56 protein-coding genes and 1 tRNA gene (2 of these 57 cut by a window edge) are annotated in these 55862 nt (G+C 62.2%); 33 read left to right on the top strand and 24 right to left on the bottom strand.

Annotated elements, in window-relative coordinates; genetic code table 11:
• The 5 genes from C5J26_RS23485 to C5J26_RS23465 form a co-directional block, all read right to left on the bottom strand.
• A protein-coding gene (locus C5J26_RS23485; RefSeq protein WP_245441253.1) for a 3-keto-5-aminohexanoate cleavage protein crosses the window boundary here: on the bottom strand, positions 1–241 show its beginning. It extends 560 nt beyond the left edge of the window; 241 of the gene's 801 nt are visible here — the first part of the coding sequence; it begins with the start codon at positions 239–241; its stop codon lies off the left edge, out of view.
• Complete coding sequence (locus C5J26_RS23480; protein WP_105403984.1) at positions 238–1221, bottom strand: 3-hydroxyacyl-CoA dehydrogenase NAD-binding domain-containing protein; 984 nt, start codon at positions 1219–1221, stop codon at positions 238–240. Before C5J26_RS23480 ends, C5J26_RS23485 begins: the two co-directional genes overlap by 4 nt.
• Complete coding sequence (locus C5J26_RS23475; protein WP_172724088.1) at positions 1218–2600, bottom strand: aspartate aminotransferase family protein; 1383 nt, start codon at positions 2598–2600, stop codon at positions 1218–1220. Before C5J26_RS23475 ends, C5J26_RS23480 begins: the two co-directional genes overlap by 4 nt.
• A 266-nt stretch (positions 2601–2866) precedes the next feature.
• Entirely contained in the window at positions 2867–4798 is a 1932-nt protein-coding gene (locus tag C5J26_RS23470) for an MOSC domain-containing protein (protein ID WP_105403982.1), read from the bottom strand.
• 7 nt (positions 4799–4805) lie between these two features.
• Positions 4806–6251, bottom strand: a complete 1446-nt coding sequence (locus C5J26_RS23465) for an aldehyde dehydrogenase family protein (RefSeq protein WP_105403981.1) — start codon at positions 6249–6251, stop codon at positions 4806–4808.
• Positions 6252–6458: 207 nt separating this feature from the next.
• Here C5J26_RS23465 and C5J26_RS23460 point away from each other — a divergent pair, with 207 nt between their 5' ends.
• From C5J26_RS23460 to C5J26_RS23430, 7 genes are all read left to right on the top strand, one after another.
• On the top strand, positions 6459–7946 hold the full coding sequence (locus C5J26_RS23460) for an aldehyde dehydrogenase (RefSeq protein ID WP_105403980.1): 1488 nt from the start codon (positions 6459–6461) through the stop codon (positions 7944–7946).
• Positions 7947–7989: 43 nt separating this feature from the next.
• Positions 7990–9339: a glutamine synthetase family protein gene (locus C5J26_RS23455; protein WP_245437480.1), complete on the top strand. Its 1350-nt coding sequence runs from the start codon at positions 7990–7992 to the stop codon at positions 9337–9339.
• Positions 9340–9510: 171 nt separating this feature from the next.
• Entirely contained in the window at positions 9511–10203 is a 693-nt protein-coding gene (locus tag C5J26_RS23450; protein WP_105403979.1) for a GntR family transcriptional regulator, read from the top strand.
• A 295-nt stretch (positions 10204–10498) separates the two neighbouring features.
• Positions 10499–11440 carry an ABC transporter permease gene (locus tag C5J26_RS23445; RefSeq protein WP_105403978.1) on the top strand — a complete coding sequence of 314 codons (942 nt, stop codon included), beginning with the start codon at positions 10499–10501 and terminating at the stop codon, positions 11438–11440.
• Positions 11437–12273 (top strand): ABC transporter permease, encoded by an 837-nt coding sequence (locus C5J26_RS23440; RefSeq protein ID WP_105403977.1) that lies wholly within the window; start codon positions 11437–11439, stop codon positions 12271–12273. The genes C5J26_RS23445 and C5J26_RS23440 overlap by 4 nt, the downstream gene beginning before the upstream one ends.
• A 5-nt stretch (positions 12274–12278) precedes the next feature.
• The gene (locus tag C5J26_RS23435; protein WP_105403976.1) at positions 12279–13919 is read left to right on the top strand and encodes an ABC transporter ATP-binding protein; all 1641 of its coding nucleotides are present in this window, start codon (positions 12279–12281) and stop codon (positions 13917–13919) included.
• Positions 13920–14011: 92 nt separating this feature from the next.
• Positions 14012–15157 (top strand): serine hydrolase, encoded by a 1146-nt coding sequence (locus C5J26_RS23430; protein ID WP_105403975.1) that lies wholly within the window; start codon positions 14012–14014, stop codon positions 15155–15157.
• 428 nt (positions 15158–15585) lie between these two features.
• On the opposite strand, the gene C5J26_RS23425 is transcribed toward C5J26_RS23430, so the two are convergent.
• Positions 15586–15822, bottom strand: a complete 237-nt coding sequence (locus C5J26_RS23425) for a hypothetical protein (protein ID WP_105403974.1) — start codon at positions 15820–15822, stop codon at positions 15586–15588.
• 225 nt (positions 15823–16047) lie between these two features.
• Here C5J26_RS23425 and C5J26_RS32855 point away from each other — a divergent pair, with 225 nt between their 5' ends.
• Genes C5J26_RS32855 through C5J26_RS23405 form a run of 5 tightly spaced genes read left to right on the top strand, consistent with a single transcriptional unit; the run spans position 16048 to position 18706 of the window.
• On the top strand, positions 16048–16611 hold the full coding sequence (locus C5J26_RS32855; RefSeq protein WP_172746028.1) for a hypothetical protein: 564 nt from the start codon (positions 16048–16050) through the stop codon (positions 16609–16611).
• Positions 16601–17263, top strand: coding sequence for a hypothetical protein (locus C5J26_RS32850; RefSeq protein WP_172746027.1), 663 nt, complete (start codon positions 16601–16603; stop codon positions 17261–17263). The genes C5J26_RS32855 and C5J26_RS32850 overlap by 11 nt, the downstream gene beginning before the upstream one ends.
• Entirely contained in the window at positions 17260–17526 is a 267-nt protein-coding gene (locus C5J26_RS23415) for an AlpA family transcriptional regulator (RefSeq protein ID WP_105403972.1), read from the top strand. Before C5J26_RS32850 ends, C5J26_RS23415 begins: the two co-directional genes overlap by 4 nt.
• Positions 17526–18341 (top strand): hypothetical protein, encoded by an 816-nt coding sequence (locus tag C5J26_RS23410; protein WP_105403971.1) that lies wholly within the window; start codon positions 17526–17528, stop codon positions 18339–18341. Before C5J26_RS23415 ends, C5J26_RS23410 begins: the two co-directional genes overlap by 1 nt.
• Complete coding sequence (locus tag C5J26_RS23405; RefSeq protein WP_245441252.1) at positions 18338–18706, top strand: tyrosine-type recombinase/integrase; 369 nt, start codon at positions 18338–18340, stop codon at positions 18704–18706. The genes C5J26_RS23410 and C5J26_RS23405 overlap by 4 nt, the downstream gene beginning before the upstream one ends.
• A 3-nt stretch (positions 18707–18709) precedes the next feature.
• Here C5J26_RS23405 and C5J26_RS23400 read toward each other — a convergent pair.
• Positions 18710–18796: transfer RNA gene (locus C5J26_RS23400), tRNA-Leu, on the bottom strand.
• 102 nt (positions 18797–18898) lie between these two features.
• Complete coding sequence (locus C5J26_RS23395; protein WP_105403969.1) at positions 18899–19201, bottom strand: SelT/SelW/SelH family protein; 303 nt, start codon at positions 19199–19201, stop codon at positions 18899–18901.
• A 152-nt stretch (positions 19202–19353) separates the two neighbouring features.
• Here C5J26_RS23395 and C5J26_RS23390 point away from each other — a divergent pair, with 152 nt between their 5' ends.
• A complete protein-coding gene (locus C5J26_RS23390; protein ID WP_105403968.1) occupies positions 19354–19803 on the top strand; it encodes a DoxX family protein in 450 nt (149 codons plus the stop codon).
• Positions 19804–19835: 32 nt separating this feature from the next.
• On the opposite strand, the gene C5J26_RS23385 is transcribed toward C5J26_RS23390, so the two are convergent.
• Positions 19836–20723 (bottom strand): NAD(P)-dependent oxidoreductase, encoded by an 888-nt coding sequence (locus tag C5J26_RS23385; RefSeq protein ID WP_256386088.1) that lies wholly within the window; start codon positions 20721–20723, stop codon positions 19836–19838.
• A gap of 120 nt (positions 20724–20843) precedes the next feature.
• On the opposite strand from C5J26_RS23385, the gene C5J26_RS23380 reads away from it, so the two are divergent.
• The 3 genes from C5J26_RS23380 to C5J26_RS23370 all read left to right on the top strand — a co-directional run bounded on the left by C5J26_RS23380 (position 20844) and on the right by C5J26_RS23370 (position 23110).
• Positions 20844–21329, top strand: coding sequence for a GFA family protein (locus C5J26_RS23380; RefSeq protein WP_105403967.1), 486 nt, complete (start codon positions 20844–20846; stop codon positions 21327–21329).
• Positions 21330–21357: 28 nt separating this feature from the next.
• Entirely contained in the window at positions 21358–21912 is a 555-nt protein-coding gene (locus C5J26_RS23375; protein ID WP_105403966.1) for a sugar O-acetyltransferase, read from the top strand.
• Between the two features lie 127 nt (positions 21913–22039).
• Positions 22040–23110 carry a GH25 family lysozyme gene (locus C5J26_RS23370; protein ID WP_105403965.1) on the top strand — a complete coding sequence of 357 codons (1071 nt, stop codon included), beginning with the start codon at positions 22040–22042 and terminating at the stop codon, positions 23108–23110.
• Between the two features lie 92 nt (positions 23111–23202).
• Here C5J26_RS23370 and C5J26_RS23365 read toward each other — a convergent pair whose 3' ends face one another.
• Positions 23203–24279, bottom strand: a complete 1077-nt coding sequence (locus C5J26_RS23365; RefSeq protein ID WP_105403964.1) for a class I SAM-dependent methyltransferase — start codon at positions 24277–24279, stop codon at positions 23203–23205.
• Between the two features lie 149 nt (positions 24280–24428).
• Between C5J26_RS23365 and C5J26_RS23360 the strand changes: the two genes are divergently transcribed.
• Complete coding sequence (locus C5J26_RS23360; protein ID WP_105403963.1) at positions 24429–25472, top strand: GlxA family transcriptional regulator; 1044 nt, start codon at positions 24429–24431, stop codon at positions 25470–25472.
• A gap of 33 nt (positions 25473–25505) precedes the next feature.
• On the opposite strand, the gene C5J26_RS23355 is transcribed toward C5J26_RS23360, so the two are convergent.
• Positions 25506–26861, bottom strand: coding sequence for a PLP-dependent aminotransferase family protein (locus C5J26_RS23355; RefSeq protein WP_105404035.1), 1356 nt, complete (start codon positions 26859–26861; stop codon positions 25506–25508).
• Between the two features lie 210 nt (positions 26862–27071).
• Between C5J26_RS23355 and C5J26_RS23350 the strand changes: the two genes are divergently transcribed.
• Both C5J26_RS23350 and C5J26_RS23345 read left to right on the top strand, forming a co-directional pair.
• Complete coding sequence (locus tag C5J26_RS23350; protein ID WP_105403962.1) at positions 27072–27935, top strand: DMT family transporter; 864 nt, start codon at positions 27072–27074, stop codon at positions 27933–27935.
• Between the two features lie 87 nt (positions 27936–28022).
• Entirely contained in the window at positions 28023–28346 is a 324-nt protein-coding gene (locus C5J26_RS23345; RefSeq protein WP_105403961.1) for a hypothetical protein, read from the top strand.
• Between the two features lie 66 nt (positions 28347–28412).
• Here the strand turns inward: C5J26_RS23345 and C5J26_RS23340 are convergent, their stop codons facing one another.
• The 5 genes from C5J26_RS23340 to C5J26_RS23320 form a co-directional block, all read right to left on the bottom strand.
• The gene (locus tag C5J26_RS23340) at positions 28413–29084 is read right to left on the bottom strand and encodes a DUF2161 domain-containing phosphodiesterase (RefSeq protein WP_105403960.1); all 672 of its coding nucleotides are present in this window, start codon (positions 29082–29084) and stop codon (positions 28413–28415) included.
• Positions 29085–29123: 39 nt separating this feature from the next.
• The gene (locus tag C5J26_RS23335) at positions 29124–29414 is read right to left on the bottom strand and encodes a hypothetical protein (protein WP_371681945.1); all 291 of its coding nucleotides are present in this window, start codon (positions 29412–29414) and stop codon (positions 29124–29126) included.
• A 143-nt stretch (positions 29415–29557) separates the two neighbouring features.
• Positions 29558–29818: a type II toxin-antitoxin system prevent-host-death family antitoxin gene (locus tag C5J26_RS23330; RefSeq protein WP_105403958.1), complete on the bottom strand. Its 261-nt coding sequence runs from the start codon at positions 29816–29818 to the stop codon at positions 29558–29560.
• Between the two features lie 77 nt (positions 29819–29895).
• Positions 29896–31614, bottom strand: coding sequence for an ABC transporter ATP-binding protein (locus C5J26_RS23325; protein ID WP_105403957.1), 1719 nt, complete (start codon positions 31612–31614; stop codon positions 29896–29898).
• 125 nt (positions 31615–31739) lie between these two features.
• Complete coding sequence (locus tag C5J26_RS23320; protein ID WP_105403956.1) at positions 31740–32681, bottom strand: LysR substrate-binding domain-containing protein; 942 nt, start codon at positions 32679–32681, stop codon at positions 31740–31742.
• Positions 32682–32863: 182 nt separating this feature from the next.
• Here C5J26_RS23320 and speB point away from each other — a divergent pair, with 182 nt between their 5' ends.
• The 13 genes from speB (at position 32864) to C5J26_RS23255 (ending at position 45594) form a co-directional block, all read left to right on the top strand.
• A complete protein-coding gene (speB, locus tag C5J26_RS23315) occupies positions 32864–33922 on the top strand; it encodes an agmatinase (RefSeq protein WP_105403955.1) in 1059 nt (352 codons plus the stop codon).
• 74 nt (positions 33923–33996) lie between these two features.
• Positions 33997–35085, top strand: a complete 1089-nt coding sequence (locus C5J26_RS23310) for a PotD/PotF family extracellular solute-binding protein (RefSeq protein WP_105403954.1) — start codon at positions 33997–33999, stop codon at positions 35083–35085.
• A gap of 234 nt (positions 35086–35319) precedes the next feature.
• Positions 35320–36357, top strand: coding sequence for an ABC transporter ATP-binding protein (locus tag C5J26_RS23305; protein WP_105403953.1), 1038 nt, complete (start codon positions 35320–35322; stop codon positions 36355–36357).
• Positions 36354–37208, top strand: coding sequence for an ABC transporter permease (locus C5J26_RS23300; RefSeq protein WP_105403952.1), 855 nt, complete (start codon positions 36354–36356; stop codon positions 37206–37208). Before C5J26_RS23305 ends, C5J26_RS23300 begins: the two co-directional genes overlap by 4 nt.
• The gene (locus C5J26_RS23295) at positions 37205–37999 is read left to right on the top strand and encodes an ABC transporter permease (protein WP_105403951.1); all 795 of its coding nucleotides are present in this window, start codon (positions 37205–37207) and stop codon (positions 37997–37999) included. The genes C5J26_RS23300 and C5J26_RS23295 overlap by 4 nt, the downstream gene beginning before the upstream one ends.
• A gap of 12 nt (positions 38000–38011) precedes the next feature.
• Complete coding sequence (locus C5J26_RS23290; RefSeq protein ID WP_105403950.1) at positions 38012–38782, top strand: carbon-nitrogen hydrolase family protein; 771 nt, start codon at positions 38012–38014, stop codon at positions 38780–38782.
• Positions 38783–38868: 86 nt separating this feature from the next.
• Complete coding sequence (locus C5J26_RS23285; protein ID WP_105403949.1) at positions 38869–39948, top strand: iron-containing alcohol dehydrogenase; 1080 nt, start codon at positions 38869–38871, stop codon at positions 39946–39948.
• Positions 39949–40007: 59 nt separating this feature from the next.
• Positions 40008–40910, top strand: a complete 903-nt coding sequence (locus C5J26_RS23280) for an IclR family transcriptional regulator (protein WP_105403948.1) — start codon at positions 40008–40010, stop codon at positions 40908–40910.
• A 128-nt stretch (positions 40911–41038) separates the two neighbouring features.
• Positions 41039–42088 (top strand): gentisate 1,2-dioxygenase, encoded by a 1050-nt coding sequence (gene gtdA, locus C5J26_RS23275; RefSeq protein ID WP_105403947.1) that lies wholly within the window; start codon positions 41039–41041, stop codon positions 42086–42088.
• Positions 42089–42113: 25 nt separating this feature from the next.
• Positions 42114–42983 carry a fumarylacetoacetate hydrolase family protein gene (locus C5J26_RS23270; protein ID WP_105403946.1) on the top strand — a complete coding sequence of 290 codons (870 nt, stop codon included), beginning with the start codon at positions 42114–42116 and terminating at the stop codon, positions 42981–42983.
• Complete coding sequence (locus C5J26_RS23265) at positions 42980–43480, top strand: MarR family winged helix-turn-helix transcriptional regulator (RefSeq protein ID WP_105403945.1); 501 nt, start codon at positions 42980–42982, stop codon at positions 43478–43480. The genes C5J26_RS23270 and C5J26_RS23265 overlap by 4 nt, the downstream gene beginning before the upstream one ends.
• 96 nt (positions 43481–43576) lie before the next feature.
• Positions 43577–44635 carry an alcohol dehydrogenase gene (locus C5J26_RS23260; protein WP_105403944.1) on the top strand — a complete coding sequence of 353 codons (1059 nt, stop codon included), beginning with the start codon at positions 43577–43579 and terminating at the stop codon, positions 44633–44635.
• On the top strand, positions 44632–45594 hold the full coding sequence (locus tag C5J26_RS23255; RefSeq protein WP_105403943.1) for a thioesterase family protein: 963 nt from the start codon (positions 44632–44634) through the stop codon (positions 45592–45594). The genes C5J26_RS23260 and C5J26_RS23255 overlap by 4 nt, the downstream gene beginning before the upstream one ends.
• Positions 45595–45678: 84 nt before the next feature.
• Here the strand turns inward: C5J26_RS23255 and C5J26_RS23250 are convergent, their stop codons facing one another.
• The 6 genes from C5J26_RS23250 to C5J26_RS23225 form a co-directional block, all read right to left on the bottom strand.
• A complete protein-coding gene (locus tag C5J26_RS23250; protein ID WP_105403942.1) occupies positions 45679–46740 on the bottom strand; it encodes a class I SAM-dependent methyltransferase in 1062 nt (353 codons plus the stop codon).
• Between the two features lie 226 nt (positions 46741–46966).
• The gene (locus C5J26_RS23245) at positions 46967–47689 is read right to left on the bottom strand and encodes an enoyl-CoA hydratase/isomerase family protein (protein ID WP_172746025.1); all 723 of its coding nucleotides are present in this window, start codon (positions 47687–47689) and stop codon (positions 46967–46969) included.
• Positions 47690–47699: 10 nt separating this feature from the next.
• The gene (locus C5J26_RS23240; RefSeq protein ID WP_105403940.1) at positions 47700–50051 is read right to left on the bottom strand and encodes a xanthine dehydrogenase family protein molybdopterin-binding subunit; all 2352 of its coding nucleotides are present in this window, start codon (positions 50049–50051) and stop codon (positions 47700–47702) included.
• 263 nt (positions 50052–50314) lie between these two features.
• Positions 50315–51094, bottom strand: a complete 780-nt coding sequence (locus tag C5J26_RS23235) for an alpha/beta fold hydrolase (RefSeq protein ID WP_105403939.1) — start codon at positions 51092–51094, stop codon at positions 50315–50317.
• A 14-nt stretch (positions 51095–51108) separates the two neighbouring features.
• Positions 51109–52233 (bottom strand): LLM class flavin-dependent oxidoreductase, encoded by a 1125-nt coding sequence (locus C5J26_RS23230; protein ID WP_105403938.1) that lies wholly within the window; start codon positions 52231–52233, stop codon positions 51109–51111.
• Positions 52234–52301: 68 nt separating this feature from the next.
• Complete coding sequence (locus tag C5J26_RS23225) at positions 52302–52913, bottom strand: NADPH-dependent FMN reductase (protein WP_105403937.1); 612 nt, start codon at positions 52911–52913, stop codon at positions 52302–52304.
• A 198-nt stretch (positions 52914–53111) separates the two neighbouring features.
• Between C5J26_RS23225 and C5J26_RS23215 the strand changes: the two genes are divergently transcribed.
• Entirely contained in the window at positions 53112–53819 is a 708-nt protein-coding gene (locus C5J26_RS23215) for a GntR family transcriptional regulator (protein ID WP_105403935.1), read from the top strand.
• 53 nt (positions 53820–53872) lie between these two features.
• On the opposite strand, the gene C5J26_RS23210 is transcribed toward C5J26_RS23215, so the two are convergent.
• Positions 53873–54544 carry a hypothetical protein gene (locus C5J26_RS23210; protein ID WP_105403934.1) on the bottom strand — a complete coding sequence of 224 codons (672 nt, stop codon included), beginning with the start codon at positions 54542–54544 and terminating at the stop codon, positions 53873–53875.
• 710 nt (positions 54545–55254) lie between these two features.
• On the bottom strand, positions 55255–55862 hold the 3' portion of the coding sequence (locus tag C5J26_RS23205; RefSeq protein WP_105403933.1) for an LLM class flavin-dependent oxidoreductase. The gene runs 553 nt beyond the window's last position; only the last 608 of its 1161 coding nucleotides appear in the window; its start codon lies beyond the right edge, outside the window; it ends in the stop codon at positions 55255–55257.

The following is a 55862-nucleotide window of genomic DNA, read 5'->3' as shown; positions in this document are numbered from 1 at the left end:
TGTCGGGCACGCGTTCGCGCAGACGCGAGACGAGATCGGCATAAAGACCGATGTCGAGGCTGTGGCCTCCCTCAGCATCGCGCACATGTGCATGAATGGCATCGGCGCCTGCCGCGAAACATGCAGCGGCGGTCCCGACGATTTCGTCGGCAGTCATCGGCAGCGACGGATGGTCGGCCTTTGTCCGACGAGCGCCGGTCGGCGCCACCATGATGCGCGGCAATTCCTGTGAATGGATCACTCCGCAACCTCGCTCTTGCCGGACAGGGGAGTGTCATCGAGCGCCTTCAGAAGGGCAATAAGCAGTCGATCTCGCCGCGCACCGAGTTCTTCTATGCTGCGGCCGGCCGCTTCCTGCATGACCCCATCGATCAGCAGGGACTGAACGTCTTCCGTGAGCGATGGATTGCCGAGCGAACGCCAGCGCGCTTCCTGTGCCGGACCGAGATGTTTGAGATAATGGGCGATGCCGCCCTCGCCGCCGCCAAGATGATAAAGCATATGCGGACCGTCGATCGCCCAGCGCAGACCCGGCCCGAAGCGGATGGCCCGGTCCACGTCCTCGACGCTGGCGATTCCCTCGGCGACGATATGGACCGCCTCGCGCCAGAGCGCCGCCGTCATGCGGTTCGCGACATGGCCTGCGGCCTCCCGGGTGATGCGGATGGGAGCCTTGCCGAGCCGTTCGAAGAACCGGTAGACGGCTGCCTGCGCGTCCGGGCTGCTTTTCGGCCCTGCCACGATCTCCACCAGCGGCAGGAGATGCGGCGGGTTGAAGGGATGCGCGACGACAATCCGCTCCGCCTCCGCACCTCCTGCCTGCAGTTCGCTTGGCTGAAAAGACGACGTGCTCGAACCGATCACCACGTCGGAAGGCGTAAGATCGGTGATCCGTTTCAGGAGCGCCTGCTTGAGGGGCAATTTTTCCGGCGCATTCTCCTGGACATAGTCGCAGCCGGCCAGGACCTCTTCGAGGTCGCCGGAGAAAAACAGAGCATCCGTCGCTACCGGCGCGACTGATCCGACCTGACGTAGATCCTCAAGTGCGTTGCCGACGACCTTTTCCAGCCGCCGAGCACCCTCAGGATCGGTGTCGTAGACCCGTACTTTCAGGCCGCGGCTGAGGAAAAATGCCGCCCAGGCGCCGCCGATCAGGCCGGCGCCGATAATCGCGACCGTTTCGATGTTCTCGGATCGGAAGCGGCCAACACCTGCGCTCATAACAATCCTTCCGCCTTGAGTTCATCCGTCACGTCGACAATAGCGGCACGCGCAAGATCGGCAATCGTGGCCATGTCTTCGGTCGTGGTGATAAACGGCGGCGAGAGCGCCAGCACGTCAGAATTCGGCAAGGCCCGCAGCAGCAGCCGATGACGGCGGGCGGCAAGCGAAACCCGCCCGGCGATCTTGGCGGAAGCCTCGAAGGAGCGCTTCTGCGTCTTATCCACCACCAGTTCGATACCCATCATGAAACCGGTACTTCTGATATCGCCGACAATGTCGAGATCGAGCAGCCGGTCGTCGAAGGTCTTGCGGAACACCGGCGCCATTTCGGCGACACGCTCCACGAGGTTCTCGCGTTCGAGGATATCAAGGTTCGCCATGGCGGCGGCGGCGCAGGTCGGATGACCGGAATAGGTGAAGCCATGCGCGAAAGCCCGGCCGTCACCGGCGACGGTTTCGAACACGTCCCAGATCTTTTCCCCGACCAGGACCGCCGAAAGCGGCAGGTAGCCGCTGGTCAGGCCCTTGGCGGCCAGGATCAGGTCCGGCTCGATCTCGTAAAGGTCGGAGGCAAACCAGCGGCCCAGACGACCGAAGCCGGTGATCACCTCGTCGGCGATCATCCGCACGTCGTATCTGTCGAGAACCTTGCGGATTTCCTGGAAATAACCCTTCGGCGGCGGAAGGACACCACCAGTACCCATGACTGGCTCCGCGATAAAGCCGGCGACCGTATCCGGCCCCTCGGCAAGGATCACCTCTTCGATCTCCTTCGCCAGATAGGCGGAATAGGCTTCTTCGGTCGCAAAGCCGCGGGCCGGCGCATCGCGATAGAGATCGGGCCGCGAGACGTGGCGGGCGAAATCGATCGGCAGGCCGAAATACTGGTGCACCATCGGCACTCCAGAGAGGCTGCCCGAGGCGACCGAAACCCCATGATACGCATAGGCCCGCGAAATGATTTTCCGCTTCTCGGGCTTGCCCCGGCAGATATTGTAGGACCACAGCATCTTCACCGCCGTGTCGTTCGCGTCCGATCCCGACGATCCATAGAAGACCCGGCGCATGTTCGCCGGCGCAAGGGCAAGCAGCCGCTCGGAAAGGCGGATGACCGGTTCGTTGGCGATCGTGTTGAAGGTGTGGAAATAGGGAAGCGACAACGACTGGGCGTGGATCGCATCCGAAATTTCTTTGCGACCATACCCGACATTGACGCACCACAACCCGGCGGCGCCATCGAGGTATTCGACCCCGTCAGTATCACGGATCCGGCATCCGTTCGCCGAGGACATGACCAGGGCGCCGTTGACCTTCTGGTCCCTGATGGAGGTGAACGGATGGAAAAATCCCCCCCGATCCCGGTCCGCCAGGCTCATGTTCCCGTCCGAGACGGCATTCGTGCCCGCCGTATCCATATGCTTCGACCCCAATCCTGTTTGACGACGGCCAGATGAACCGCCGAAACTCATTTTCGTCGACGATATATCGCGATCGCAGATCGCACAATATGCAAGATGGAGAATTCTTTGCGCCGTCACAAGAGTCGGCGTATTTCTTTGATATAGATATACATTTCCGCGGCATTGATTTCCGCAGATCGCCGAAAATCCGTTTGGAGCCTGTGAAAACTGCCGGTGGATACCTAAAGGTCGACGACGAGGTTCCCAATCGGCCGGGTGCTGCAGGCAAGCACATATCCCTCCTGCTTTTCCTCCCCGCTGAGCGCTGTACGCTCGGGGTCGGCGCAGTTCGCCGCAAGTATCCAGTCGCCCGAAACGACACGGCAGCGGCAGGTCCCGCAGATACCTGCCTCGCAATCGGCATGCACCGGAATGTTCATGGTTCGCGCAATATCGAGGAGTGTTTCTGGGCTCTTGCCTTCGGCAATAATGCCGCTTTTCCGGAAATTCACCCGATATGGCAAAACCTCCTCTTCCACGGTTGCCGTCAGGTCGGAACCGAAGCTTTCCTCAAGATAGGTAGCATCGGGTGCAAGTTCCCGATGCATCGCTCTTGCCGCTTGCCGAAAGCCGTCAGGCCCGCAACAAAAGGTCACGCGATCGCGAATATCAGGGCAAATGTCCGCAAGCATGATCTCACTGAGGCGTCCCTTGTAAGATGGGGACGAAGGACCATCGATCGAGGCCACCCCGGGGGACGTCAAACTCCAGGAGAGTTTCAACCTGTCTCCCATCTGCCGCTTCAGGAGAAGCAGTTCCTCTGTAAAGGGCAGATCTTCGGTGCTGCGAGCACTGTGATGGAAGACGACATCATGTGGCAGATCGAGGTCGGCGACATACCGCAGCATGGCGATCATCGGCGTGATACCGCTGCCGGCCGACACCATCAGCAGCGAGTGTTTCTCGTCCGCCGCAGCAAGATGAAACCGTCCATGCGGTCCAAGACCGAGCATCCGGTCACCGACCTTCAGATTGTCATGCAGCCAGTTGGAAACGCGACCTCCACGGACCCGTTTCACGCTGACGGCGATATGATGCGGCCGGGACGGCGAGGACGAAATCGTATAGCTGCGGCGTACCGGAACGCCGCCGATCTCCAGCTGAAGCGTGATGAACTGGCCAGGCAGATGGTCGATCGCAGCACCATCCTCCGCCTTGAACCGAAAGCTCCGCATGTCTGCCGTTTCAGCCACGATGCCGGTGCAGATCATCGGGATCGGCCCCGGCCCTCGTACCGCTTCCCGCTTCGCGAACCTCCGGATCCGCTCCATGTCCGGAGGCGGGCGAAGCCTGACGGGCTCCTTGCGGGAGAGGATTTCGACTGCATCCCCGGCAAAAATGCGTCCTGATTGACGCGGAACGAGAAACTGCCCGAAATAGGGTTTTCCGTCCTCTCCCCGGCGCCGTTTTGCGAGCGTCGCCAAAGGCTCCCGATCGGTGCGCGCCTCCCCGCTTTGCGGGTCGAGCGTCGTCACCACGCAGCGATCGCAGCCGCCGGCGACATCGAATTCGACCCCGCCGATACGGATCAATCCCCAACCGTCCTCGTCAAACGGTAGCGTTCCCGAAACGACGACATTGGGCCGGAAACAGGCCATCTCGGCCGGCGTCTCCAGATACTCGTTCAAGTCGTCGACAGAGGATTTGCCGACCAGCAGAAGCGGTGCGGTATCGGCAAAGCTGACGGCATGGCCGGGCTTCAAGGCGAGAGGCCGGTACGTTTGCGGCCCCTTCAACACGAGCCGGCAGGAATGGCCGAGAAAGCGCGAGAGCCAGTCGGCCGCAGGGTCGCCGGCATCGAGGACGGCAACCTCGTCGCCCCATACGCGCGCCGCCCAATTGGCAGTCTGGCGAAGCGCCATGCGGGAAAAGACATATGGCCTGGCACCCGGCCCCATCAGGATGATCTCGTCACCGTCGATCAGGCAGCGTAGCGTCAGCAAGGCGGGAAATTCTCGGGACGTCAGGCACTCCCCCGAAAGATCGGTCACCATCATGGTTCGATCATCGGCCAGGCCTTCCGGCTCGACCCATGCGGAAAGGATGTCGATCGCTGAACCGGATTTCAGCGGATAGAGATGCAGGCTTTCGATCCGGATCGTTGGCGCAGGCATGGCCGCCTCACATCGAATAGGCGGTCTTCACATTCGTATAGAATTCCTTCGCATAGGCGCCCTGCTCCCGCGGGCCATAGCTCGACCCTCGAATACCACCGAAGGGCACATGGTAGTCGACGCCGGCAGTCGGCACGTTGACCATCACCATGCCGCTGCGCGCATGCCGTTTGAAGTGCTCGGCATGTTTGATCGACGTCGTCGCGATGCCGGCGGAAAGGCCGAATTCCGTGTCGCTGGCGACCTGCAGCGCCTCGTCGTAGTGCTTGACGCGAATGACCGCCGCGACCGGCCCAAAAACCTCCTCGCGATTGATGCGCATGTCGTTCGTCGTTGCGGAGAAAAGGGCGGGCTGAAGGAAAAAGCCCTGCGTATCGCGCTTCAACAACTCGCCGCCGGTCTCGAGAATGCCGCCCTCGTTCCGCGCAATCTCGATATAGTTCAGGTCCTGCTCGAACTGACGCTTGTCGACGACGGGCCCGATCTCCGTTTCGGGGCGGAGTGCATGCCCGACGTTCAGCCTTGAGATCCTTGTTTTCAGCGCGGCCAAAAAACGGTCGTGAATGCCGTCCGTCACGATGATGCGGCTCGACGCCGTGCAGCGCTGGCCGGTCGAAAAAAACGATCCGTTGGCGACCGCCTCGACCGCGACATCGAGATCTGCATCATCCAGGACGACGAAGGGGTTTTTGCCGCCCATTTCCGCCTGCACCTTGGCACCGCGCGCCGCGACGGTCGCCACTACTGCGCGACCGACTCCGGCCGAACCGGTAAAGGAAACCGCGTCGATATCCCGGTGATCGAGGATTGCCTGCCCAACGATGCGCCCGGCCCCCATCACCAGGTTGAGGACGCCAGCCGGCAGCCCTGCGCGATGCAGAATATCGACCAGTTCCCAGGCGCAGCCGGGCACCAGTTCCGCAGGCTTGAAAACCACGGCATTGCCGTAGGCAAGCGCTGGCGCGATCTTCCAGGCCGGGATGGCGATCGGGAAATTCCAGGGCGTGATGATGCCGATGACGCCAACCGGCTCGCGCGTTACCTCCACCTTGATGCCCGGGCGCACCGAGGGCAATACGTCGCCCGGATTTCTGAGCGCCTCGCCCGCCATGTATTTGAACACCATCCCAGCGCGAACCACTTCGCCCCGCCCCTCGGGCAGCGTCTTGCCCTCTTCGCGGCTGAGCAGTCGTCCAAGCTCTTCCTCGCGCGCCAGAATTTCGGCTGCGGCCTTGTCGAGAATGTTGAAGCGTTGCTGCGGGGTGGCGAGCACCCAGCCGGGAAGGGCGCTGCGGGCCGCGGCGACCGCTGCATCCACGGCCGCAGCGTCGCCGGTTGAGTAGAGACCGACGACATCAGACAGGTCGGAGGGATTGAAATTTTCCACTGCCTGGAGCGATGAGATCCATTCGCCGCCGATGATGTTGGGCTTCGCCTCGTTGTGCGATCTCATCGCTTGTCACTCCCGCTGGAAATTGAAACACGGCATTTCACGATGCCGCTTGGCTTTTCGAGAAACCATCCATATAGTGCGATCACAGATCACGCAATATTCCATCAGATAAAGAGGAATTAAGCCTCATAAATACATGTAAATGTACCATAAATTTTATGACATCGATCGCCTGGCAAAGATAAAACTCGCAAGAAGGACTTCTGAATGAACCTCACCGATTGGCACAGGACTGCCCGCTCCCTCAGCCTTGGCAACCGCGCGGTGATCGGCGGTCGACAGGTCGAGGCCCGGTCAGGGCAAGGTTTTGCATCCGTCAATCCAGCCACGGGAGAGACGCTCGCCGAGGTCGCCGCAGGCGATGCCGAGGATATCGACGCAGCGGTAGCATCCGCCCGGAATTCCTTCGAAAGCGGCGCCTGGAGCCGGCGCGCACCCGTGGAACGCAAGAAGGTCCTGCTGCGTCTCGCCGAACTCATGCGCGCCGAATTGACCGAACTCGCCGCCATGGAGAGCGTGGACATGGGCAAGCTCGTTCGCCATGCCGCCGGCAACGACATCCCGGCTGCCATCAATATCCTTCAGTGGCATGCGGAAGAGGCGGACAAGGTCTATGATGAAATGGCGCCCTTGCCGGAAGGCAACGCGGCCCTTATCCGCCGCGTACCACTGGGTGTCGTGGGCGCGGTCGTGCCTTGGAATTTCCCGCTCAACATGGCGATCTGGAAATGCGCGCCGGCGCTTGCCGCCGGCAACAGCGTCGTCCTCAAGCCAGCGGAGCAATCTCCGTTCACGGCGCTTCGGCTCGCCCAGTTGGCACTCGATGCCGGCCTGCCCGAAGGGGTTCTCAATGTCGTGCCCGGTTTCGGCGAAACGGCCGGCCAGGCGCTGGGCCGTCATATGGATGTGGACTGCCTCGCCTTTACGGGATCGACTGCAGTCGGCAAACTCTTCCTGAAATATGCCGGCGAATCCAACATGAAGCAGGTCTGGCTCGAATGCGGCGGCAAATCGCCCGTCATCGTTTTCCCGGACTGCGGTGACCTGGAAGCCGCAGCCGATCAGGTATCAAGCGGTATCTTCTATAACCAGGGTCAGGTCTGCTCCGCCTCCTCGCGTCTCCTCGTCCATCAATCGATCGAAAAGACGTTTATCGATCTCCTGCTGAAACGCCTGCCGGCCTACCAGCCGGGAGACCCTCTCGATCCGAAGTCCGGCCTTGGCGCCATGGTCGAGGCCAAGCATGCCTCCAATGTAATGCGGTTCATCGACGAGGGGCGGCGGGAGGCCACGTTGGTGGCGGGAGGCAAGGCTGTCACCATCGGCGGCAAGGGCAGCTTCATCGAGCCGACCATCTTTGCCGACGTAAAGCCGGATTCGACCATCGCCCGGGACGAGATTTTCGGGCCGGTTCTGTCGGTCATACGCTTCTCGGAAGAGGACGAGGCGATCCACATCGCCAACGACAGCATCTATGGCCTCGCAGCATCGGTCTTCACCGACGACCTGTCGCGTGCCCATCGGGTCTCCGCGCGACTGACAGCCGGAGTCGTGGCGGTCAACGTGGTCGATCCGGTCAGCCCGGCGGTTCCCTTCGGCGGGTTCAAGCAGTCCGGCTCGGGTCGCGACCTGTCGCGCCACGCCATCGAGAAATACACCGCTTTGAAGACCACCTGGATCCGTTATCGGTGCTAACGTGCAAAGCGGACAGGGTTTCATGGGAGAAAGTAGGAAGAGAATGGACATTGCCGGTGCATTGAAATGGCTTGAGGCGCATCCCGAAATCGAAAGCGTCCGGGCGGCGGTCTGCGACCTGAACGGCATCATGCGCGGCAAGCGTCTTCCGCGCGACCAGGCCAAAAAGGCATTGGCAGGCGGCTTGAGAATGCCGCTCTCGGTCCCGGGCCTCGATATCTGGGGCAAGGATATCGCTGGCAATCCCATGGTGTTCGAGACGGGCGATGCCGATGGCCGATGCGACTGGACGGGTCGCGCCGTGATGCCGATGAACTGGCTCGCCCGGCCGACGGCCATGCTGCCGGTCTGGCTTGCCGATGAGCATGGCGTTCCTTTTCTCGGCGATCCGCGCCGCGCACTGGCCACCGTGCTGGCCGGTTATGCCAAACTGGGCCTGACGCCGGTGACGGCAACGGAACTCGAATTCTACCTGGTCGATCCCAATGCGGATCTGCCGCTTGGGCCCCTTTCCCCTGCCACCGGCCGGCGCCTCGACAGTGCTGCGGCCATGGATATGGACGAGGTCGATCAGTTCGAAGCCTTTATCGACGATGTCTACGTCGCCTGCCGTGAGCAGGGCATCCCGGCCGATACGACGATCGCCGAAAACGGCATCGGTCAGTTCGAGATCAATCTCAACCACACGTCCGATGCTCTTCAGGCAGCGGACGACGCCCTGTTCTTCAAACGCACCGTCAAAGGTATCGCGCGCAAGCATGGGCTGGCGGCCTGCTTCATGGCGAAACCCTACGGCCATCATTCAGGCAGCGGGTTCCATATCCATTTCAGCCTGCTCGACCGAGAGGGCAATAACGTCTTCGACAATGGCGGAGACGAAGGAACCGAGATGATGCGGCATGCGATCGGCGGCATGCTGGCGGCGATGGCCGAAAGCACCCTGATCTTTGCCCCGCACTACAATTCCTACCGCCGGCTGCGGCCGAACTCCTACGCCCCGACAGCGGTCGCCTGGGGTTACGAAAACCGCATGGTCGCAATTCGCATCCCCGGGGGAAGCCACAAGGCGCGTCGCATCGAACATCGGGTCGCAGGCGCCGACGCCAACCCCTATCTGGTGATGGCGGCAGTTCTCGGAGCGGCATTGATCGGCATCCGCAAGCAGCTCTCGCCGGGGGAGCCGCGTAGCGGCGACGCATACGGCAAGGATCTCGAAAAACTCCCTCTCGATTGGCATTCGGCCATCAATGCCTTCGAGACGGGGCAACATGCCTCGGAGATATTCTCGCCGGTCATGCGGTCGGGGCTGGTGGCCTGCAAGCGGCAGGAGCTCGAAGCCTTCGCCACCCAGATCACCCAGTTCGAATATCGCACCTATCTCGAGACGGCCTGAGATATCATCCACGTCTTGCGAACAATCACGATCGCAGATCGCACAATTTTGCCGGGATGACATGGTTGTCCCGGTGACATCAGCCGGCTAACAGTTTAGAAAAACAATAAAAGACGAGGTTTAAGGTCGCAGCCCATCAGGCGGCGCGGCGACAACAACACGGGAAGTAAGATGGCTAAAAAGCAGCAATTCGGTCTTTCGGCGGTCGAAGTCGAACCCCTTCACGAGAAAGTCTATGCGGAAATCGTCCGTGCCCTCGTGTCTGGACGGTTCGAGCCGGGCCAGAAGCTGACGTCCCGCAAGCTCGCACAGGAACTGGGCACAAGCGACATGCCGGTTCGGGCCGCGCTAATGCGCCTGCAGGCCCAGCAGGCGCTGCGTCCCCTGCCGAACGGTAGTCTCGAAGTGCCGCAGATCACCGCTTCCGAATTCGCCCAGCTGATGGATGCCCGCACCGTCGTGGAAGGTGCCGCGACCGAGCGCGCCGCTTCGATCATCAACGGCAACAATCTGCGCACAATCCGCAAGCTCAGCGAAGAGCTCACCAATGCGGCGCGAGCCGGCGATATCGACCGTTACCTTGCCGCCAACTACGATTTCAAATTCACCATTTACCGCCACTGTGGCAACGCGCCGCTGCTCTTCCTCATCGAGACGTTGTGGATGCAGATCGGCCCTTTTCTCCGCCGTTATTCCGGCAGCTTCGACGGAGCCCTCTCGGGCATCCTGGAAATCGACTATCATGAGGATGCACTCGAGGCGCTGGAGAAGGGTGACGGACCAAAAGCCCGTGGGGCCATCGTGCGCGATATCAGCGAAGGGGCTGCCTACCTGCTGAAGCACGCAGAGTTCGCTGCGGGCTAAAACTGCCGACTTCTTTTTGAGAAAACTTTGCAAATACCCACTTTGACAGAAAATATTATCATTTATATTCAGTAACTTACACTGTATCTCTTTCTCATTTTCGCATACGTATTGCGCGATCGAAGATCGCAATATACTAAAGCCATAACAACGATCTGCGAATGTCAGACATGGGAACAGAGAACATGGAATCTGCCTGCGAAATCGATGATTTCGTCAGGCCGCTCGCGCGGCCCGGCGATTGCCCTGATGCAGGAACGAACTACGTCGCGGCGGGCCTGGGAGGCATCAGGCGATGATCCGCTTCCTGGCTGGCCGCCTCGCTTCGGCAATTCCCACCCTCTTCATCGCCTCTACCGCTGTTTTCGTCATGATGCGGATGATCCCCGGCGATCCGGCATCGATGATGCTCGGCGATCTGGCAACGGCCGAGCAACTCGCCGCGCTCCGCAGCAAGATGGGCTTCGATAGCTCGATCGTCTTCCAGTACCTGATCTGGCTGGGCAACATCCTCACCGGCGATTTCGGCACGTCGATCGGCACCGGCGATCCGGTTCTGCCGATGATACTGGAGCGGTTCGGCGTATCTGCAACGATCGTCGTCGTCGCCGTCTTTTTCGCCTCGCTGATCGCGGTGCCGGCGGGCATGATCGCCGCCTGGCGGCAGCACAGTCTTGCGGATATCGGCGTCGTCGCGACGTCCACGCTTCTCCTGTCCATACCAAGCTTCTGGCTGGGGCTGATGATCCTCCTCTTTTTCGGCCTTTGGCTGAGATGGTTCCCGATCATCGGCTACGTGTCGTTCAGCGAGGATTTCGGCACCGCGCTCATGTATATTTTCATGCCGGTGTTGACCCTGGTCCTGGTCGAACTCGGTGCCATCGTCCGCATGGCGCGCGCCGCGACCATCGAGGTCGCCCGGCTGGAATATATCACCCATGCACGCGCCAAAGGGCTCAGCGAGAGCGCCGTCATGTGGCGGCATGCGTTCAAGAACGCTTTTGCGCCGACCTGGACCCTGATCGGGCTGATTCTTGGCGGGCTGCTCGGGGGCATTGCCGTCACAGAGACGGTATTTACCATTCCCGGCCTCGGTCGGCTGCTGATCGATGCCATCTATGCTCGCGACTATCCCGTTGTGCAGGGATGCATCCTGTTCATCAGCACGATCTACATTCTCGTCAATCTCATGGTTGACCTGCTTTATCCGATCTTCGATCCGAGAGTTACGCAATGACCGCCATGTCCCTTCGCCTCCCTCGCCGCGGCGTGAGTGCCGCCATCGGCGGAACGATCGTGGTGCTGCTGGTGCTGCTGGCGGTCGGCGGGCCGCTGATCTCACCTTACGATCCGCTGAAGCTCGACCTTCTCGCGCGCATGAAAGCGCCGGGAACAACCGGCCACCTGCTCGGCACCGACGAGTTCGGGCGCGATATTCTGAGCCGACTGATGTATGGCGCGCGCACCAGCGCCTGGATCGCGTTTGCGACCGTCGCCTTCGCGATCGCCTTCGGCCTCGTCTTTGGCGTGCTTGCCGGCTTTTACCGCGGCGCCAGCGACCGGGTGATCATGATGTTCAACGATGCCCTTCTCGCCTTTCCGGGCCTGCTCCTGGCGCTCGGGATCATGGCCGTGACCGGAGCCAGCCGCGAAGCAATCGTCGTGGCGCTCGGGCTTGCCTATATGCCAGCCGTCGTGCGCGTCGTCCGGGCGAGTGTGATGTCGATCCGCGAGCGCGAATATATCGAGGCATCGCATGTGATGGGCAACAGCGAGATCGTGACGATGGTCCGCCATGTACTGCCCAATTGCGTCGCACCCGTCACCGTGCTCGCGACCACCATGTTCGGTTGGGTGATCCTGTCGGAAAGCGCCCTCTCCTTCCTGGGTCTCGGCGTGCCGCCGCCGGCACCGAGCTGGGGCAACATGCTGGCGAGCGCCAGGCCCTTCATCACCCAGGCGCCCTATCTCATCGTGCTTCCCGGCCTTTGCATCGCGCTGACGCTGCTCGGCATCAACATGCTGGGCGATGCGGTGCGCGACTGGCTCGACCCCAAGATGCAGGGCTGAGAAAAATGACCGAAGATAACCAAAAAACAGCCGTCATCGCCGCGAAAAACCTCTCCGTCAGTGTCAGGGGCCTGGCCCGGGTCGTCGACGGGCTTGATTTTGCGATCGAGCCTGGAGGCATGCTGGCATTGGTCGGCGAGTCCGGCTCCGGCAAGACGATGGCAGCGCGGTCCATCCTTGGCCTGCTGCCGTCACCTTTGGCCGTCACCCCGGAAAGCAGCATCCGCTTTCATGGCCGGGAACTTGTCGGAGCCACATCGAAATCGATGCGGGATATTCGCGGCGCCCGGATCGGCATGGTCTTCCAGGAGCCGATGGTGTCGCTCAATCCATCGATGACGATCGGCGACCAGATGGCCGAGGGTCTCGCCCTGCATCGAAAACTAGGCAAGGCCGAGATCCGCGACCGCTGCCTTGTCATGCTGGAGCGCATCCAGATCCAGAATCCGACACGCTGCCTCTCCGCCTATCCGCACGAGTTTTCCGGTGGCATGCGCCAGCGCATCATGCTGGCATCGGTCATGCTTCTGAAGCCGGAACTGCTCATCGCCGACGAGCCGACAACAGCGCTCGACACGCTGGTGCAGCGAGACGTCCTCGACCTGATGGCGGAGCTGACCCGGGAAAACGGCACGGCGGTCCTGCTGATCAGCCATGACCTCGGCATGGTGTCGCATTACGTGCGCGATGTCGTGGTTATGCACAAGGGCAAGGCAGTCGAACAGGGCCGCAGCATCGACGTACTTTCCGCGCCCAGGCATGAATACACCCGCAGGCTCGTCGATGCACTTCCGCGACGAGCGGCAGGCGGCACAAGAAATGTCACCCAGCAGCCGTCGCTGGTCGAGATCCGCGACCTGACCATCGATTATCCCGGCCGGCGCAATTTCCTGAAGCCGACTGAACCGAAGCGGGCCGTCGATGGCGTCGATCTGTCGATCGGACGCGGGGAGACCCTCGCGCTCGTCGGCGGTTCGGGCTCGGGAAAGACCACGCTCGGCCGGGCGATCGTCGGCCTGGTTGGCATAACCGACGGGACGATATCCTTCGGCGGCGAAAAGATCGAAACCGGCAACAGCGACCTGGCGCGAAAACAGCGCCGCGATATCCAGATCATCTTCCAGGACCCCTATTCCTCGCTCGACCCCCGCCAGAGGGTCGGAGACATTGTCGGGGAGCCGCTGAAGCTCGAAAAGGACATGTCAGCTGCGGCACGCCGCGAGCGGGTGCTGGAGGTGTTTTCCGAGGTCGGGCTCGATACCGCGTTCCTGCGCCGGCTGCCACATCAACTTTCGGGAGGCCAGCGCCAACGTGTCGCGATCGCCCGGGCGATCGTCCGCCGGCCGGCCTTCGTCGTGGCCGACGAGCCGGTTTCTGCACTCGATATGACGGTGCAGAAGCAGATCTTGAAACTCGTCCGCGACCTGCAGGAGCGCTATGGCTTTGCCTGCCTGTTCGTGTCGCATGATCTCGGGGCGGTGGAACAGGTCGCCGATCGCGTCGCCGTCATGCAGAACGGCCGTATCGTCGAAATCGGCGAGCGCGATGACATCTTCGACCGGCCGAAGCACGAATATACTCGGCGGCTGCTCGACGCGGCTATGTTGCTCGACCGCAAGTTCGACGGTGCAAAGGGCGCGGCCTGACCGCCGCCTGGATAACACCTTTCCTGCCCGGCAAAGGCATAACGAACCGGCCCGATATCCTCGATCGAACGAAGCCTTTGGGAGGAGCCCCAATGACCAGCCATACCTTCACAAGGGCAGACATCAATCTATCGAACTGGCGGGCGCGCCCCTATTCGACCTGGTCGTTTCAGAGCGTATCGGAATTCGTCCCTTCGGCCGTGATCCGCAGCGCGCGCAAGCAGGAACGGCCGGCGCTTGATCTCGGCCACTTCGCCAACCTCGAGGTGAGCAACCTGACCGAGCAGACCGTAGGGCTTGCGGGTTTCCTCCAAGAGAGCGAAAGCGATGCCCTGGTCATCATGCGGGACGGCGAGATCATTGCCGAATGGCAGGCCGATCATTTCGATCCCGTCAGACCGCATATCATCTTTTCAATCTCCAAATCGGTCACCGGCTTACTTGCCGGCATCCTCATCGACCGCGGCTCCCTTTCCCCCGACGAACTGGTTTCCACCTATGTTCCGGATGCTCTGGGCTCGGCCTATGGCGACCTCAAGATCAGAGAGCTCCTGACCATGACCGTCGCGGTCGACTTCAGCGAAGCCTATCTCGACAAGGGTGGCGACTACGACCGCTATCGGCGCGCCATGCTCTGGAACCCCGAACGTCCGGACGAGCCTACGCCGACCCTGCGCGAGCTTCTGTGCTCGCTGCCGCGCGCCGCACACGAGCACGGAACGCACCATGCCTATCGCTCCCCGAATGCCGACATGGCCGCACTCGTTATCGAGGCCACCAGTGGGCAGCGGTATGCCGAGCTGCTGGAAGACGCCATCTGGAAGCCGATGGGCGCATATTCCGACGCGTTCCTGACGGTAGACCGTGCCGGCAATGCCCGATCGTCGGGCGGCCTTTCGATGACCGCGCGTGATCTCGCACGCCTTGGCGAACTGGTCCGAACCGGCGGTAACGGCATCTTGCCAAGGCGGCTGGTCGATGAACTCTGGCAGGGCGGCAATCGCGACGTCTGGGCGTCGGGCGAGCAGCACCTGCTTTATCCGGGCGGCAGCTATCGATACTTCTGGTACGAGACCGGCACCGGCGCCCTTACCGGCATGGGCATCCATGGCCAGCAGGTCTGGATCGACCGCGCGTCGAAAACAGTCATCGTGCGCCTGGCATCCGAAGCGCTTCCGGTCAACGACAGGCTCGATCAGAAGGTCATCGCCGTGATGAAGGCCGTCTCCGCGGCCTAAAAGCTCTTTCTGAACGGCAACTCTCAGGTAGTCCGGCCCAAGAAAACTTCGTAGACTATCGCGAACAGCAGACTTTTCGAACGAAAGCGTTCCCATATGTCGCGATGGAATCGGGCGAGGAAGAGTGCCTCTTTCCAGTGGATGAGCTTCGCTGGAATGGCGAACGTTGGTGCTGCGAAGAATGCTCTGGTGGTGATGACCGGGATCTCTGGAAGGCGTCTCCCCGGATCTCGACACGCGCACCGCAATCGATTCAGCCCACATCCTTTGGGAGCGAAGATCGCGATCGATACGCCCAGAGCACGGCGGCTGAGACGATTACTACACAAATTATGAAAAGCAGTATGTATGTACCCATAATTGATACTCCTAACGAGACACAACTACAGGGCTGCCAGAGGGTTCCGCCTCAACAGTAACCGGGCGGACTAGTCGAGCTGAACTGCGGATCGGAACAGCACCTCCCGGAGCACAGTCCCGTCCTCGGCGGTGATTTCGAAACGGGTCACGTCAATAACGTCGTTGGCCAGACCCACCTCCGCAATTACCTCCCGCGCGGCCTTGACGGCATAATCGTAGGCGTCGTCGAGGTTGGCAAACTTAGTTCCCTTAGGATCTTTCCCGAGGACACCGCCCTCTCGGACATGGAAGTAGTACCTAGGCATTCGGCCTCCATAGAGCCAATGGACCATAACTCCAATATTCGATCCGGGTTCTCGCCATCGCCCCCACCAAATGTGGGGCTGGAAGGTGAAGCTTACTTAAGCGGTCACAAAGAGGACGGAGGTTTTGCAAGGGGTGCAGCGTCAGCCGTAATTCGCTCGAGGTATGCCGCTAGCTTGCGCGCCTCACTCAATTCAATCGGAACCCATACCGTGGCATCTCCACCCTTGGATTTGATCACCACGTACGTTTCCGACGACGACTTGCGTCGCCTCAACTGGCACCAGCAAAGTGCTTTTCCTACTGATGACTCGATCGCAATTTCTGAAACTATCTCGTCAACCATCAACCCTTTTACGGCGTTGAATTGCGCGCTCAACCAAGAGATCACTGTTGCCCTATATCTTGCATTGGTGGTGGACGGCAATTTTGAGACTCAGATCTCGTCCTTTTACGAACATGAAGTCAAGCGGTCTTCCTATCGACACTACAGTTCAGGGGGCAGGACAGCGACAACCGCTCTGAGCCTAGGCCGCACACCAGCGCCCCAGATGAATTTGGCATCAAGGGCTGCCCCCTCAGCTGGCGGCCAGCCCCCGGGCTCTGACAGTGAGCCCGCCGACTATCCAAACTTTGTGATCAAGAAAATGCCACTCAGAAGCGCCCGCTTTATTGAAGCTTCTCAGGCGTCCATGGCTCATCAGCCGTCAGCTGTATGTGAGACGCCACCGTCCGAGCAGTCTCTTCGTTCAACTGATACGCCTCCGGAGCGCCGCCCACATGAAAAATGAGTTGTATCGTTCCGTCCGTATTATCGCGGTTGACCCCGACGCCTTCCGGAACCAGTGGAGCCACTGCTCTGAATTGGGCGTCGGGATTCCCCCGCATTCGGGCCTTTTGAGCATCCGAAGCAATGCGCCGCAAGTTGGCAATCAAGACGGGGATCAGTTCAACCGCGATATTAAAAGCGATTCTCTTGTCATTCGCGTCAATACCAATCGTGGCGTCGGTCCCATCAGGGCTAAAGTCGTAAGCAGCAACTCGCCCTCTAAATCGCGGTGGCTCCATGCAATCGTCTCCTCGTGCTCGTATCGCGGGGTGATGTCAGGTACCGGCTGGCGTGCCATCGCCGGTCGGTACCGCAACCATAGCAGAGTCTCAGAAGAGGCCTATAGCCAATGCCCCTCACTAAATGCGGTGAACCAGTTACGCTGCCATGAGCGCCCAAAGTCCGAATACCAGTGCGATCGCAATGAGGCCGACCACCATAAGGATGCGTCCGAGGCAACCGCGACCTTCACGCGAAAAGAGCATGATGTACACAGCGCAAACAACGGCGAAGACCAGCAAAAAAGACATAGTACCCCCGGTGCATATGAACCCATTCTGGGAGCGGCTGCAACCACTTCACCCTCGACGGAAAGTCCGGACGGTGAGCCATGAAGCCACAGCGCATTGAGGTTCTCCCCTACTCTCTCCCTCCCCTCGGCATCAATCGAGAACAGGCGGCGGCCCTCGTTGGCATCAGCACATCGCTTTTCGACAAGGCGGTCCTTGCTGGCACCATGCCGAAACCGCGGCTGATCGGCGAGCGCCAGGTTTATGACGTTGGCGAGCCCGCCGAAGCATTTCGTAAACTCCCGCACAAGGGAGGCGAAGAACTGCCGCTTGACGGCATACCATCCGAAGGCAATCCTTGGGATTGATGAGCAAGATGTATCCGAAACTCCCGAAAGGTGTCAGCCTCGATCGCGATTGGCGAAAGAAGGAAGCGCGGTTCTATTTCCGCGCCACCGGAAAGCCCAAGGTTCGCCTCACTGAGGAGCCGGGAACGGAAGCCTTCGACAAAGAAGTTGCCTGCGCACGGCTCGGTGTACCTTACGTCCGGCCCGGAGAGCAGCCGAAGCCGGAACGTTTGAATCGCGATCATGCCGAAGGCACGCTCGACTGGCTGGTGATGAAATATAAAGGCAGGGCCGGCAACACGATGGCGCCTGATCAGCTGGCGCGGCGCGCGAGGCTTCTGGAGCGCGTCTGCGACAGCCTGACCCCCAAGAACAAAAATCGCCGCGGGAGCCTGCCGATCGATAAGATCGAGCGCAAACATGTCATGGAGATCCGCGACGAGCTGGCGAGGACGGCCGGCGCCCAGGACAACCTTGTGAAATACATGTCAGCGATGTTTGGCTGGGCGATGGAAAACGACCTGGTGAAGGTGAACCCCGCCCTCCGGATCAAGAAGGTTGGCAGTGGCGCAGGTTTTCATACTTGGACTGTCGACGAGGTAAAGCAGTTCGAAGCGAAGCATCCCCCAGGAACGAAGGCGAACCTGCTTCTAAATATGGCGCTTTTTACTGGCCTTCGCCTCCAGGAGCTGGCGATCATGGGGAGGCAGCATGTTCGCGAGGGATGGTTGACCATCCGTCCAGGCAAGACCGCGAAGTCAAGCGGGTCACGGTACAGATCCCGATCCTGCCGGAACTGCAGAAGTGCCTCGACCAGCAGCCGGCCAAACAGATGACTTATCTGGTCACCGATTATGGGAAGCCGTTCTCGGTGAACGGACTTGGAAACAAGATGCGGGACTGGTGCGACGACGCCGGACTGTTCCACTGCTCGACGCATGGTCTGCGCAAAGCTGGCGCGACTATTGCCGCCGAGAACGGCGCAACCGACGACGAGCTGATGGCGATCTTTGGGTGGACCACAAAGAAGCAAACAACGCTCTACACGAAGCAGGCCAACCGCAAGAAGCTGGCGGCCGGCGCGATCCACAAACTGAGGTCGGAACAAACGAGCATCGCAGTTTGTCCCACGCCCCAAGGGGTTGGTGAAAGTGAGACAAAAAGCGATGAAAATGCGAGCAAAATCAATGCTCGAAAATAGGAATGGTGCCCAGAAGAGGACTCGAACCTCCACACCCTTTCGGGTACCAGCACCTGAAGCTGGCGCGTCTACCAATTCCGCCATCTGGGCGACGGAGAGCCATGTACGGGTGTGACCTTCCCCTGTCAACTGGCTTTTTGAAGTTTCCGCGCCCGTCGCCAAAAAACCTTCGCGGATCTGTCACGGACAGCCTCAGCTCTCGCCGTCTTCCTTCGCCTTGCGGTCCAGGTGGCCGAGGTCGCGGTCCGGGTCGATCATGTCGCGCACCCGCTGCTTCAACTCCTTGGGCCCGGGAAACCCGCCGTCCCGCTTGCGCTCCCAGATGAGCTCGCCATTCACCTGGATCTCGAAATTGCCGCCGGTGCCCGGGATCAGCGCCACTTCGCCAAGCGTGTCGCCGAAGGTCTGCAAAAGCTCCTGCGCCATCCAGCCGGCCCTGAGCAGCCAATTGCACTGGGTGCAATAGAGAATCGTAATGCGCGGTTTTTCCATCATGTTTCGCCTTCTACCCTAGTCAATTCGGTCTCACAATAATGTCAACTGGAATGGTCAAGTTTTTGAACGCAGGCACCTCGACAGAAGGAGCGCGAACGTCAATTTGGGGCTGCAGCAACGATAGTCGCGTCGTTTTCATAAAATGAGGTCCCATGGCTCTTCAATCCACCACTCGCTCCCGCCTGATCATTCCGGCGCTCGCCCCCGTTTACACCTCCGCCCATGAGATCGTCGAGACGATCCTGCGCGTGACGGCCGGCGTGCTGCTGGTCACCCACGGTTTCGGCAAGATCACCAATCCGTTCGGCGCAGCCGGCATGGTGGAAAGCCTCGGCTTCTATCCGGGCGTCTTCTGGTCGCCGCTGCTCTCCGCCACGGAATTCTTCGGCGGCATCCTCGTTACCATCGGCCTCTTCACCCGCCCGGCCTCCTTCGCGGCGATGATCGTACTTCTGGTCACCGTCTATTTCCACGGCATCGCACAGAACCAGGGTCTCGCCGGTGCGGAAAAATCCATTCTCTGGGCGGCGATCTTCCTGTTCTTCGCCCTGCGCGGCGGCAATAGCCAATCGGTCGACGCCCGCCTCGGCCGGACGTTCTAACTTCGCTATCAGGGTTGAGCCTCTCCCGGGGCTCAGCCTTTTCCTTCGAGCGCCAGCCGCACCATTGTGCCGAGATCGGCCTCGGCAAACCCAAGCGCCGCTGCATTCTCGAAGCTGGCGCGCGCCGCCTCGATGGCCGGCGTTGCGACGCCAAGGTCGCGGGCAAGATCGAGAACCACCCGCATGTCCTTCAGCACGCCGGAGACCGGAAAGCCGACTGCCTCGGTCTCGCCGAGTATGACCGGAAGCCGGGACCGCATGGCCGGGCTCGCCGCCGGGCTGCCGGACAGGATCTCGATCATCTTGTCGCGCCCGAGCCCCGCCTTGCCACCAAGCTCGACGGCTTCCCTCATGATCTGCCACAGCCCCATCAGCATCATGTTATTGACGAGCTTGGCGGATGCACCATCGCCCAGCTTGCCGACGTGGTGAATGCGGTTGGAAAGAACTTCGGCGACCGGCAGGAAACGCTGAAAATCCTTGTCCGCGCCGCCGATATAAAGGCCGACCGTGCCCGCCAGCAGCATTTCCGGCCCCCCGGAGATCGGTGCGTCGAGAAGCGCCGCACCCGCCCTGCCCATCGCATCGTGATGGGCGCGCAGCGTCTCGGGGCTCACCGTGCTGGTATCGACGATCAGCTTGCCGGTGAGATCGGCGGCGGTCAGCTCACCGAGCATCGCGTGCACAGCGGCTTCGTCGAGCAGTGCCAGGATGACGACATCCGAAGCATCGAGAAGTGCTGCCAGGTCGATTGAGGCGGAGATTCCAAGGGCCGTCGCCTTGTCGGGCGCAAGACCGCTGCGTGTCCATCCCGCCACTGCAAATCCCTGCATTGCAAGGCGTTCCGCCATGGCGCTGCCCATCCGGCCGAGGCCGACGATACCAATGCGCTCTTTTGTCATGCGTTTGATCCTGCTCATGTCGTGTTCGCAAACTTTAAAGCAGAACATGCCGGTCTCGTCTTCTTCATTTTGCATTGCGGGAGGGCCGGGGAATATTTCATATTCGACATGCGTAATCTGAGGGAGCCCGGACGGAAGATGAGCGAGATATTCGAGGGTGGCTGCTTCTGCGGCAACGTGCGTTATCGCATGCATGGGCGACCGATGTTCATCCATTGCTGCCATTGCACGGACTGCCAGCAGCAGACGGGCGGCGCCTTTGCGATCAACGCGCTGATCGAAGCCGACCAGATAGAGATCACGCAGAGCCAGCCGGTCGCAGTGGCGATGAAGACCGATAGCGGCCTGCCCCACGATATCTACCGCTGCCCGCAATGCCAGACAGCGGTCTGGAGCGATTACGGCCGGCGCCGATGGATGCTGTTCGTCCGGGTCCAGACGCTCGAAAGGCGCGTCGAATTCTCACCGGACGTGCATATCTTTACGCGCTCGAAAGTCGGCTGGGTGGGCCTGCCGGAAGGTGCCAATGTGTTCGAGAACTATTACAGTTCCAAGGCGATTTGGCCGGCGGAAAGCGTCGCGCGGCGCGAGGCCGCTCGGATCAAGGCCGGGGCGGAACGCTGAAACACGAGAAGGCAGCGGGGGAGACGGGATGGCGAGCGAACGCGAAAAAATGGCGGCCGGCGAGTGGTATTGCTGCCTCGATCCGGAACTCGACGCGCTGAGAGACAAGGCGCGGATGGCCGTGCATGCGCATAACACCATGTCGCCCGCCGAGCGGGGTGGGATGGCGCCTGCCCTGCGCATGCTGTTCGGCGCAGCGCCCGACGCGTTTCTGGAAGCCCCCTTCCACTGCGCCTACGGCTTCAACGTCTTTCTTGGGCAAGGCGTCTATCTGAATGCCGGCTGCACGATCCTCGACACCGCACCGGTCAGGATCGGTGCCCGTTCGATGCTGGGGCCGGGCGTCCAGCTCTATTGCGCCGATCACCACCGCGACCCCGTCCTGCGCGCCCAAGGTCTCGAGATCGGCCGCCAAATCAGCATTGGCGCCGACGTCTGGATTGGTGGCGGCGCGATCGTTCTAGGCGGTATCACGATCGGCGACGGAGCGATCGTCGGGGCGGGTTCCGTCGTCACGCGGGACGTGCCGCCGGGCGCCACGGTGGTGGGAAATCCGGCGCGGTCGATCACGCCGCGCGGCTGATTTCGAAACATCTCCGCGCGTAAAGATTGGATTCAGCATTTTTTGGTAATTTTCCGTTAGCAATTCCTGTCGGGGTTTATTGACGGCGGGGGCGGCCGTCTTTGTTGTCTTGCGTACGGGTTTCAAAATGCGTTTATCGGCTGTGCCAGCACTTCTCGTCACCTGCCTCGCCTTGGCGGGCTGCGCCTCGGCATCCGGTCCGGACGAGCTGGTCGCCGGCGTCGCAACCCAAGAGAAAACAGGCTCGGTCGATCTGCCCGCCCCCGTCCCGGCGGTCGGTGTCGGCAAGACCGCGCGGATCGGCGCGCCGCAAGCGCCCCAGCAGCAGACCTTGCCGCAGCAGCAGGAGATCGCCTGGAACGGCGCGATGCCGGCGCCGCAGGCCTTCGTGCGGGAAACGACGGTCGGTATGCCGCTTCCCGCCGAGCGGCCGGTCGCCATGCTGGTGCCCGACCAGCCGGCGCTGGAAACCGTACCCCGCCGGGGGCGCCTGCAGATCTACAGCCGCCAGTTCCGCGATGCCAAGCCGATCAATTTCGGCAGGGTTTCGCCGAGAAGCTACCCAGTGCACGGCGTCGACGTGTCGCGCTGGCAGGGCGACATCGACTGGGCGAAGCTCCGCACCCAGGGCGCCAACTTCGCCTATATTAAGGCCACCGACGGCGGCGACCATCTCGATCCGATGTTCAGGACCAATTGGCGAAGAGCCAAGGAGGCGGGCATCCGGCGCGGTGCCTACCATTTCTTCTACTGGTGCCGCACCGCCGGCGAACAGGCCGACTGGTTCATCCGCAACGTGCCCCGCGATCCGGAAGCGCTGCCGCCGGTGATCGACGTCGAATGGAACGGCGAGTCGAGTTGCAAGGCGAAACTCTCCCGCGCCCGGGTGCTCGAAAAGATGCAGGTCTTCATGGACAAGCTGGAGCGCTATTACGGCCAGCGGCCGATCATCTACACGGCGCCGGACTTCTACGAGGACAACCTGTCGGGGGAGCTTCTCAACTATCCGTTCTGGCTGCGCGCGGTCGCCCAGCATCCTTCCAAGGTCTATCCGGGCCGCAGGTGGCTGTTCTGGCAATATTCCGGCTCCGGCCTGTCGCACGGCGTCGACGGCAAGATCGACCTCAATGTCTTCCACGGCTCGGAAGAGCAGTGGCACAACTGGGCCTCGCCGCGCATGACGATCGCACAGAATTAGACGCCGACAACGAGGCCGGCGAAAGAACAAGCGCGCAGGGCCTGTGAAACCGGCCCCGCGCGCTCCCTGGAGGTTACATCAATGCGGCCGGATTACAGCCGTGCCTCGAGGACGAGGTTGAACGGCGTTGCCATCGCCCGCCGGAAGCGGGTGAAACCGGCCTTGTAGAAAATCTCCCGCAGCCTTGCTTCGCCGGCTTGCGCGCCGAGCACCATGTGGCCGCCGTCGGAAATCGCATGGGCGCAGCAGATCGTCGTCGATGCGGCGTAATACATGCGGGCGACGGGCGAGATGTTGTCGTCGACGCGGTCGTTGGCGAAGGGCTCGACGAGCATCACCGTACCATCCGGCGCAAGCGTTCTCGCCGCATGCCGGGCTGCCGCCAACGGGTCGCCCATGTCGTGCAGGCAGTCGAAGAAGCAGATCAGGTCATAACCCTTGCCGGGGTAGTTTTCGGCGCGCGCCGTCTCGAACGCGACCCGTCCGCTGACGCCCGCGTCTGCGGCGATCCTGCGGCCTTCGTCGAGGGATACCCGATGCGTATCGAAGCCACGGAAACGCGAAGCCGGGAAAGCCTGCGCCATCAGCACCGTGGAGTGACCATGGCCGCAGCCGACATCCGCCACCGAGGCGCCGGCCTTCAGCTTGTCGACCACGCCATCGAGGGCCGGCAGCCATTCCGGGACCAGGCTTGCCTTGTAGGCATTGCGATAGAGCGAGGCGACGCCGCAATAAAGCCGGCCGTCATGGTCGCCCCAGGGAATGCCGGAACCCTTGCGAAAGGCCTCCAGCGCCTTTTCCTCGTCCGACCACATGGAAGCCGGCACGCCCCAGGCGGCGGCGAGGAAGACCGGGCTATCCTCGTTGGCAAGCACCAGCGCCTGTTCCGGGGTAAGTTCGAAGCTGTCGCTGACGGCATGAAACAGAACATAACCCCCGGCAACCTGCGAATTCAGCCACTCGCGGATGTAACGCTCGGCGCAGCCGGTGCGGCTTGCCAGCTCGTGGGCACTGAGCGGTCCGGCCCCGGCCATCGCCTTATAGAGGCCGAGACGGTGGCCGATACTGACCATGACCCCTCCGTACCCCGCCGACAGATCGCCGATGGCGCGGGAAACGATCGCGTCCAGCTTGGCCGGATCGATCTCGTTTGTCTTGACGTAGTCCATATTGCTATCTCCTGTTCCTTCATCGGAAGTTGACGATGGCAAAGGATCGCAGGTCCGAACCGGTTCGGGCAGAGCGGGAAAATCCACAATCGGGCCGTTTGCGCCATTCTCAGGCTCGGTGTACGCATTTGATCATTGGAGGGATCGTTATGCCGCGTGAGGCGACCGGGACAAGTTTGAAGCCGCTGCATGTGAGCCTGGTGGCCATTCCCGACGCCGTGGTCTCGACGCTGAGCGGCGTCTTCGACGTGATGAACGCCTTTTCCGTCCTGCCGCCGCCGGACGTTGCGATAACCCGCCCGTTCGAAGTCCAGATTGTTGGAATAGAGACCGGGCCGCTGACGCTCGCGAGCCTTGTGCCGATCACCGTCCAGCGCAGCATCGCCACGCTCGAGGCGACCGATATCGTCATCGTTCCGTCGATCCTGCTGAGGCCAGACGGCTGGCGGAAAGGTCGCTATCCGGAGCTGGTCGACTGGGTAAACCGGATGCATGCGGGCGGCGCGCTGATATGTTCGGCCTGTTCGGGCATTTTCCTGCTGGCCGAGACCGGCCTCTTCGACGGCGCCGATGCGACCGTGCATTTCGGTTATGCCGGTGCCTTCGCGGCCGCCTTTCCGCAGGTGCCGATCCATCCCGAACGGGTGCTGGTGGTTTCCGGACGGCGCGAGGAGCTGATCAGCTCGGGCGCCTCGATGACCTGGCACGATCTCGTTCTCTACCTCATCGCACGCCATATGGGCGCCGCGGCCGCCCGATCGATCGCGCGCTTCTTCGCGCTGCAATGGCATCAGGACGGGCTCGCCCCCTATATCGTCTTCGAAGGCCGCAAGGACCATGGCGACACGGCGATCCAGGCGGCGCAGGATTGGGTCGCAACCCACTTTTCCGTCGCAAACCCGCTCGAGGAGATGATCCTGCGGGCCGGTCTTACCGGACGCACCTTCAAGCGCCGGTTCACGGCTGCAGCCGGTGTCAGCCCGATCGCCTACGTGCAGCGCCTGAGGATCGAGGAGGCCAAGCGCCGGCTGGAGGGAACGGAAGCTTCGGTCGACGAGATCAGCTGGCAGGTCGGTTATGAAGAGCCCGCCTTCTTCCGCCGTCTGTTCAAGCGTGTCACGGGCCTGGCACCCGGCGCCTACCGGCGGCGTTTCCAAATCCCGGATTTTGCGCGCTCGGACAAGAATACCTGACGACCGAAGCCCCGGCCGGCAGCTCTCACCCCATCATTGACCCAGGGCGTCGAGCGCCCGTCCGAGACTGCGGAATATCCTCGCATCCTCCGACTGCGCCACGTTGAAGCGCAGGAAGCTGCCGGCGTTCTGGGAGAGGCTGAATGCGTTGCCTGGGGCCAGCACGATATTGTCGGCAAGGCAGGCGCGCGCCACGTCCGCCGCCTCTATCCCGTTCGGAAGCCTGCACCAGAGAAACAGGCCGGCGCGCGGCTGCAGCCAGGGCGTGATGCCAAGCGTTGCAAGACGCCCCGTCGTCGCCTCCATTGCCCGGGACAGCCTGACGCGCAGTTCTTCCAGATGTTTCCGGTAGCTGCCATCGGTCAACAGCAGCAATACGAGCTCGGAGGACAGCCGGCCCGCCGCGAAACTCGTGGCGATCTTCAGGTCGACCAGACCCTCGATCCATTCCCGCTTGGCGGCGATGAAGCCGCAGCGTACCGAAGCCGACAGCGTCTTCGAAAAGCTGCCGATATGCACCACCCGGTCGAGCCCGTCGAAGGCGGCCAGACGCGGCGCCGGCTCATGCTCCAGATCGGCGAAGATATCGTCCTCTATGACCGTCAGTCCGGCCCGGTCGGCGAGTTTCAGGAGCCGATGCGCTACAACCGGCGAAAGCGTCGCGCCGGTCGGATTGTGGATCGCCGAATTGGTGATGTAGAGCCGCGGCTTGTGCTCCTCGATCGCCTTTCCGAATGCCTCGATATCCGGCCCGGCCGGTGTCATCGGCACGCCGACGACCTTTGCGCGATGCGCACGCAGCAGGGCGTGGAAATTGAAGTAACAGGGATCGTCGACCAGGACCGCATCGCCAGGCTCGATCAGAAAACGGCAGAGAAGGTCGATCGCGTGGGTGCCGGATTCGGTGAGGATGATCTGGTCCGGAGCCGCCGGTATGCCGCGCTCGCTCATCCGGCGGGAGAGAAGTTGCCGCAGCTGCGGCGAGCCGAGCGGCGTACCGTAGTCCGACAGGACCCGGTCCTCGCTGCGCGACAGGCTGCGCAAAGCCCTTCGGATCGCCGCCTCCGGCATCCAGGAGGACGGCAGCCAGCCGCAGCCGGGCTTCAACAGGTCGCCGTCCTCCAGCGCCTGGCGCGATACCCAGAACGGATCGATTGCCCGGTCGAGCTTCGGGCCGATCTCGGAGAGCGACAGCGGTGCCAGCGGACTCGAGACGTAGAAACCCGACCCCGGTCGGGAGCGGATCAACCCTTCGGCGGCCAGCCGCTCATAGGCCTCCACGACGGTCGAGGCGGAGACATGCATCGCCTTGGCGAACGCACGCACCGAAGGAAGCCGTGCGCCGGGCACCAGTCCGCGGCCGGCGATGCGGCTGCGGATTTCCGCCATGACGGCCCCGATACGCTGGCCGCCGCCCTTCTGTTCCGCCCTTGCATCCACCGTACTGCTCCACAAACCATAACAGTTTCTGGAAATTGTATCGCATTGTCTCTGGCGTCGCCATGGCTTCCGACCGATAGCGGGAAAATACCCAAGGAATGCCTGCGATAAACGTCCAAGGGAGGCGTTCAAGGGCAATTGGAAAGCAGGAGACTTTCGATGAACAACACGACAAGCGGCTGGATCAGCGGTTTCGTTGGCGTTTTGATCTTCAGCGGGTCGCTTCCCGCCACCCGCATTGCCGTTGCGGATTTCGATCCGCTGTTCCTGACCGTGGCACGGGCCACGATCGCCGGGCTGCTCGCCATATGCCTGCTGCTGGCCTTTCGCGAAAGACGCCCGGCACGCTCCGATCTCCTGCCGCTCGCCATCGTTTCGCTCGGCGTCGTCATCGGTTTTCCGCTGCTGACGGCGCTGGCGCTGAAACATATCACCTCGGCTCACTCCATCGTGTTCGTCGGCCTGCTGCCGCTGTCGACGGCGATCTTCGGGGTGCTGAGGGGCGGCGAACGCCCGAAGGCCGTCTTCTGGCTGTTCTCCTGCCTCGGCAGCGCCATCGTCGCCGGCTTCGCGCTGTTTCAGGAAGAGGCCGTCTCCTCGATCGGCGATCTCCTGATGCTGGGGGCGATCATCGCCTGCGGGCTCGGTTATGCGGAAGGCGCCAGCCTGTCGCGCAAACTCGGCGGATGGCAGGTCATCTCCTGGGCGCTGGCACTTTCCCTGCCTGTGATGCTAACCGTGTCGATCGCCGTGATGCCGGTCTCCCTGCCCGATCTCGACAGCACGTCCTGGTTTGGTCTTGGCTATGTCTCGCTGTTCAGCATGCTGATCGGATTCATCTTCTGGTATCGCGGCCTGGCCCTCGGCGGCATTGCCGGGGTAAGCCAACTGCAGCTTCTTCAGCCCTTTTTCGGACTGGTTCTGGCAGCCGCACTTCTCGGCGAAAAAGTCAGCCTCGGCATGTTCGCCGCGACGCTTGCGGTGGTTGCCTGCGTGGCAGGCGCCAAGAGATTTGCCCGTTAATTCGGCACGACCTGCTTGCGGCGTTCACGAATTCGGGAACCAAACGCGTACCGAGGCATTATCCGGCTGCAGAAGGAGGAAGCAAGCATGACTTTTGATCCCAATGACAGAAAGTTCGAGACCCGTGATCCGGACCTCCGGGCCACTGAAGTCCGGAGCAGCACCTCTTCGTGGGTACCGTGGGTAGCCGTGATCGCCGTCATTCTGGTCGGCGCTTTCGTATGGTCGCAGATGGGCGGTTCCTCGACCGATCCGCAGACTACATCTTCGACCAACCCGCCGGTAACCGACAACACCACGTCGTCCCCTGCACCGGCTCCGATGACCCCGGCAGCTCCGCCGGCTAACAATGCCACTCCGGCAACTCCGCCGGCTGGCGGCGCGACTGGCGGCACCGGCACGCAGCCGTAAGCCTCGCGCTCGAGAGATCAACAAAGCCGCCCGCTTTCGAAGCGGGCGGCTTTTCTGTTGGTGCAATCAAAGCTCGATCTCGCCCGGCGCCGGCTGCGGCCAGCGCTGTAGAGCCTGCCGCCCGACCTCGGTGAGCCCATAGACGCCCTTATCGATGCGCTCGAACCAGCCGTAATAATTGGCGCGCAGGATCGTGCCGGCGGTAGGCGCCGTCTGCTTCATGTCGCGCGGTCGAAGCGGGCCGCCGCTAAGCGCCGAAGCACAAGCGAGCGCCTGCTGGCGATAGGCGGTCATGACCGGGACCTTGGTGCTGCCGCCGACGGCCGGATCGCCTTTGCGCTTGCGATGTTCCTTGACCAGCCGCGTGCGCCGTTTCGGGTTGGTGCGCGGCATCGGCGAGACCGAACTGACCAGCACGCTGACCTCACCCTGATCCGAGACGCCGAGCATGCCGATCCCGAGCCGGCGGCAGAGATCGCGATAGCGCTTGTCCGCCTCCCGACCCCTGCCCTTGGCGGAAACCCGCGCAGCAATCCACACCTCGTCCGAAACCCCGGCCCGGTCGACCGCCTGCAGGATCAGTTCGAGATTGAAGGTGAGCTTCAACTCGCAGATCACCACGACCGGCGGATCCGTCTCGCTCAACCCCACCAGATCGCAGCCGCCCACCTCCCCCTTCACCTCGTATCCGAAGCTTTCGAGAAAGGTTTTGACGGGGAGATAAAGCGAAGTTTCCATGCGATCCGGCGGCGGTGAATCAGTCAGTTCATGATAGCACTACTCAGTGCGCTCAACCTGGCCGAAACGACGGCGCCGGTGAGCTTCCAGAATCTTGTCGCGGAGATGGGCAAAGAACCGCGGCGGCAAAATTCCGAATTCGTAGCGAGCGGGTTTGGAACCCGGCACCGGCCTCAAATCCGGACCTGGCCAGATAAAATCGTTCGCTTCCGTCACCACGATCCAAGATGGGATATCGTCCAACCCCAGGTGCGCTTTGAGTGCCGCCGGGATTTCGACTGCATCGGCCGGATCGTGCGGAGGAGCGTGGGTGACCGGTACTACCGTCACCACCTGCCGGCCTTCGATGACTTGTCGTGCCGCGACTATGGCGCAGGGCCGGTTCTTGGCGCCCTCCTCAATTCCGCGTCGACTTTCAACTGCCCAAAGATAAGAGTAACAAATGACGAGGCCTGGTCGCGGGACAGGAAGGCTTACGCTTTCCAGTCTTTCAGCAGATCATCAAGGTCAGCATGATCGGCGGACACGCTGCTGTTTGCGATGGCCTTCAGCGTGTCTTCGTCCAGATCTTCCACGTTGCGAGCGATGCGGCCCTTGATCGCCAGATCGAAGAATTCGGCTGATACCAGGACCGTATGGGTCCGGCCGTTCTTGGTTATAGCGACGGGCGAGCGCTGGGCCGCATCCTGATAGCGACCGACATTTTGCTGAAATTCGGTGGACGTAATTTTCATTTCAAGACTCCCTTCTATCTATTATAGATAAAATAGATATTCTTGCAATGGATCGACACCGGCCCTGCGTCCTCCGCCTACATCGTCCCAACCTGCGCCGCGTGAAGCCTGGTATAGGCACCGCGTTTGGCGATCAGGTCCTGGTGGGTGCCCTGTTCGAGAATGCCGTTGCCGTCGATGACGACGATGCGGTCGGCCCCTTGGATGGTGGCGAGGCGGTGGGCGATGATCAGCGTCGTGCGGCCTTGTGAGAGCTCGGCAAGCGAACGCTGGATGGCGCGTTCCGTCTCGGTGTCGAGCGCCGAGGTTGCCTCGTCGAGGATCAAGATCGGCGGGTTTTTCAGGAACATGCGGGCGATCGCGACGCGCTGTTTCTGGCCGCCGGAGAGTTTCACGCCGCGCTCGCCGATCACCGTGTCGAGCCCCTGCGGCAGGCCCGCGAGCATTTCTTCCAGCCGTGCCTGGCGCGCCGCCTCGACAATATCCACCTCGCTGGCGCCGAGGCGGCCATAGGCGATGTTCTCGCGGATCGTCCCGCCGAACAGGAAGACGTCCTGCTGGACGATGCCGATCTGCTGGCGCAGCGACACCTTGGTCATGGCGCGGATGTCGATGCCGTCGATGGTGATGTTTCCGGCCCCGATCTCGTAGAAGCGCGGTAGCAGCGAGCAGATCGTCGTCTTGCCGGCGCCCGAGGGGCCGACGAAGGCGATTGTTTCGCCGGCGCGGATCGAGAGGTTGACGTTCTCGAGCACCGGTTTGTCCGGGCTGTAACCGAAGGAGACGTTCTGATAGGCGATTTCGCCCTTGAGGTGGTCGACGTCGACCGCATTGGGAGCATCGGCGACATCCGGCTCGGTATCGATCAGTTCGGTGAAGCGGCGGAAGCCGGCAATGCCCTTCGGATAGGTCTCGATCACCGAATTGATCTTCTCGACCGGGCGGAAGAATACCCCGACCAGCAGCAGGAAACCGATGAAACCGCCGGCGGTCAGCTCGCCCGACAGCACGAAATAGGCACCGGCAATCATCACCACCATCTGGGTCAGCCGCATGCTCATGTAGCTGAGCGAGCTGCTCGCAGCCATGAGCTTGTAGGCATCGAGCTTGACGCGCCGGTAGTTCTGGTTGTCCTTTTCGAAAAGAGCGCGCTCGTGTTGCTCGTTGGCGAAAGCCTGGACCACACGGATGCCGCCGACATTTTCCTCGATGCGGGCATTGAAATCACCAACGCGACCGAAGAGACGGCGGAAATTATCGGTCATTCGCCCGCCGAAATGGCTCGTCACCCAGGCGGTCAGCGGCACCACGACGGCGGTGATCATCGCCAGTTGCGGGTTGACCGAGAACATCAGCGCGAGAGCCCCGGCAAACGTCATGATCGCGATGAACAGGTCTTCCGGTCCGTGATGGGCGACCTCGCCGATCTCCTCCAGGTCCTTGGTGAGGCGCCCGACGATATGGCCGGTCTTCTGATTGTCGAAATAGCTGAACGAGAGCTTCTGGAGATGGTTGAAGGCGGCCCGGCGCATGTCCGTCTCGATATTGATGCCGAGCATATGGCCCCAATAGGTAACGATCGCCATCAGGCCGGTATTGATTGCATAGATCACCAGCAGCGCCGCCGATGCGACCAGGATCAGCAGCCATTCGTGGCTGAGGAGAAGCCGGTCGACGAACAGCTTCACCGCCATCGGAAAGCCGAGTTCCAGCACGCCCGAAATGATCGCGCAGCCGAAATCCAGGATGAAAAGACCGCGGTATGGCCGGTAATAGGCAAAGAAGCGATGAAGCATTGGACACTCTATGAAATCAATAGATGAGCAACAGTGGCAAGTTTTTGAACCCCGCTTAGCCGGGTTCGCCGGCGAGGTAAACCTCCGCTCTCCTGATCGCCCGGACAATGGATACAGGATAGATATCAGGCGCGGCGGCCGCGCAACAGGATGCGGGCCGAGGTATGCGGTTCGGCGAGCTGATCTGCCTCCAGCGAGGAAAACAGCCAGTCGATGAAAACCCGCACGATCGGCGCCGAACGCATGGCCGGCCGGCAGGCGACGTAGAACGCATCGTTGGCCGGAACGCTCAGGTCGAAAGGCACGACCAGTTCGCCGCGGGCAATCAGCTTGCTGGCGGTGATCGTGTCGCCGAGCGCGATCCCCTGGCCGTGCAGCGCGGCTTCCGTCGAAAACCGCGCGTCGCCCATGAAATACTGCTGCCGGCGCGGCAGATCGACGGCGTCGGCGGCGGAAAGCCAGGTGTTCCACTCACGCCCGTCCGCGTCGCCATGCAACAGGACATGGTCTTCGAGATCGCGCATCGAACGCAGCGGCCGGCTGTTGAGCAGGGTCGGGCTGGCGACCGGAAAGAGTTGCAGGTTGCTCCAGAGCCGCGTCCAGGCATCCGGCCAGTTTCCGTCACCATAAAGGACGGCGACGTCGACATCCGAGGAATGCAGCACGGCCGGATCGTTGGAGGCGGCAAGCTTCAGCCTGACCCCGGGAAACTGTTCGGTGAAGGAATTGAGGCGCGGGACGATCCAGAAGGACAGCAGCGCCGGCACGCAGGTGATCGACAATTCGCCTGATGTCGCCGGCCGCTTCATCAGCGCCGTCGCGGCGGCGATCTCGCCGAAGGCCTGGCTGACCGCCGGCAATAACAGCGCGCCCTCCGAGGTGAGCTTCAGCCGCTTGGCGCCGCGTTCGAACAGCGAGACCTGCAGCGAGCTTTCCAGCGCCTTGATCTGGTGGCTGACCGCGCCGTGGGTGACGTTGAGCTCCCGGGCCGCTGCAGAAACCGAGCCGCGGCGGGCCGTGGCCTCGAAGGCGCGCAGCGGATTGAGGGGCGGCAGGCGGTTGCTCATCTTGGTCCCGGACTGATCCTCGAATTGATCTTAAGTGTTAGTTTTTCTCACAGCCACTGCTAGAACAATCTCAATTGCTTTTCCACCCGCACCTGACGGATAATGATGAAAACAAGGGCGCCAAGCCCAGTGGAACAAAAATTAGGCTGCACACAAGCGGCTGGCAGACAGGCGAGGCGATCATGACATTCGACGCGAAGAAGCTCGACGAATTGCGCGCAAAATACCTCGACAGCCGGGGCGGCGAGATTTTTGACCCGAAATTCAAAAAGGTCGGCGAGAAAATCTTCGACAAGGCCGGCACCCGCGTCGCGCCCTATGCGGGCATTCCCACGCTTCTCGATGCGCCCTACAGGCCGCTCGATGCGGAGAACCCGGATTTCGGCGACCTGCAGGTGGCGATGGTCGGCATGCCGATGGATCTCGGTGTCACCAACCGGCCGGGCTCGCGCTTCGGACCGAGGGCGCTGCGCACGATCGAGCGTGTCGGCCCCTATAACCACGTGATGGAATGCGCGCCGATCTACGAACTGAATGTCGCGGATATCGGTGACGTGGCCTTCCGCAGCCGCTATCGGCTGGAAATGAGCCATGACGACATCGAAAAGCGCGTCGGCCAGATCGTTGATGCGGGCGTGCTGCCGCTCTCGGTCGGCGGCGACCATTCGATCACCCATCCGATCCTGAAGGCGGTCGGCAAAAAGGCGCCGGTCGGCATGATCCATATCGACGCCCATTGCGATACGAGCGGCTTTTTCGACGAGACCAAGTTCCACCACGGCGGTCCCTTCCGCAACGCGGTGCTCGACGGCGTGCTCGACCCGACCCGGACGATTCAGATCGGCATCCGCGGCGCTGCCGAATATCTCTGGGAGTTCTCCTACGAGTCCGGCATGACCGTCATCCACGCCGAGGAAGTGACCGGCATGGGGCTTCCGGCGATCATCGAGAAGGCGAAAAAGATCGTCGGCGACGGCCCGACCTATGTTTCCTTCGATATCGACAGCCTCGACCCGAGTTTTGCACCTGGCACCGGCACGCCCGAGATCGGCGGGCTCACCACCCGCGAAGTGCTGGAACTGGTCCGCGGGCTCAAGGGCATCAACATCGTCGGCGGCGACGTGGTCGAGGTGGCGCCGCAATATGACGCGACCAACAACACCGCCCATGCGGGCGCCCAGATATTGTTCGAAATCCTGAGCCTGATGGTCTTCAGCCCTTCCGTGAAGGACCGCGCCTGACATAAACTGCATTCAACAAGGGAACTCGCCGGCCGGCGAAGCACCGGCAGGCCTAAAAAACAAAGGAGAACATCATGCGTGACATTCTGAATGCCAAACTGGGCCGTCGTAGCGTGCTCGGTGCCGGCCTCGCCGGCGCCTCCATGCTGGCCATGCCCTCGGTGCTGCGCGCCCAGGACAAGTCGCTGAAGGTCGGCGTCTATGGCGGCTTCTTCAAGGATTCGTTCGACAAGAACATCTTTCCGGACTTCACCAAGGCGACCGGCATCGCCATCGAATCCGTCGCCGAGCCGACCGGCGAAGCCTGGCTGGTTCAGCTCGAACAGGCCGCCAAGGCGGGTGCCGCCCCGGCCGACGTCTCGATGATGTCGCAGGTCGCCATGCTGAAGGGCCAGACGACCAAGCTCTGGGCGCCGCTCGACGCCGCTAAACTGCCGAATTCCAAGAACCTCATCGACAACTTCGTCAACAAATATCCGGACGGCAAGATCGCCGGCATCGGCGCCGTTTCCTGGTACATCACGCTGGTGACCAATACGCAGGCCTACAAGGAAGCCCCGACCTCCTGGGCAGCCCTGTGGGACAAGGCGAATGCCGACAAGCTCGGCCTATTGGCACTCGTCTCCAACTCCTTCCTGCTCGAAGTGACGGCAAAGACCTTCATGGGCGGCACCAAGGCGCTGGATACCGAGGAGGGCATCCTCAAGGCGCTCGAAAAGCTCGCGGAAGTGAAGCCGAATGTCCGCCTCTGGTATCGCGACGAGGCGCAGTTCGAACAGGCGCTGAAGTCGGGCGAAATTCCGATGGGCCAGTATTACCACGACGTCACCGGCCTTGCCGCCTCTCAAGGAAGCCCCGTCCGCTCGACCTTCCCGAAGGAAGGCGGCATCCAGGACAGCGGCTGCTGGGCGCTGTCGCGTGCCTCGAAGAAGACCGAGGAAGCGCATACGTTCATCAATTACATGTGTCAGCCGGCCATCCAAGCGACGCTGTCGCGGAAAGTCGGCACCTCGCCGACCGTCAAGCGCGACCTGCTCGACCTCACCGCCGCCGAATTCGCCTCGGTCTCCTCCGATATCGAGCCGATCATCCCGCGCTACGATCTCTACCAGACCAAGTCCGACTTCCTGAACCAGAAGTGGACGGAGATGATCGCAGGGTGATTTAAATCCGTATAAGGTCGGAGCCGGAAGCCCCCTCACCCGGCCTCCGCTTCGCTCGGCCACCGACCGGGATGAGCCACTTGTCTCGTCCCGTCCTTCGGACCCCCATGGGGAGAGGAAGGAAGAGCGACGGCACGGCATATCTCTTCTCCCCTTGGGGAGAAGGTGTCGGCAGGCGGATGAGGGGGTCCTTACTCTTCGTCAATTGGGAGAGTCTTAAACCGCGGAGACCGAATGTCCGGATTGAACCTCAACCATGTGACGAAGCAGTTCGGCAACTTCACGGCCGTCAACGACGTGAGCCTCTCGGTTCCGGACGGCACGTTCGTCTGCCTGCTCGGACCATCCGGCTGCGGCAAGACCACGCTGATGCGGATGATCGCCGGCCTCGATCTGCCGACTAAAGGTTCGATCGAGCTCGGCGGCGCCGATATCACCGCGGTACCCACCCACAAGCGCGACCTCGGCATGGTCTTCCAGTCGCTGGCGCTGTTTCCGCACCTGACGGTCGGCGAGAACATCGCCTATTCGCTGCGCATCCGCGGTACGCCCAAGGACGTGCAGAAGAAACGCGTCGACGAACTGCTGGCGATGATCCATCTGCCGGGCTTTGCCGATCGTTCGGTGGCAAAACTCTCCGGCGGCCAAAGGCAGCGCGTGGCGATCGCCAGGGCGCTCGCCATCTCGCCAAAGCTTTTCCTGCTGGACGAGCCGCTGTCGGCGCTCGATGCGAAGCTGCGCGAGGCGATGCAGGTGGAACTGCGCCAGCTGCAGCAGCGTCTCGGCATCACCACCATCGTCGTCACCCATGACCAGCGCGAGGCGATGACCATGGCCGATACGGTCGTCGTCATGAACAGCGGCGAGATCCGCCAGGCGGCCGCACCGGTCGATATCTACCGCCGCCCGGCCGACAGTTTCGTTGCCGACTTCATCGGCCAGACCAACCTCCTGCCCGTCGTAGCCGACAGCGCCGGCCGCGCCAGCGTACTCGGCGAGATGATCGAGGGCATTTCGCTCCCCACTGGTGCGGCAAAAGGCTTGCTGTCGGTGCGGCCGGAGGACGTGCAGCTCACCGCGGCCGGCCATGGCGCGATTGCCGGCACCGTCACCTTCATCCGCGATCTCGGCGGCGCCATCGAAACCTTCGTGGAGGCGAGCGGCACCCAGGTGATCGCGGTGTCTTCGCCGCGCAACCGGCCGGACGTCTCGGTCGGCCAGAGCGTCGGCATAAGGCTCGATCCGGCCACCAGCGTGGTGCTCGCCCGATGAGACGCGAACCGCCGCAGCGTCTTGCCGATTACGGGCCGCTCTTTTTCCCGGCGGGCATGCTGATCGTGTTCTTCGTGGTGCCGTTCGCCACGATGATCGCGGTGTCCGTCTTTCAGCGTGAACAGGGCGGTTTCTATACGCCCGCCTTCGTATTCGACAACTACGCCCGCTTTCTCAGCCTGTTCTTCGGCAAGGTCCTCGGCTTTTCGCTGTTCCTGGCGATCGCCGTCGCGGCGGCCTGCGTGGTGATCGGCATTCCCTTCACCTATCTCCTCTCCCGCTCGCCTCGACGAATCCAGATCGTCTGGCTGGTGGCGCTGCTCTCCATCCTGTCGCTTTCGGAAGTGATGATCGGCTTTGCCTGGTCGACGCTGTTTTCGCGCACCGCCGGCATCACCAACCTGCTCGTCTGGCTGGGGCTGATGGCCCAGGCCCAGGCACTGACCCCGAGTTTCGGCGCGGTCATGACTGCCATGACCTACCAGGCCTTCCCCTATACCGTCCTGGTCCTCTATCCGGCGCTGGTGCGCCTCGACCCGACGCTCACCGAAGCGGCGCGCACGCTCGGCGCCTCGCCGGTCAAGGCCTTCTTCACCGTCGTGGTGCCGGCGCTGCGCAACACCATTCTGGCGACGCTGATCATGGTCTTCATCTTCGCGCTCGGCTCCTATCTGCTGCCGCAGCTTCTCGGAAGGCCGCAGCACTGGACGCTGTCGGTGCTGATCACCGACCAGGCGATCTACCAGTCGAACATGCCGTTTGCCGCCGCCATGGCCGTTTTCCTCGTGCTCGTGTCGCTGGGGCTGGTTGGCCTGGCGCTTTATGCTGGACAGCAGAGGCAAGCGAAATGACAGCTCTCCGCCGCCTGTTCTTCTTCATCGTCGGCCTGTTCCTGGCGCTGCCGCTGATCGTCGTCGCCGGCGTCTCGATCAATGCCCGCCAGACGCTCGCCTTTCCGCCGCAGGGTTTTTCGCTCTCCTGGTACGGCCAGATCTTCACCAATCCCGAATGGCGCAATGCGCTGGTCGCCTCGCTGACCTTGGCCGCCTCGTCCGCGCTTCTGGCCCTGCTGATCGCCCTGCCGCTTGCCTGGTTCCTGTGGCGGCGGATTGCCCCCTGGGCCAACATCTTCCAGCTCCTGGGCGTGGCGCCCTTCACCCTGCCGCCGGTCATCACCGCACTTGGGCTGCTCACCTTCTGGGCGACCACCGGTTTCTACGGCCAGTCCTGGACGGCGGTGATCAGCCACGGCATCTTCTTCGTCACCCTGCCGCTGGTCACCCTGTCGCTCGGCTTTTCGGCCATCGACCGTTCGCTGGTGGAAGCGGCCGCCACCATGGGCGCCGACGACCGCAAGATTTTCCGCACCGTCGTGCTGCCGCTGATCCTGCCCTATCTCGTCTCCGGCTACGCCTTCGCCTTCGTTCTGTCGCTCAACGAATATATCGTTGCCTACATGACCGTCGGTTTCACCATGGAAACCCTGCCGATCAAGATCTTCAACGCGCTGCGCTACGGCTATACGCCGACCATGGCTGCCGTGACGGTGCTGTTCCTGGTCATCGCGGCAGTCGTCTTCGGTCTGGTCGCCCGCTTCGGCGACCTGCCCAAACTGCTCGGCGCCATGTCGCACGAACGCTAAAGGAACAAGCCCATGAAGATCGCCGGTTTCCAGATGCAGCCCGTCGTCGGTGATATCGAGGCAAACCTCACCAAGATCGAGACCGCTGCCGAAGAGGCCGCCGCCCAGGGCGTCGCACTGCTGATCACTCCGGAACTGGCCCTGACCGGTTATGGCGCGGCGGAGAAATTTCCCGATCTCGCCACGCCCGCGCATGGTCCGGTGACCGGCCGGCTGTCGCAGATCGCCGCGAAACATGGTCTGGCGATCGTCGCGGGCTTTGCCGAAAAGACCTTCGAAAACACCTTCAACAGCGCCTTCTTCACCGACGGCATGGGCCAGACGGCCGTTTACCGCAAATGCAACCTCTATGGCCCCTATGAACGCAAATGGTTCCGACAGGAGGACCGCCGCCAGGTTCTGGTGACGCTCGAAGGTGTCAGGCTCGGTTTCCTGATCTGCTACGATGTCGAGTTCCCGGAAAACGTCCGGCAACTGGCGAAGGGCGGCGCTGATCTCGTCGTCGTGCCGACGGCGCTGCCGACCGGCTGGTCCGGGGAATTCATCGCCGGACACATGATCCAGGTCCGCGCCTTCGAGAACCAGGTTTTCGTCGCCTATATCAACCACTGCGGCTCCGACGATCTGTTTTCCTATGCCGGCCTTTCGCGGATTGCGGCACCGGATGGCAAGCTGATCGCCGAGGCACCCGCCAGGGGCGAGGCCCTGATCATCGCCGAGGTCGATCCGGCGGCCTATGCGCAGTCGCGGGCGGAAAACACCTACCTCGCCGATCTCGTTTGAGTCGCGGGCCGCCGGAGTAATGCGAAGCTCCCATTTCCTTTGATAATGTTGTATAGCATTCGGCGTTACAGCATTCCGGGGGAGGCATGACACGTATATTCCGGGCGCCGGCTTTTTATATCCAGGGTTCGGGGTCCTTGAACCTGCTCGGTGAAAAGGCGGCGACGCTCGGCCGTTCGGTCGTGGCGATCTGCGACGCCGTGGTGCTTCCGCATATCGAGGCGGATCTCACCGAGACCCTGAACCGGCAGGACATTTCACCCACCATCATCCCCTTCGATGCGGATGTTACATATCGGGAAATGGACCGCCTGGCCGAACTGGTGCGGGCAAAGGGCGGCGAAGTGGTGGTCGGCATCGGTGGCGGCCGCACGCTCGATGTCGCCAAGGGTGTCTCGCGCCGCACCGGCCTGCCCTTCGTCAGCGTGCCGACGGTCGCTTCCACCGATGCGCCCTCGACCCGCGGCATCGTCATCTATGACGACCATCACAGGATGATCGCCGTCGAGCAGATGGACCAGAACCCGGCCTTCGTGATTGTCGACACCGCGATCATCGCCAAGGCCCCTGCCCGGTTGCTGCGCGGCGGCATCGGCGATGCGCTGACGGCAAAATTCGAGACAGAAGGCGCCTGGAAGGGCACCGGCCTTTCCAAGCAGGGCACGCGGCCCTTGAAAACGGGCGTGATGCTCGGCGATATCTGTTACCGGATGCTGCTCGAACACGGTCCGGGTGCCATGCGGGTGGCCGGAACAGGCGAGGTGACGCCGGATCTCGAAGCCGTCATCGAGGCGATCCTCTGGCTCAGCGCCGTCGCCTTCGAAAATACCGGTCTTTCCATCGCCCATGCGGTGGCGACCGAGCTCGGGGCGATCGAGCCTGTGCGAAAACACTCGCTGCATGGCGAACATGCCGCCTATGGCACGCTGGTGCAGGCCGTTGCAGAGGGCCGCGCCGAAGAAGAGCTGACGGCGCTGTTCGGCTTCTACGACGAGATCGGCATGCCGCGCCGGCTTTCGGCGCTTGGCCTGCCGGATGTCGGTAATGCGGCGATCGAAAATCTTGCCGCGGCCTGCGCAAAAAGCCCGTTCCTGGTCAACCAGGAGCGGATGCTCGATGCCGATGATCTGGTCGCAGCCTTCCGCGCTGTGGAAAACTACGCTTAAAGCGGGCTCGACCTGCTGCAGATATAAATATAATCAACTGGGAACACAGGGGATTTAGGATGCCGTCAGATAAGACCAAGGCGCCGGAGGAATGGACCCAGCGCCGCATTCAATCGATCGAGGTCGGGTTCCAGGTCATCCGCGCCATGGAGGCGGCGAACGGACCGCTGCCGCTGCGCGATATCGCCGCCGCCGCCGGCATGCCGCCCAGCAAGGCTCATCTCTATCTCGTCAGCTTCGTCAAGGAAGGCGTCGCCTTCCAGGATCCGGTCACCGGGCATTACGGGCTCGGCCGCTTCGCAATCCAGCTCGGCCTGTCGGCCATCCGCCAGCTCGACGTGGTGGAATTCGCCCGTGAGGAACTGGCGGCGCTGCAGCGCACCGCCGGTTTCGCCACCTATCTTTCGCTCTGGGGAGATCGTGGACCGGGTATCGTTTCCAAGGTCGACGGCGAGCGGCAGGGATCGCTTGCCGTGCGCCTCGGCTACGTGCTGCCGCTCCTCACTTCGGCAACCGGCCAGGTCTTCCTCACCTATCTCAACGAAAGCGAGACCATGGCGGTGCGGCAGGACGAGATCGCTGCAGCCAAACGTGGTGCGCCGGATGACACCGCCTCGCTCTCGCCGCGCGTCACCACGACCAAGGAAATCCAGAAGATCATCGAGACCGTGCGCCACCAGGGTTATGCGATGACGGTCAACAGCATCAATTCGAGCTTCGCCGCGATCGCCGCGCCGGTCTTCGACTATAGCGGCCGGATCGTCGCGACCATGACCGTGCTCGGCTCCGACAAACAGCTTGCCGGCCCCCGCAAGAAACCGACGATCGACGCCCTGATGGCCGCCGCCCACCGGCTTTCCGAACGGCTCGGCGCGCCCGGCCGCGGGGCAAAGGGCGAGGACAACGTCAAGCCGCCCGCGCCGCCGAAACCGACGCGGGCGAAGAGCACGGCGGCGCGCTAGGCTAATCAACCCCACCAGGGGGAGATCAGGTACAGCCGGCGGCATCTTCCTCCAAATACAATTGACCTCGCCAAATTAATTAGTGTACCTTACGATCTTCGGCTGGAGGAGCCGAGGAGGAGGATTTCATGCACGAGATCGATGCCGCCACCGTCGCGAAACGGGAAGAATTTTACGCACGGCTGAAGCCGCACAACATGGCGCCCCTTTGGGAAGTGATGAAGGGCATGCTGCCGCCGGAGCCGGCTTCCAAGGCGCAGGCGCATCGCTGGCGTTACGACGACATCCGCCCGCTGATCCTCGAATCCGGCAGCCTGCTGACCGCCGAAGAAGCGGAGCGCCGGGTGCTGATCCTCGAAAACCCCGCCTTCCCGGCCCAGTCGCGCGCCACCTCGACGCTTTATGCCGGCATCCAGATCATCATGCCGGGCGAAGTGGCGCCGGCTCACCGCCATACGCCGTCGGCGCTGCGCTTCATGCTGGAAGGTTCGGGCGCCTATACGACCGTCGGCGGCGAGCGCACCCGCATGGCATTCGGCGATTTCGTCATCACGCCCGTCTGGGCCTGGCACGACCACGGCAATGACGGTTCGGACCCGGCCGCATGGCTCGACGGTCTCGACGTGCCGATGATTGCCTTCTTCGAAGCGGTGTTCCGCGAGGATTCCGACGACACCGAACAGGAACTGCTGCGGCCGGAAGGCGATTCCCTCGCGCGTTTCGGCTCCGGCATGCTGCCGATCGGCGGCACGAGCCCCTATGGCCAGACGACGCCGATCTTCAACTATCCCTATGAGCGCAGCCGCGAAGCACTTTACCGCGCCTCGCGTGGCGAAGAAATCGACGTCCATATCGGCACGACGCTGCGCTATGCCAACCCGATCGACGGCGGCTGGACGATGCCGACCATGTCCGCATGGCTCAGCCATGTCCCGAAGGGCATGGAGACCGCAAAGATCCGCTCCACGGACCATATCGTCATGTGCATCGCTGAAGGTACCGGCTCGATCACGATTGGGGCCAAAACCTTCGATTTCGGCCCCAAGGACGTGATCGTCGTGCCCGGCTGGTCATGGCGCTCGTTCAAGGCCAGCGAGGACGTCGTCGTATTCTGCTTCTCCGACCGCGTGGCCCAGGAGAAGCTCGGCTATTTCCGCGAAGACCGCACCCGCGTCTGAGCGAACGAAATCAGGGAGAGAAATCATGCGTTTTTGTCGCTACGACGATAATCGTCTCGGCGTGGTCGTCGGCGATCAGGTGAAGGACGTCACCAGCGTCCTCGATCGCCTGCCGAACTACCGTTACCCCTTCCCCCACGGCGACCAGTTCATGGCTCATTTCGCCGAGCTGCGCCCCGTCATGGAGGAGATGGCGAAGACCGCGCCTTCGAAGCCGCTGTCCGAGGTCGCGCTTCTCAGCCCGATCGCCAATCCCGGCAAGATCGTCGGCGCCCCGGTCAACTACCGGCTCCATCTCGACGAAGTGCTGGACAGCGACCAGCTGCATCACGGCATGAAGATCAAGCCGATCGCCGAGGCCGGCGTGTTCCTGAAGGCGGTGAGCTCGCTGGTCGGCCCGTCGGAAGGCATCGTGGTCGACTGGGCGGACCGGCGCACCGACCACGAGATCGAGCTCGCCGTCATCATCGGCAAAAAAGGATTTCGCGTGTCGGAAGCCGACGCGCTGGATTATGTCGCCGGCTACGCGATCTGTTACGACATCACCATTCGCGGCCCCGAAGAGCGCAGCTACCGCAAGTCGCTCGACACGTTCAGCGTGCTCGGACCGTATGTGGTCACCGCAGACGAGATCCCGAACCCGAACAATCTCGATTTCGAACTGACGATCGGGGGCGAGAGCCGGCAGAAATCGAACACCAGCATGCTGATCTTCAACGTCCAGAAGCTGATCGAATTCGCCAGCAAGGCCTACACGCTTTATCCGGGCGACATCATTATGACCGGCACGCCGGAAGGCGTCGCCCCGATCGCTGCCGGCGACGTGCTGCACGGCACGTTCGAGGGCATCGGCTCGATGGACGTGAAGGTCTACGGCAACTGGGACAAGACATGAGTTTGGAACCGAATGCACCGGCAGAGAGGGACGGTCATGCCGTCCTTCTCGACGGTGTCGTCGGCATCCGCATCCGCCGCCTGCAATCGCTGTTCGGCAGCCATTGGCAGAACTGGTTCCGCGCCCGTTCGCTTGCGGTCACCCCGGTCCAGGGCGGCGTGCTGCTCCTGATCCGCCGTTATCCCGGCATCAGCCAGATCGCGCTCGCGAGACGGTTGCGCATCGAACCGCCGACGCTGGTCCAGACGCTTAGTCCCCTCATCAAACACAAACTCGTCGAACGCGACCGCGCCGCCGATGACGGCCGTGTCTATGAACTGCGGCTCACTCAAGTAGGGCTCGAAGCCGCCACACTGGTGGAAACCTCGCTGCCGCAGCACGAGGCCGACCTGCTGCGGTTTTTATCCGTCGAGGAACGGCAAGCGTTTCTGGAACTGCTCGACAAGGCGATTGCGGGCGCTGAGACGGCGATCGAGGGGCAGGAGAAGGTGGAGTAGCAGTCTCCCGCCCCCTCCGTCATCCACCCACCTATTTCCCAATTGCCACATAACAGGCAGCCTGATACGTTCCATATATCTGGGAGGAGCTAGATCATGCGGTCATGGCAGGTATTCGAAGCGTCGGAAGTGCTCCGGGAGGTCGAGGAGGCGAACCCGCAGCCGGTGGGCTCGGAGGTCGTCGTTTCGGTATCTCATTGCGGGCTTTGCCATTCGGACCTGACCCTGTGGAAGGGCATTTTCGACATGGGTGACAGACAAGTGTCGATCGACAGCATCGGCATGAAATACCCGCTCACCCTCGGTCACGAAATCCTCGGCACCGTCACCGCCGCTGGTCCCGATGCAACAGATGTGAAGGTCGGCGATATAAGGCTTGTTTATCCGTGGCTCGGTTGCGGCGAATGCGAAACCTGCCAGGCCGGCCAGGAGAACCTCTGCATGCAGGGCCGGCCGCTCGGCATGCGCCGGCCCGGCGGTTTCGGCAGTCATGTGGTGGTGCCGCATAGCCGTTACCTGATCGATACCGGTGATCTCGACCCCGCACTTGCCGCCACCTATGCCTGTTCCGGCCTCACCGCCTATTCCGCCATCCGCAAGGCGATGCCGGTGCGTCCCGACGAGGCGGTCGTCGTGGTCGGCGCGGGTGGTCTCGGCCTCAGCGGCATCGTCATCCTGAAAGCGCTCGGGCACGAAAACATCGTCGTGGTCGATGTTTCCGAAGAGAAGCTGAAGATCGCAACCGATGCCGGCGCCCACAAAACCGTGCTTTCGACCGGCGACGACGTGACGGCGAGGATCGTCGATACGGTCGGCCGGCCGGTGCGCACCATCATCGATTTCGTCAACAACAGCCAGACGGCTGCCTTTTGCTTCCCGGCCCTGGCGCGCGGCGGCCGCATCATCATGGTCGGCATGTTCGGCGGCCAGCTCACCATCCCGACCATGCGCATGGCGCAAGGGGGCCTGAGCCTGATCGGCAGTATCACCGGCTCGCTGCAGGAATTGCGCGACCTGGTGGATCTCGCCAAAAGCGGAAAACTCGATGCCATCCCTTATGAGGCTCTGCCGAAATCATCGATCAACGACGCGATGAGCCGGTTGTCCAAAGGTGCAGTCAAGGGGCGCATCGTTCTGGAGGAGGAGCCGGCGTGAGTGCACAGCAGGGCGACATGATCGAAACCGCAATGATCGAGGTTTGGCGCGGCAGCGTGCGCCAATGGGAGGTAGACGAAAACGCCCACTGGAACACCCAGTATTACGTCGCCCGTGCCAACGAAGGCCTCGCAGTGCTCTTCGGCTTCAATGGCCTACCCGGCCTCTTCTCGCCAGCGTCGGCTATGACGCTCGCCTATAACGAGCATCACATCCGTTTCCATCGCGAAGCGCATGCCGGCACGTCGCTGCACATGACAGGCGGTTTCCTCGAAATCGGCGAGACGACGGCGTTTGCGGTGCTGATGCTTTACAACAGCCATTCCGGCCAGCTTGCCGCGAGCTTCAGGGTGCGGCTGACCCATGTGGATGCGGCCGACCTCAAGACGCCTCGCCCCTGGCCAACGGCCTTCCGCGAAAAGGCTTCCGCCTCGCTGGTCGAGGCCCCGAGGGAAGCGCTTGCCCGCGGCACCGGCAATGAGCCGGTGACGATCAGCGCCTCGCGGGAGCGGGCGGTCGCACTCGGCTTGAAACGCACCGCCATGAGCCTGATCGAACCGGAGGCCTGCGACGCCTTCCACCGCCTCGGCCCGCAGAAATTCATCGGCGCGGTCGGCGGCGGGGTGAAGCAGCTCACCGGCCCGATCCGCGAAGTCGTCAGCAAACATGCCGAAACGCCGCCCGGCAAGGTCGGCGGCGCGGTACTGGAATTCCGCATCCTCTATGGCGAAACCCCGCGTCTCGGCGACTGTTTCGAGATCTGGGGCGGGTTGCAGAAGACCGACCAGCGCGTCATGTCGCTGATCTTCTGGATGGTCGATCCCTTCAGCGGCCGGGTATTCGGCACGATGCAATCGGTCGCTATCGTGTTCGATCTCGATGCACGGGCGATCGTGCAAATCTCTCCGGCGGCCACGGAGGCGCTGGCTCCGCTTGTCACCGAGGGGCTGGCGCTTTAGCCGGCGGCTCTTGGCGGGATCCGATAGTCAATTGGCATCTCCCGCCAGTGCGCATGGAGCGGCCGGCCGCGTAGACCCAAACAGTCAGGCCCGCACCTCGAAGATCATGTTGAATGGAGTTTCGCTCGCCCGTCGGAAATGCGAATAGCCGGCGTCGAGCGCCACCTTGCGAAGCTTCATCTCCCCAGCCTGGGCTCCGAGGCCAAGGCCTACCTCCTGGGCCATGGAGGCGGGAGTGCAGATCATCGTGGAGGCGCCGTAATAAACGCGCCCAACCGGGTTGAGATTGTCCTTCAAACCGTCATGCGCGAAAGGTTCGACGATCATCCAGGTGCCACCCTTCGCCATCGTCTCGCGGATATGACGGCCTGCGCCGACCGGATCGCCCATATCGTGCAGGCAGTCGAACATGGCGACGAGGTCGTAGTTGCCCCCTGGAAACTCCTTCGCCGAAGCCTGACTGAACGTCACCCGGTCATCGACGCCAGCCTCCTGCGCTGCGCGCCTCGCCCGCTCAATGGAAGGGGCATGGTAGTCAAACCCGTGAAAATGCGATTTCGGAAAGGCCTTGGCCATGAGGATCGTCGAAGCGCCATGGCCACAGCCGACGTCGGCGACCTCCGCCCCGCGTTCAAGCTTTTCCCTGACGCCCTGAAGTGCCGGGATCCATTCGTCGACCAGATGGCTGTTGTAGCCGGGCCGGAAGAAGCGTTCCGTGCCCCGGAAGAGACAGGTGCTGTGTTCATGCCAGCCGAGCCCGCGGCCGGTGCGAAAGGCTTCCTCCACCTTCGGCTCGTCCATCCACATCGACTGGACGATTTCGAAGGCGCCTCCGAAAAAGGCAGGGCTGTCCTCATTGGAAAAAACCATCGCCTGCTCGGGCGTCATAGCGAACTTGTTGGAGTTTTCATCAAACGTGATGTAGTCGGCCGCAGCCATGGCGGCGAGCCATTCACGCACATTGCGTTCGGTGAGCCCCGCCGTTTCCGCGATCTCCATCGAGGATCGCAGCCGTCCGTCCATCATTGCCCGGAACAGGCCGAGATGGTCGCCGAGCACGACGAGAACGCCGGACACGCCAGCGCCAAGATCGCCCACCAGCCGACCGACAAGTGCATCGAGTTTCTGCATATCAGGTTCCTGCATGGCACCCTCCAAAGATACGCCAGCCCCAGCCCAATGTGTTTTACCCCAAAGCGATCCTACGCCGAGGCCGCACCCCGTCAATGAAGCATTCGGACTAGACGGCCGATCAGAAGGCTTAACTCCCCGATGCATGGCGGGATTTCCCGCCGCGTTCCGCAGCCCCTTCTCCCCAATGGGAGAAGGGGCCTGCATGTGGATGAAGGGGATCCTGCCTACCGGATCTATGTCAGCGGAACTTCTCCGCCGTCGCCACGCAATTGATCAGCGCGGCCAGTTCCTTACGGGATGCGAAGGAGGTTTCCGGGCTCATCGAGAGGAAGGCCTTGATGCCGCGGACCGTCGGAACCGAGTTCTTCTCGAGTTGGCCGACGACGCGTTCGACTTCGGCGTCGATGCCGGCATCGGCAACCGTGATGCCGACGATGCCGAGCGTCTTGGCTTCGGTCGCGGGGATCACGTCGCGGGTGAAGACCATGCGGGCGAGGGTGGCGCGGGAAACCCGGTCGGCGAGCGCATTGAGCACCAGCGTCGGAGCGATGTCGTGGTTCATTTCCGGCACCTGGAAGGTGGCGCTTTCGGCGGCGATCGCCACGTCCGCGAGAGCCGCGATGGCGCAGCCGACGCCGGCGGCCCTGCCGCGGATGGCGGTGATGAACGGAACCGGGATTTCGCGCAGCACTTCATAGAAATCGAGGACCGGATCGGAGATCGCGGTGCGCAGGTCGAGCGCGGTAGCACGAGAACCGGCGGCAGGCATGGCGGCGCTGCGGCCGGTGCAGAAATCGCCGCCCTTGGCATTCATCAGCACGACGCGGGTTTCCGGCGACAGCGACTTCAATGCGGCGGTAATGGCCTGCGCCATCTCGGGCGTCAGCGCATTGCCCTTGTCGGGACGGTTGAGGGTGATCTCGAGGACGTTCCCCCGGGTATTGATCAGGACGTCGGACAATGCTTTCTCCTCACGCTTCTTGTTTGGCTTTTGCCGCCCGGATCGCTTCCCAGATACGGGAGGGCGTTGCCGGCATTTCGATATGGGTGACGCCGAGATCGGCGAGCGCATCGGTGATGGAGTTGATCGTCACGCCGAGCGACGGTGTCGTACCACCCTCGCCACCCGGACGGAAACCGAGCGGATGGCTTTTCGCCGGCACTTCGCTGATATGGGTGTCGAAACTCGGGAAATCCGAAGCACGCGCCACCTGATAGTCCATGAAGGTAGCCGACAGGTTCTGGCCGGTCTCCTGGTCGTAATGCGACCATTCGAACAGTGCCTGGCCGACACCCTGGACGATGCCGCCATGGGTCTGGCCATCGACGATCATCGGGTTCAGCGCCTTGCCGACGTCGTCGACGGTCGAATAACGCGGAATATGGAAGAACCCGGTTTCCGGATCGATCTCGATTTCGCAGACCGCCGCGCCATAGGGGTAGGCAAGCCCGTGGGTGGTCTCGTCGGAAATAGCCGCAAGCGTTCCCCGCAGCTCGTCCGGCAGGCCGAGATCGTTTTCCGCAGCCTGCGCCGCCTCGAACAGGCTGACGACGCCGTTCGATCCGCGGGCGCGAAAATGGCCGTCGGTGAAGTCGATTTCTTCCGGCGCGACGTTCAGCATGAACGCCGCGATCTTGCGGCCGCGCTCGATGATCTCGGCAGTCGCCTTGTGCATGACGATGCTCGCGAAGCGCAGCGAGCGTCCGGAATGCGAACCGCCGCCGGCCGAGACGAAATCCGTATCGCTGGCGCGGATCTGCACGATCTCGTGGGAAACGCCGAGGAAGGAGCCGACAAGCTGGGCGAATGCCGTCTCGTGCCCCTGCCCGGTGTTCTGGGTGCCGATCACGACGTCGACGATGCCGGCGGTCGGGTCGATGGTGATCTCGGCGCGCTCGCGCGGCACGCCGCTGGTGCCCTCGATATAATTGGAAAGGCCGATGCCGCGATACATGCCGCGCTTGCGGGCTTCAGCGCGACGCGCCTCGAAGCCTTTCCAGTCGGCCATCTCGAGCACCTTGTCCATGCAGCCGATATAGTCGCCATTGTCGTAGATGACGCCCATCGGGTTGGAATAGGGGGAAGCCTCTTCCGGGATCATGTTGATGCGCCGCAGCTCCACCCGGTCGAAACCGAACTTGCGGGCGGCAAGGTCGATCATCCGCTCGATAATGTACATCGCTTCGGGACGGCCGGCGCTGCGATAGGGGATGGTCGGCACGGTATTCGACATCGCCGCGCGGAATTCCACGTGCGCGACCGGCACCCGGTAGAGGCTGGTCATCAGCTGGATGCCCTTGTTGAGGGGCGTATAGGACACCGTATGGGCGCCGATATTGCTGGTATTGACCGAGTGGAAGGCGAGGAACTTGCCGTTTTCGTCGAGCGCAAGCCTGGCCTTCACATGCAGGTCGCGGCCCTGGAAGTCCGACAGGAAGGCCTCGATGCGTTCCGCCTGATGCTTGACCGGCCGGCCGGTGAGCTTGGCGGCGTAGGGCAGCAGCACGAATTCCGGATAGGTGGCGTTGCGGGTGCCGAAATTGCCGCCGACATCGCGGGGCGCGACGACCCGCACGAAGGCCATGTCGACGCCGAGAGACGCCGCGATCTGCTCGCGCATCATCACGACGCCATGGCCACCGGACGCGTGGATGGTGAACTTGCCGGTCTCCGGATCGTATTCGGCGGCGGAGGAACGCGGCTCCATGTGCACACCGGTGACGCGTTGCGCCCAGCTGGTGAATTCGAGGACATGAACGGCCTTGGCGAAAGCCTCCTCAGTGCCGGCCCTGTCGCCGACTTCGCCATCCATCGCCTTGTTGCCCGGCACGTGGTCCCAGAGCTGCGGCGCACCTTCTTCCAGCGCGTCGACGCCGCGCACGACCGCGGGCAGCTCCTCCCAGTCGATCTCTATTGCCTCAGCCGCATCCTTGGCGAGATTGGTGCTCTCGGCGATCACCATGGCGACCGCCTCGCCGACGAAACGGGCCCTGTCGGTCGGCAGCGCCTGGTGATGGGTGCGGGCACGCTCGGTGCCGTCATAGTTCTTGATGCGGATGTCGGAGCCGAATTGCGAACTGCCGATCGCATGCGGGATCGGCGCGATGCCAGCGGCGACAATATCCTCGCCGGTCAGGACGGCGAGCACACCCGGCATGTCGCGGGCGGCGGACGTGTCGATGCTGCGGATGATCGCATGCGCATGCGGCGAGCGCACGAAGGCGGCATAGGCCGTGTTCTCGAATTTGAGGTCGTCGGCATACTGGCCTTTGCCGGTGATCAACCGGTTGTCTTCCTTGCGCCTGACGTCTTCACCGATCATGCCATTCCTCCCATTCACATCGTCCCACATATCCCGGACGATGGCATTCCGCATGCGGCTCTTGGGCCTTCCTAAAGCGAAACGCAAATCAATTCATAATAGACATATTATATCCGTCAATGTTGAAAATTATGGCCTTCAGAAATGCTTTTCCTTTCGACGATGGCCGAGCGCCGATGGAAACGAGGGAAAGTGCAAAAGTCTCGCAAGAAAAAAGGCCCAGACCGAGGTCTGGGCCAAGCTTCCCTGGGAAGGGATTCACGTCAGGCGGCTTCCGGCCCCTGGTTGAGCACGTAGCCGGGGCCGCGCTTCAGGAAGTCGGTCCACAGCCGCAACGTGCGCTCCGGCTGGTCGACCTCGATCGAATGGGCGGCGTCGAAGATGAAGGCACGCTGCGAGGTCGGGATATTGCGCTTCAGGTGTGCGCCGGCCTCCGCCGGCACGACCTTGTCTTCGGTACCGAGCAGGATCAGCGTCACCGCCTCGATCGAGGGCAGGCGGGCACTCAGTGCCTCGTCGACCTGAATGTTATTGGCGAGGCGCTCGTAGGTGCGGCCGTTGGCGGCCATGACATCAGGCGATTTCGGCGTCGACCTGATCTTCTGCGGATGGGCGTAGAGCGCCTTGAACCGCGCGTCCGGATCGGCGGGCAAACCGCCCTTGCCCTCGAAGCGGAATCCGGCCGGCACGCCGAGGATCAGGTGGTCGACCATTTTCGGGTGCTCGGCGGCAAGCCACAAGGCCGACCAGCTGCCGAAGGACGAGCCGATCACGTCGAACCGCGGGCCGACCAGCTTTTCGGCGAATTCGGCGACCATGGCCACCCAGTCCCGCACCGTCTTCAGGCTTTCGTTGCCCTCGGTGCCGTCGAAGCCCGGGCAGATCGGTGCATAGACCGTGTGGTTTGCGGTCAGAGCCTTCAGCGGCTCGGTCAGCATCACGCCGCCGGCGGCATGCAGGTAGACAACCGGCTGCCCCGTGCCGCCGACATGATAGGAGAGCCTGCCGCGGGAAAGCTCGATCGTCTTCAATTCAAAGCTCATGGGTCAAACTCCTCTTACAGGCCAGCCACTTCTGGTGCGACGCGGTCGCGGAACAGTTCCATGCCGCGGCGAACGACGCTGCCCGGCATGTTGCCGACCTTGATCGTCAGGTTCAGCAGGCCGCAATCCAGTTCCTGGCGCAGGCGCTTGATCTGCTTGATGACCGATTGAGGGCTGCCGCAGATGATCGAACCGGCTTCGATCTGTTCTTCCACCGTACGGCCGCGCAGCGTTGCGAGGCGCTTCTGGAAGTTTTCGCCGGCATCGGCCTCGGTGTAGTAGCGGCTCTGTCCGAGCACGAGCTGCTGGGCGGAGCGCTGCGGCCGCATCAGCGTCTGGTGGAAATAGGTCTGGGCGGCCGCCATGTGGTGCCTCGCCTCCTCGTCGGTGTCGGCGATGCAGATCTGCTGGCCGACCAGGATGTCGTCCGGCGTCGGCTCCCAACCGTAGGAGCGGGCGGTCTTCTTGAAATTCTCGACGGCGGCCTTGGCGATCGACAGGTCCTGGATCAGCGTGATGCCCATGATGGCGCGCATCTTGGCGACGAACTCGGCCGATTCCGCGTTGCTGGCGGACATCAGGATACGCGGATGCGGCTTCTGGATTGGCTTCGGCCAGATCGAGATGGCCGGAAACTGATAATGCTCGCCTTCCCAGCCGAAGGGCTCGTCCTCGGTCCAGCACTTGATGATCAGCTCGGTGGCTTCACGCAGCCGGCTGCGGGATTCACTCGGCGGGATGTTGTAGGCAATGTATTCGTGCGGGATGCCGCGCAGGAAGCCGGCGATCAGGCGACCGCCCGACATTACATCGATCATCGCATATTCTTCGGCGACGCGGACCGGGTTCAGGAGCGGCAGGAGGTTGCCGACAATGGCGATCTTCGCCTTGCTGGTCTGGCGGGCAAGCGCGCCGGCGATCAGGTTCGGGTTCGACATCAGGCCGTATGGGCTGAAATGGTGCTCGTTGCAGCCCACCCAGTCGAAACCGTAGTTCTCCGCATCGACCATCTCGTCGATATATTCGTTGTAGAGCGCCTGGATGCGGGTGCTGTCGATCCCGTGCGTGCTGACCGGCCATTCATGCGGCAGCTTGTCGTAATCGGGATAAGGCATCAGGTGGAAGAAGTTGAACTTCATGGAAAGCTCCGCTGGGACCGTCGCCGGATGAAGGCAAGACGGATCCGACGACGAGGATTGAAACTGGATCAGTTGCTGGCGACGAGGCGCGGCGCGACGTCGTCGACGCGACTGGCCATCGCCATTTCGGCAAAGCTGACGACCTGCGAAGCGACGATTTCGAGTGGCTGGGCAACCTCGCGGCGAGCCGGCTTGCCATCGACGAAAGGTTTCTCGTTGGATTTGATGGTCGCCGCGTAAGGGGTCGGCCAGCCGCGCAGCGCATGCACGACCGAGCGCAGGCCGATCAGCGTTGCGCCCAGCGCCTGGTCGCCGGCGGCACAGACGATGCAGCCGACCGCGCGGCCGTCGAAATAGGAGCGCACGTCTCCTCGCATGTCTTCCGTGTAGTCGATAGCGTTCTTGATCGTGCCGGACATACCGCCGTGATAGCTCGGCGTTGCTATGATGATGCCATCGGCACGGCGAAGCGACTGGAGCAGGCGAAGGGCGGCCGGAGTGCGGTGCGTCACGCCCGGGTCGAAGAGCGGCAGCTCGAGTTCTGCTCCGCAGATGAGGTCGATTTCCGCGCCCGCCTTTTCGGCAGCCAGGAGACAGTAGCGTAGCGCGAGCTCGGAGCTCGAGCCGGGGCGCTGGGTCCCGCCGATACCGACGATAAAGGGTTTGCGGGTCTGCGTCATGGGGTCTCCTCCTTCGGCCGAAGCCGATTGCCTTATCAGGCGCCTCAAGGAGAATTTGTATACCTTTAAAGTGAAAGTCAAGGATTTTATGCCTTCATTAAGCCATGACCCCTCAACTGGTATACACTTTTTGTCGATTGGCCTCGGCGGATGGTTTGTCGTAGTCTCCTCCATCATGAAGAAGGAACAGGTGGCGGCTTGACGAACGAGACAACCAGAGACGGAGCCAAGGACGGGGCGACGCAGAGCGCCGTCGAAACCGCCTATCACCGCATCCGGCACCTGATCCTCACCGGCGAGATGCGCTCCGGCGACAAGCTGCTCGAAAACCAGCTTGCCGTCGCGATCGGCGTTTCCCGCACGCCGATCCGAGAGGCTTTGAACCGGCTGAACGCCGAGGGCCTGGTGGTGCTGGAACGCTACCGGCGGGGGATCGTCGCGGATTTTTCGCTTGACGACGCGGTCGAAATCTTTCGGCTGCGTGCCATTCTCGAAGGTCATGCGACCAGCCGCGCCGCCACCCGCATTTCGGAAGCCGACCTGCAGCGGCTGCAGGAGCTGGAACGGTTGATGGAGACCCAGTTCGAGGAACTCGGCTGGAACGAACATCTTGAAGGGTTCGACAAGCTCAATGGGGAATTCCACGCGGTGATCGCCGCTGCCGCCGAAAGCCCGCGGCTTGAAAAGATCCTCGCCTCCTCGCTGGAACTGCCGGCCTCGATATTCAACCGCTATTCGGAGCCGGTCGAGGTGCGCACGCGCCGCACCCACGCCCAGCACAGGGAAATCCTCGCGGCACTGAAGGCCCGCAACCCGGAATGGGCGCAGGCGGCGATGAACGCCCATCTCTTCTCGCTTTTGCCGACCGCTTCGGGCTCGCTGGAGCATGAAGACGGGGCGAAATGAGACGCGAGCCCCGCTTTCGTTGAGGCTCCCGCGGACCGGCCGTTGCCGATCTGCTACCGGTTGGTGGCCATCCACAGGACGTGGCGGCCGCCGCGCTTGCCGTTGGCGCGCACGTAAACCTCCTCGGTGGCAAATCCGACATCCCGCAATCGGTGGGTAAAACCTGCGTCCGGCGCCGACGACCAGACGGCCAGGACGCCGTTGGCGCGCAGCGCAGCCTTGGCGGCCCGAAGCCCGGCGTGGTTATAGAGGCTGTCGTTGGAAGCGCGCGTCAGGCCGTCGGGGCCGTTGTCGACATCGAGCAGGATGGCATCGTAAGCTGCGTTGCGCGACCGGATCAGCGCTCCGACATCACCGACATGAATATTGACACGCGGATCGTCGAGCGTGCCCTTGTGAAATTCCGCCATCGGCCCGCGCGCCCAGTCGACCACGGCCGGAACCAGTTCCGCGACGGTCACCCTGGCATCGTCCGGCAGGGCTCCCAGGGCCGCCCGCAGGGTAAACCCCATGCCGAGGCCGCCGATCAGCATGTGGGTATTTTTCCGGCCGGCAATCCGCTCGCAGGAGAGCGTCGCCAGCGCCTCTTCCGAACCGCTCAGCCGGCTGTTCATCAGCTCGGTCGAGCCGAGCATGATCGAAAATTCCGCCCCGCGCTGCTTCAGGCGCAGTTCGCCGCCCTCGCCGGGAATGGTTGCGCGGTCAAGCTGGATCCAGGGAAGCATCGGCCTATCTCATCGTCTCGTGCGGGACGCCTCCTAACACAGACGTTGCGGGGAAAATACCGGACTATCGCCTGCCGGTGGAAGAATCCGGTCACCGAGGCCATGCTGACGATGGTGAATTCATTCCGATGGCAGTTGTGGGGCAGGCTCCGCAGCACCCGACCTGCAACAGACCGATAGCGGCGGAATTGTCAGTGCCTCGATCAGCACAAAAGCGAGATCTTCGAGTTCGCCATCGGTAAACTCTGAATAATCGTCTCCGATCGGAAGATTATCCGAGCACCCATCGTTGTTTTTTGGATTCATGTCTCGCCCCAGCCCGCGGCGAACATGCATGAAATTTTGTAAATAGCATCACCTTTTTGATGCTGTGCTGCACAAATAAAAAGGCCCGCGCCTTTCCCCCTGCGCGGGCCTCTCCTAAGACGTAACCTCTTCTACGCTCGACTTAGGAGAATGCCATTGTACTCCGGACTGAAAAGTCCTCAATTCGTCCAAAAGACCTAGCACAAGGGGTATAGCCCCGAGGGGAGCGGCCGGCTTTTGGGGCGCCGGCCGCTAAGACCGCAGCGACTGGGGGGTGACAATTGTGCGGTCCTGCGCCTCAAATGACGACAATCGCGACCACACATCAAGATGAACCTTGGGTGATATGACTACGCCCAAAGGCTTCATAGGCTTATCAAAATCATCAAATTGGCATCCCCTCCTCAGGCCACCCGCCTGGCGGTCACATTGCGCAGATACGGCATGACCTCCTTGGAGTAGATCTCCATGTTCTTGCGGGTTAGCTCGGCCGGCAGCGTACCGAACTGGAGAAGCGTCAGCAGATGGCCGAAGCCGATCTGGGCCTGATATTCTTCCAGCTTCTCGCGCACCGTCGCCGGGCTGCCGCAGATGAACTTGCCCTCTTCGATGACGCTGTCGATCGTCTGCTTCATCGAATGGCCGGCCTTGGCCGACATCGCCCCGACCATGGACTTCACCGAGGTATAGCCCGGCGGCAGCAGCATCTCCATCGGCATGCGCAGGAATTTCTGCAGGAAGGCCTCGATATGGTCCTTGGCTTCTCGCCGAGCGATCTCGTCGGTCTCGGCGACGTAAAGCGGCAGCGACCAGCCGAGCTGGTCTTCCGCCGCCTCGTAGCCGTAGCCGGCCGCAACGTCCTTATACATCTTCATGTAGCGGGCGACGGTCGAGACCGAGGCGAAGGTCTGGAGATACGTGTATTTGCGGTCCGGATGGGCGGCCCATTCGATCGTTTCGCTGGAACCCTGGCTCGGGATCCAGATCGGCGGATGCGGATTGTCCTGGTAGA

The sequence above is a fragment of the Neorhizobium sp. T7_12 genome (assembly GCF_002968535.1).
GTDB classification, from domain to species: Bacteria; Pseudomonadota; Alphaproteobacteria; order Rhizobiales; family Rhizobiaceae; genus Neorhizobium; species Neorhizobium tomejilense.
This window is presented reverse-complemented; position numbering and strand designations above follow the sequence as displayed.

Coding starts and splice junctions, on each gene's coding strand:
- C5J26_RS23325 (WP_105403957.1), bottom strand. CDS start 31,614: ATGCTTCATCGCTTCTTTGCCTATTACCGGCCATACCGCGGTCTTTTC.
- C5J26_RS23430 (WP_105403975.1), top strand. CDS start 14,012: ATGACCAGCCATACCTTCACAAGGGCAGACATCAATCTATCGAACTGG.
- C5J26_RS32850 (WP_172746027.1), top strand. CDS start 16,601: ATGAAAAATGAGTTGTATCGTTCCGTCCGTATTATCGCGGTTGACCCC.
- C5J26_RS23380 (WP_105403967.1), top strand. CDS start 20,844: ATGAGCGAGATATTCGAGGGTGGCTGCTTCTGCGGCAACGTGCGTTAT.
- C5J26_RS23360 (WP_105403963.1), top strand. CDS start 24,429: ATGCCGCGTGAGGCGACCGGGACAAGTTTGAAGCCGCTGCATGTGAGC.
- C5J26_RS23285 (WP_105403949.1), top strand. CDS start 38,869: ATGACACGTATATTCCGGGCGCCGGCTTTTTATATCCAGGGTTCGGGG.
- C5J26_RS23460 (WP_105403980.1), top strand. CDS start 6,459: ATGAACCTCACCGATTGGCACAGGACTGCCCGCTCCCTCAGCCTTGGC.
- C5J26_RS23395 (WP_105403969.1), bottom strand. CDS start 19,201: ATGATGGAAAAACCGCGCATTACGATTCTCTATTGCACCCAGTGCAAT.
- C5J26_RS23345 (WP_105403961.1), top strand. CDS start 28,023: ATGACTTTTGATCCCAATGACAGAAAGTTCGAGACCCGTGATCCGGAC.
- C5J26_RS23435 (WP_105403976.1), top strand. CDS start 12,279: ATGACCGAAGATAACCAAAAAACAGCCGTCATCGCCGCGAAAAACCTC.
- C5J26_RS23375 (WP_105403966.1), top strand. CDS start 21,358: ATGGCGAGCGAACGCGAAAAAATGGCGGCCGGCGAGTGGTATTGCTGC.
- C5J26_RS23280 (WP_105403948.1), top strand. CDS start 40,008: ATGCCGTCAGATAAGACCAAGGCGCCGGAGGAATGGACCCAGCGCCGC.
- C5J26_RS23480 (WP_105403984.1), bottom strand. CDS start 1,221: ATGAGCGCAGGTGTTGGCCGCTTCCGATCCGAGAACATCGAAACGGTC.
- C5J26_RS23235 (WP_105403939.1), bottom strand. CDS start 51,094: ATGAGCTTTGAATTGAAGACGATCGAGCTTTCCCGCGGCAGGCTCTCC.
- C5J26_RS23385 (WP_256386088.1), bottom strand. CDS start 20,723: ATGAGCAGGATCAAACGCATGACAAAAGAGCGCATTGGTATCGTCGGC.
- C5J26_RS23320 (WP_105403956.1), bottom strand. CDS start 32,681: ATGAGCAACCGCCTGCCGCCCCTCAATCCGCTGCGCGCCTTCGAGGCC.
- C5J26_RS23300 (WP_105403952.1), top strand. CDS start 36,354: ATGAGACGCGAACCGCCGCAGCGTCTTGCCGATTACGGGCCGCTCTTT.
- C5J26_RS23330 (WP_105403958.1), bottom strand. CDS start 29,818: ATGAAAATTACGTCCACCGAATTTCAGCAAAATGTCGGTCGCTATCAG.
- C5J26_RS23265 (WP_105403945.1), top strand. CDS start 42,980: ATGAGTTTGGAACCGAATGCACCGGCAGAGAGGGACGGTCATGCCGTC.
- C5J26_RS23355 (WP_105404035.1), bottom strand. CDS start 26,861: ATGGCGGAAATCCGCAGCCGCATCGCCGGCCGCGGACTGGTGCCCGGC.
- C5J26_RS23230 (WP_105403938.1), bottom strand. CDS start 52,233: ATGAAGTTCAACTTCTTCCACCTGATGCCTTATCCCGATTACGACAAG.
- C5J26_RS23370 (WP_105403965.1), top strand. CDS start 22,040: ATGCGTTTATCGGCTGTGCCAGCACTTCTCGTCACCTGCCTCGCCTTG.
- C5J26_RS23210 (WP_105403934.1), bottom strand. CDS start 54,544: ATGCTTCCCTGGATCCAGCTTGACCGCGCAACCATTCCCGGCGAGGGC.
- C5J26_RS23340 (WP_105403960.1), bottom strand. CDS start 29,084: ATGGAAACTTCGCTTTATCTCCCCGTCAAAACCTTTCTCGAAAGCTTC.
- C5J26_RS23250 (WP_105403942.1), bottom strand. CDS start 46,740: ATGCAGGAACCTGATATGCAGAAACTCGATGCACTTGTCGGTCGGCTG.
- C5J26_RS23415 (WP_105403972.1), top strand. CDS start 17,260: ATGAAGCCACAGCGCATTGAGGTTCTCCCCTACTCTCTCCCTCCCCTC.
- C5J26_RS23350 (WP_105403962.1), top strand. CDS start 27,072: ATGAACAACACGACAAGCGGCTGGATCAGCGGTTTCGTTGGCGTTTTG.
- C5J26_RS23260 (WP_105403944.1), top strand. CDS start 43,577: ATGCGGTCATGGCAGGTATTCGAAGCGTCGGAAGTGCTCCGGGAGGTC.
- C5J26_RS23365 (WP_105403964.1), bottom strand. CDS start 24,279: ATGGACTACGTCAAGACAAACGAGATCGATCCGGCCAAGCTGGACGCG.
- C5J26_RS23450 (WP_105403979.1), top strand. CDS start 9,511: ATGGCTAAAAAGCAGCAATTCGGTCTTTCGGCGGTCGAAGTCGAACCC.
- gtdA (WP_105403947.1), top strand. CDS start 41,039: ATGCACGAGATCGATGCCGCCACCGTCGCGAAACGGGAAGAATTTTAC.
- C5J26_RS23425 (WP_105403974.1), bottom strand. CDS start 15,822: ATGCCTAGGTACTACTTCCATGTCCGAGAGGGCGGTGTCCTCGGGAAA.
- C5J26_RS23305 (WP_105403953.1), top strand. CDS start 35,320: ATGTCCGGATTGAACCTCAACCATGTGACGAAGCAGTTCGGCAACTTC.
- C5J26_RS23290 (WP_105403950.1), top strand. CDS start 38,012: ATGAAGATCGCCGGTTTCCAGATGCAGCCCGTCGTCGGTGATATCGAG.
- C5J26_RS23455 (WP_245437480.1), top strand. CDS start 7,990: ATGGACATTGCCGGTGCATTGAAATGGCTTGAGGCGCATCCCGAAATC.
- C5J26_RS23240 (WP_105403940.1), bottom strand. CDS start 50,051: ATGATCGGTGAAGACGTCAGGCGCAAGGAAGACAACCGGTTGATCACC.
- C5J26_RS23405 (WP_245441252.1), top strand. CDS start 18,338: ATGACTTATCTGGTCACCGATTATGGGAAGCCGTTCTCGGTGAACGGA.
- speB (WP_105403955.1), top strand. CDS start 32,864: ATGACATTCGACGCGAAGAAGCTCGACGAATTGCGCGCAAAATACCTC.
- C5J26_RS23270 (WP_105403946.1), top strand. CDS start 42,114: ATGCGTTTTTGTCGCTACGACGATAATCGTCTCGGCGTGGTCGTCGGC.
- C5J26_RS23470 (WP_105403982.1), bottom strand. CDS start 4,798: ATGCCTGCGCCAACGATCCGGATCGAAAGCCTGCATCTCTATCCGCTG.
- C5J26_RS23295 (WP_105403951.1), top strand. CDS start 37,205: ATGACAGCTCTCCGCCGCCTGTTCTTCTTCATCGTCGGCCTGTTCCTG.
- C5J26_RS23440 (WP_105403977.1), top strand. CDS start 11,437: ATGACCGCCATGTCCCTTCGCCTCCCTCGCCGCGGCGTGAGTGCCGCC.
- C5J26_RS23465 (WP_105403981.1), bottom strand. CDS start 6,251: ATGAGATCGCACAACGAGGCGAAGCCCAACATCATCGGCGGCGAATGG.
- C5J26_RS23410 (WP_105403971.1), top strand. CDS start 17,526: ATGAGCAAGATGTATCCGAAACTCCCGAAAGGTGTCAGCCTCGATCGC.
- C5J26_RS23225 (WP_105403937.1), bottom strand. CDS start 52,913: ATGACGCAGACCCGCAAACCCTTTATCGTCGGTATCGGCGGGACCCAG.
- C5J26_RS23445 (WP_105403978.1), top strand. CDS start 10,499: ATGATCCGCTTCCTGGCTGGCCGCCTCGCTTCGGCAATTCCCACCCTC.
- C5J26_RS23310 (WP_105403954.1), top strand. CDS start 33,997: ATGCGTGACATTCTGAATGCCAAACTGGGCCGTCGTAGCGTGCTCGGT.
- C5J26_RS23475 (WP_172724088.1), bottom strand. CDS start 2,600: ATGAGCCTGGCGGACCGGGATCGGGGGGGATTTTTCCATCCGTTCACC.
- C5J26_RS23390 (WP_105403968.1), top strand. CDS start 19,354: ATGGCTCTTCAATCCACCACTCGCTCCCGCCTGATCATTCCGGCGCTC.